Source organism: Kribbella sp. NPDC056951 (assembly GCF_042674205.1).
Taxonomy (GTDB): Bacteria; Actinomycetota; Actinomycetes; order Propionibacteriales; family Kribbellaceae; genus Kribbella; species Kribbella yunnanensis.
Window position 1 is genome coordinate 981,286 of record NZ_JBHUQZ010000001.1, and the last position, 54,164, is coordinate 1,035,449.

The 54,164-nt window shown below is 66.5% G+C and carries 56 protein-coding genes, 1 tRNA gene and 1 pseudogene (1 of these 58 running past the window's edge); 28 read left to right on the forward strand and 30 right to left on the reverse strand.

The features are described from left to right. The 6 genes from ACFTSF_RS04600 to ACFTSF_RS04625 form a co-directional block, all read right to left on the reverse strand. The coding region (locus tag ACFTSF_RS04600; RefSeq protein WP_380152489.1) for a hypothetical protein at window positions 1-507 on the reverse strand (507 nt) is incomplete at its 3' end. Window positions 508-711: 204 nt separating this feature from the next. Further along, window positions 712-1,155, reverse strand: coding sequence for an Imm1 family immunity protein (locus ACFTSF_RS04605; RefSeq protein WP_380152490.1), 444 nt, complete (start codon window positions 1,153-1,155; stop codon window positions 712-714). Between the two features lie 6 nt (window positions 1,156-1,161). Beyond that, a complete protein-coding gene (locus ACFTSF_RS04610) occupies window positions 1,162-2,043 on the reverse strand; it encodes a DddA-like double-stranded DNA deaminase toxin (RefSeq protein WP_380152492.1) in 882 nt (293 codons plus the stop codon). 16 nt (window positions 2,044-2,059) lie between these two features. Beyond that, window positions 2,060-2,302, reverse strand: a complete 243-nt coding sequence (locus ACFTSF_RS04615) for a hypothetical protein (RefSeq protein WP_380152493.1) — start codon at window positions 2,300-2,302, stop codon at window positions 2,060-2,062. Between the two features lie 245 nt (window positions 2,303-2,547). Next, on the reverse strand, window positions 2,548-2,874 hold the full coding sequence (locus ACFTSF_RS04620) for a hypothetical protein (RefSeq protein WP_380152494.1): 327 nt from the start codon (window positions 2,872-2,874) through the stop codon (window positions 2,548-2,550). Window positions 2,875-2,956: 82 nt separating this feature from the next. Then, window positions 2,957-3,154: a hypothetical protein gene (locus ACFTSF_RS04625; RefSeq protein ID WP_380152495.1), complete on the reverse strand. Its 198-nt coding sequence runs from the start codon at window positions 3,152-3,154 to the stop codon at window positions 2,957-2,959. A gap of 300 nt (window positions 3,155-3,454) precedes the next feature. Here ACFTSF_RS04625 and ACFTSF_RS04630 point away from each other — a divergent pair. From ACFTSF_RS04630 to ACFTSF_RS04640, 3 genes and pseudogenes are all read left to right on the forward strand, one after another. Further along, window positions 3,455-3,634, forward strand: a pseudogene (locus ACFTSF_RS04630) (helix-turn-helix transcriptional regulator); the annotation flags it as partial. Window positions 3,635-3,706: 72 nt separating this feature from the next. Further along, a complete protein-coding gene (locus tag ACFTSF_RS04635; RefSeq protein ID WP_380153088.1) occupies window positions 3,707-4,735 on the forward strand; it encodes a transcriptional regulator in 1,029 nt (342 codons plus the stop codon). 29 nt (window positions 4,736-4,764) lie between these two features. Then, entirely contained in the window at window positions 4,765-5,124 is a 360-nt protein-coding gene (locus tag ACFTSF_RS04640) for a hypothetical protein (RefSeq protein WP_380152496.1), read from the forward strand. Between the two features lie 12 nt (window positions 5,125-5,136). Here the strand turns inward: ACFTSF_RS04640 and ACFTSF_RS04645 are convergent, their stop codons facing one another. Continuing rightward, a complete protein-coding gene (locus tag ACFTSF_RS04645) occupies window positions 5,137-6,291 on the reverse strand; it encodes a hypothetical protein (protein ID WP_380152497.1) in 1,155 nt (384 codons plus the stop codon). A 610-nt stretch (window positions 6,292-6,901) separates the two neighbouring features. Here ACFTSF_RS04645 and ACFTSF_RS04650 point away from each other — a divergent pair. The 3 genes from ACFTSF_RS04650 (at window position 6,902) to ACFTSF_RS04660 (ending at window position 7,810) form a co-directional block, all read left to right on the forward strand. Then, a complete protein-coding gene (locus ACFTSF_RS04650; protein ID WP_380152498.1) occupies window positions 6,902-7,129 on the forward strand; it encodes a hypothetical protein in 228 nt (75 codons plus the stop codon). Next, window positions 7,126-7,608, forward strand: a complete 483-nt coding sequence (locus tag ACFTSF_RS04655; protein ID WP_380152499.1) for a hypothetical protein — start codon at window positions 7,126-7,128, stop codon at window positions 7,606-7,608. The genes ACFTSF_RS04650 and ACFTSF_RS04655 overlap by 4 nt, the downstream gene beginning before the upstream one ends. Before the next feature lie 107 nt (window positions 7,609-7,715). Beyond that, window positions 7,716-7,810 (forward strand) — tRNA-OTHER (locus ACFTSF_RS04660). A 138-nt stretch (window positions 7,811-7,948) separates the two neighbouring features. Here ACFTSF_RS04660 and ACFTSF_RS04665 read toward each other — a convergent pair. Then, entirely contained in the window at window positions 7,949-8,494 is a 546-nt protein-coding gene (locus ACFTSF_RS04665; protein WP_380152500.1) for a hypothetical protein, read from the reverse strand. Between the two features lie 158 nt (window positions 8,495-8,652). On the opposite strand from ACFTSF_RS04665, the gene ACFTSF_RS04670 reads away from it, so the two are divergent. From ACFTSF_RS04670 to ACFTSF_RS04690, 5 genes are all read left to right on the forward strand, one after another. After that, window positions 8,653-10,005 carry an amidohydrolase family protein gene (locus ACFTSF_RS04670; protein WP_380152501.1) on the forward strand — a complete coding sequence of 451 codons (1,353 nt, stop codon included), beginning with the start codon at window positions 8,653-8,655 and terminating at the stop codon, window positions 10,003-10,005. A 21-nt stretch (window positions 10,006-10,026) separates the two neighbouring features. Beyond that, the gene (locus tag ACFTSF_RS04675; RefSeq protein WP_380152503.1) at window positions 10,027-11,784 is read left to right on the forward strand and encodes a trypsin-like serine peptidase; all 1,758 of its coding nucleotides are present in this window, start codon (window positions 10,027-10,029) and stop codon (window positions 11,782-11,784) included. Next, on the forward strand, window positions 11,781-14,867 hold the full coding sequence (locus ACFTSF_RS04680; protein WP_380152504.1) for an AAA family ATPase: 3,087 nt from the start codon (window positions 11,781-11,783) through the stop codon (window positions 14,865-14,867). Before ACFTSF_RS04675 ends, ACFTSF_RS04680 begins: the two co-directional genes overlap by 4 nt. A gap of 13 nt (window positions 14,868-14,880) precedes the next feature. After that, complete coding sequence (locus ACFTSF_RS04685) at window positions 14,881-16,863, forward strand: DNA/RNA non-specific endonuclease (RefSeq protein ID WP_380152505.1); 1,983 nt, start codon at window positions 14,881-14,883, stop codon at window positions 16,861-16,863. Between the two features lie 81 nt (window positions 16,864-16,944). Next, the gene (locus ACFTSF_RS04690) at window positions 16,945-17,589 is read left to right on the forward strand and encodes a DUF998 domain-containing protein (RefSeq protein ID WP_380152506.1); all 645 of its coding nucleotides are present in this window, start codon (window positions 16,945-16,947) and stop codon (window positions 17,587-17,589) included. A 2-nt stretch (window positions 17,590-17,591) separates the two neighbouring features. On the opposite strand, the gene ACFTSF_RS04695 is transcribed toward ACFTSF_RS04690, so the two are convergent. From ACFTSF_RS04695 to ACFTSF_RS04705, 3 genes are read right to left on the reverse strand one after another with little or no spacing between them, the layout of a single operon-like run. Next, a complete protein-coding gene (locus tag ACFTSF_RS04695) occupies window positions 17,592-18,089 on the reverse strand; it encodes a hypothetical protein (RefSeq protein WP_380152507.1) in 498 nt (165 codons plus the stop codon). 9 nt (window positions 18,090-18,098) lie between these two features. Continuing rightward, complete coding sequence (locus ACFTSF_RS04700; protein ID WP_344153576.1) at window positions 18,099-18,749, reverse strand: response regulator transcription factor; 651 nt, start codon at window positions 18,747-18,749, stop codon at window positions 18,099-18,101. Further along, window positions 18,749-20,767, reverse strand: coding sequence for a histidine kinase (locus tag ACFTSF_RS04705; RefSeq protein ID WP_380152508.1), 2,019 nt, complete (start codon window positions 20,765-20,767; stop codon window positions 18,749-18,751). Before ACFTSF_RS04705 ends, ACFTSF_RS04700 begins: the two co-directional genes overlap by 1 nt. A gap of 117 nt (window positions 20,768-20,884) precedes the next feature. Between ACFTSF_RS04705 and ACFTSF_RS04710 the strand changes: the two genes are divergently transcribed. After that, complete coding sequence (locus ACFTSF_RS04710) at window positions 20,885-21,835, forward strand: CPBP family intramembrane glutamic endopeptidase (protein ID WP_380152509.1); 951 nt, start codon at window positions 20,885-20,887, stop codon at window positions 21,833-21,835. Here the strand turns inward: ACFTSF_RS04710 and ACFTSF_RS04715 are convergent. From ACFTSF_RS04715 to ACFTSF_RS04725, 3 genes are all read right to left on the reverse strand, one after another. Continuing rightward, entirely contained in the window at window positions 21,796-22,806 is a 1,011-nt protein-coding gene (locus tag ACFTSF_RS04715; RefSeq protein ID WP_380152510.1) for a serine hydrolase domain-containing protein, read from the reverse strand. The two genes, ACFTSF_RS04710 and ACFTSF_RS04715, sit on opposite strands and share 40 nt — an antisense overlap. A 9-nt stretch (window positions 22,807-22,815) precedes the next feature. Then, window positions 22,816-24,273 carry a glycoside hydrolase gene (locus ACFTSF_RS04720; RefSeq protein WP_380152511.1) on the reverse strand — a complete coding sequence of 486 codons (1,458 nt, stop codon included), beginning with the start codon at window positions 24,271-24,273 and terminating at the stop codon, window positions 22,816-22,818. Window positions 24,274-24,353: 80 nt separating this feature from the next. After that, window positions 24,354-25,730, reverse strand: a complete 1,377-nt coding sequence (locus ACFTSF_RS04725) for a DUF2079 domain-containing protein (protein WP_380152512.1) — start codon at window positions 25,728-25,730, stop codon at window positions 24,354-24,356. A gap of 92 nt (window positions 25,731-25,822) precedes the next feature. Here ACFTSF_RS04725 and ACFTSF_RS04730 point away from each other — a divergent pair, with 92 nt between their 5' ends. Both ACFTSF_RS04730 and ACFTSF_RS04735 read left to right on the forward strand, forming a co-directional pair. Further along, the gene (locus tag ACFTSF_RS04730; RefSeq protein ID WP_344153593.1) at window positions 25,823-26,500 is read left to right on the forward strand and encodes a response regulator transcription factor; all 678 of its coding nucleotides are present in this window, start codon (window positions 25,823-25,825) and stop codon (window positions 26,498-26,500) included. Then, on the forward strand, window positions 26,493-27,983 hold the full coding sequence (locus tag ACFTSF_RS04735; protein ID WP_380152513.1) for a sensor histidine kinase: 1,491 nt from the start codon (window positions 26,493-26,495) through the stop codon (window positions 27,981-27,983). Before ACFTSF_RS04730 ends, ACFTSF_RS04735 begins: the two co-directional genes overlap by 8 nt. Here ACFTSF_RS04735 and ACFTSF_RS04740 read toward each other — a convergent pair. Then, window positions 27,974-28,378 (reverse strand): PPOX class F420-dependent oxidoreductase, encoded by a 405-nt coding sequence (locus ACFTSF_RS04740; protein ID WP_380152514.1) that lies wholly within the window; start codon window positions 28,376-28,378, stop codon window positions 27,974-27,976. The genes ACFTSF_RS04735 and ACFTSF_RS04740 overlap by 10 nt on opposite strands. A 60-nt stretch (window positions 28,379-28,438) precedes the next feature. Between ACFTSF_RS04740 and ACFTSF_RS04745 the strand changes: the two genes are divergently transcribed. From ACFTSF_RS04745 to ACFTSF_RS04755, 3 genes are all read left to right on the forward strand, one after another. Then, the gene (locus tag ACFTSF_RS04745) at window positions 28,439-29,299 is read left to right on the forward strand and encodes a proline dehydrogenase family protein (RefSeq protein WP_380152515.1); all 861 of its coding nucleotides are present in this window, start codon (window positions 28,439-28,441) and stop codon (window positions 29,297-29,299) included. A gap of 147 nt (window positions 29,300-29,446) precedes the next feature. Next, window positions 29,447-30,034, forward strand: a complete 588-nt coding sequence (locus ACFTSF_RS04750) for a hypothetical protein (protein WP_380152516.1) — start codon at window positions 29,447-29,449, stop codon at window positions 30,032-30,034. Further along, a complete protein-coding gene (locus ACFTSF_RS04755) occupies window positions 30,035-30,580 on the forward strand; it encodes a hypothetical protein (protein ID WP_380152517.1) in 546 nt (181 codons plus the stop codon). It begins immediately after the preceding gene. Here ACFTSF_RS04755 and ACFTSF_RS04760 read toward each other — a convergent pair. The 3 genes from ACFTSF_RS04760 to ACFTSF_RS04770 form a co-directional block, all read right to left on the reverse strand. Continuing rightward, window positions 30,577-31,146 carry a hypothetical protein gene (locus tag ACFTSF_RS04760; protein WP_380152518.1) on the reverse strand — a complete coding sequence of 190 codons (570 nt, stop codon included), beginning with the start codon at window positions 31,144-31,146 and terminating at the stop codon, window positions 30,577-30,579. The genes ACFTSF_RS04755 and ACFTSF_RS04760 overlap by 4 nt on opposite strands. Window positions 31,147-31,153: 7 nt before the next feature. After that, window positions 31,154-33,100 carry a hypothetical protein gene (locus ACFTSF_RS04765; RefSeq protein ID WP_380152519.1) on the reverse strand — a complete coding sequence of 649 codons (1,947 nt, stop codon included), beginning with the start codon at window positions 33,098-33,100 and terminating at the stop codon, window positions 31,154-31,156. A gap of 117 nt (window positions 33,101-33,217) precedes the next feature. Continuing rightward, window positions 33,218-34,087, reverse strand: coding sequence for a LysR family transcriptional regulator (locus tag ACFTSF_RS04770; RefSeq protein WP_380152520.1), 870 nt, complete (start codon window positions 34,085-34,087; stop codon window positions 33,218-33,220). Window positions 34,088-34,159: 72 nt separating this feature from the next. On the opposite strand from ACFTSF_RS04770, the gene ACFTSF_RS04775 reads away from it, so the two are divergent. Further along, window positions 34,160-34,819 (forward strand): type 1 glutamine amidotransferase domain-containing protein, encoded by a 660-nt coding sequence (locus tag ACFTSF_RS04775; protein ID WP_380152521.1) that lies wholly within the window; start codon window positions 34,160-34,162, stop codon window positions 34,817-34,819. Here ACFTSF_RS04775 and ACFTSF_RS04780 read toward each other — a convergent pair. Further along, entirely contained in the window at window positions 34,808-35,407 is a 600-nt protein-coding gene (locus ACFTSF_RS04780; RefSeq protein ID WP_380152522.1) for a TIGR03086 family metal-binding protein, read from the reverse strand. The genes ACFTSF_RS04775 and ACFTSF_RS04780 overlap by 12 nt on opposite strands. Before the next feature lie 52 nt (window positions 35,408-35,459). On the opposite strand from ACFTSF_RS04780, the gene ACFTSF_RS04785 reads away from it, so the two are divergent. The 4 genes from ACFTSF_RS04785 to ACFTSF_RS04800 all read left to right on the forward strand — a co-directional run bounded on the left by ACFTSF_RS04785 (window position 35,460) and on the right by ACFTSF_RS04800 (window position 37,612). Then, on the forward strand, window positions 35,460-35,870 hold the full coding sequence (locus ACFTSF_RS04785; protein ID WP_344159185.1) for a MarR family winged helix-turn-helix transcriptional regulator: 411 nt from the start codon (window positions 35,460-35,462) through the stop codon (window positions 35,868-35,870). 121 nt (window positions 35,871-35,991) lie between these two features. Further along, entirely contained in the window at window positions 35,992-36,408 is a 417-nt protein-coding gene (locus tag ACFTSF_RS04790) for a DoxX family protein (protein WP_344159188.1), read from the forward strand. A 35-nt stretch (window positions 36,409-36,443) separates the two neighbouring features. Continuing rightward, a complete protein-coding gene (locus ACFTSF_RS04795) occupies window positions 36,444-36,953 on the forward strand; it encodes a sigma-70 family RNA polymerase sigma factor (protein WP_344159191.1) in 510 nt (169 codons plus the stop codon). Beyond that, a complete protein-coding gene (locus ACFTSF_RS04800; protein WP_344159194.1) occupies window positions 36,950-37,612 on the forward strand; it encodes a zf-HC2 domain-containing protein in 663 nt (220 codons plus the stop codon). Before ACFTSF_RS04795 ends, ACFTSF_RS04800 begins: the two co-directional genes overlap by 4 nt. A 349-nt stretch (window positions 37,613-37,961) precedes the next feature. On the opposite strand, the gene ACFTSF_RS04805 is transcribed toward ACFTSF_RS04800, so the two are convergent. The 5 genes from ACFTSF_RS04805 to ACFTSF_RS04825 all read right to left on the reverse strand — a co-directional run bounded on the left by ACFTSF_RS04805 (window position 37,962) and on the right by ACFTSF_RS04825 (window position 40,519). After that, complete coding sequence (locus ACFTSF_RS04805) at window positions 37,962-38,201, reverse strand: hypothetical protein (RefSeq protein ID WP_344159197.1); 240 nt, start codon at window positions 38,199-38,201, stop codon at window positions 37,962-37,964. Between the two features lie 62 nt (window positions 38,202-38,263). After that, a complete protein-coding gene (locus ACFTSF_RS04810) occupies window positions 38,264-39,049 on the reverse strand; it encodes an arylamine N-acetyltransferase (protein ID WP_380152523.1) in 786 nt (261 codons plus the stop codon). A gap of 18 nt (window positions 39,050-39,067) precedes the next feature. Beyond that, window positions 39,068-39,469 carry a VOC family protein gene (locus tag ACFTSF_RS04815; protein WP_380152524.1) on the reverse strand — a complete coding sequence of 134 codons (402 nt, stop codon included), beginning with the start codon at window positions 39,467-39,469 and terminating at the stop codon, window positions 39,068-39,070. Window positions 39,470-39,480: 11 nt separating this feature from the next. Further along, entirely contained in the window at window positions 39,481-39,807 is a 327-nt protein-coding gene (locus tag ACFTSF_RS04820; RefSeq protein ID WP_380152525.1) for a hypothetical protein, read from the reverse strand. A gap of 1 nt (window position 39,808) precedes the next feature. Next, window positions 39,809-40,519, reverse strand: coding sequence for an SDR family NAD(P)-dependent oxidoreductase (locus ACFTSF_RS04825; protein ID WP_380152526.1), 711 nt, complete (start codon window positions 40,517-40,519; stop codon window positions 39,809-39,811). A gap of 106 nt (window positions 40,520-40,625) precedes the next feature. Between ACFTSF_RS04825 and ACFTSF_RS04830 the strand changes: the two genes are divergently transcribed. Beyond that, window positions 40,626-41,555, forward strand: a complete 930-nt coding sequence (locus ACFTSF_RS04830) for a LysR family transcriptional regulator (protein ID WP_380152527.1) — start codon at window positions 40,626-40,628, stop codon at window positions 41,553-41,555. Here the strand turns inward: ACFTSF_RS04830 and ACFTSF_RS04835 are convergent. Further along, window positions 41,543-42,313: a GntR family transcriptional regulator gene (locus ACFTSF_RS04835; RefSeq protein ID WP_380152528.1), complete on the reverse strand. Its 771-nt coding sequence runs from the start codon at window positions 42,311-42,313 to the stop codon at window positions 41,543-41,545. The genes ACFTSF_RS04830 and ACFTSF_RS04835 overlap by 13 nt on opposite strands. Before the next feature lie 265 nt (window positions 42,314-42,578). On the opposite strand from ACFTSF_RS04835, the gene ACFTSF_RS04840 reads away from it, so the two are divergent. After that, window positions 42,579-43,589 carry a YeiH family protein gene (locus tag ACFTSF_RS04840; RefSeq protein WP_380152529.1) on the forward strand — a complete coding sequence of 337 codons (1,011 nt, stop codon included), beginning with the start codon at window positions 42,579-42,581 and terminating at the stop codon, window positions 43,587-43,589. Here ACFTSF_RS04840 and ACFTSF_RS04845 read toward each other — a convergent pair. The 3 genes from ACFTSF_RS04845 to ACFTSF_RS04855 form a co-directional block, all read right to left on the reverse strand. Continuing rightward, a complete protein-coding gene (locus ACFTSF_RS04845; RefSeq protein ID WP_380152531.1) occupies window positions 43,571-45,382 on the reverse strand; it encodes a glycoside hydrolase family 2 protein in 1,812 nt (603 codons plus the stop codon). The two genes, ACFTSF_RS04840 and ACFTSF_RS04845, sit on opposite strands and share 19 nt — an antisense overlap. Before the next feature lie 1,522 nt (window positions 45,383-46,904). Next, window positions 46,905-47,621 carry a class I SAM-dependent methyltransferase gene (locus ACFTSF_RS04850; protein WP_380152532.1) on the reverse strand — a complete coding sequence of 239 codons (717 nt, stop codon included), beginning with the start codon at window positions 47,619-47,621 and terminating at the stop codon, window positions 46,905-46,907. 22 nt (window positions 47,622-47,643) lie between these two features. Continuing rightward, window positions 47,644-48,681, reverse strand: coding sequence for a glycosyl hydrolase (locus ACFTSF_RS04855; RefSeq protein WP_380152533.1), 1,038 nt, complete (start codon window positions 48,679-48,681; stop codon window positions 47,644-47,646). Between the two features lie 240 nt (window positions 48,682-48,921). Here ACFTSF_RS04855 and ACFTSF_RS04860 point away from each other — a divergent pair, with 240 nt between their 5' ends. The 4 genes from ACFTSF_RS04860 to ACFTSF_RS04875 are packed head-to-tail and all read left to right on the forward strand — an operon-like array spanning window position 48,922 to window position 52,232. Beyond that, entirely contained in the window at window positions 48,922-49,161 is a 240-nt protein-coding gene (locus ACFTSF_RS04860) for a hypothetical protein (protein ID WP_344159228.1), read from the forward strand. A gap of 43 nt (window positions 49,162-49,204) precedes the next feature. Beyond that, window positions 49,205-49,549, forward strand: coding sequence for an ArsR/SmtB family transcription factor (locus ACFTSF_RS04865; protein ID WP_380152535.1), 345 nt, complete (start codon window positions 49,205-49,207; stop codon window positions 49,547-49,549). After that, the gene (locus tag ACFTSF_RS04870) at window positions 49,542-50,210 is read left to right on the forward strand and encodes a cation diffusion facilitator family transporter (protein WP_380152536.1); all 669 of its coding nucleotides are present in this window, start codon (window positions 49,542-49,544) and stop codon (window positions 50,208-50,210) included. The genes ACFTSF_RS04865 and ACFTSF_RS04870 overlap by 8 nt, the downstream gene beginning before the upstream one ends. 9 nt (window positions 50,211-50,219) lie before the next feature. Continuing rightward, entirely contained in the window at window positions 50,220-52,232 is a 2,013-nt protein-coding gene (locus ACFTSF_RS04875) for a leucine-rich repeat domain-containing protein (protein ID WP_380152538.1), read from the forward strand. A 24-nt stretch (window positions 52,233-52,256) separates the two neighbouring features. Here the strand turns inward: ACFTSF_RS04875 and ACFTSF_RS04880 are convergent, their stop codons facing one another. Both ACFTSF_RS04880 and ACFTSF_RS04885 read right to left on the reverse strand, forming a co-directional pair. Beyond that, window positions 52,257-53,123, reverse strand: coding sequence for an amidohydrolase family protein (locus ACFTSF_RS04880; protein ID WP_380152539.1), 867 nt, complete (start codon window positions 53,121-53,123; stop codon window positions 52,257-52,259). A 4-nt stretch (window positions 53,124-53,127) separates the two neighbouring features. Continuing rightward, window positions 53,128-54,164, reverse strand: partial view of a RimK family alpha-L-glutamate ligase gene (locus tag ACFTSF_RS04885; protein ID WP_380152540.1) — the 3' portion only. Its footprint extends 205 nt past the window's final position; only the last 1,037 of its 1,242 coding nucleotides appear in the window; the start codon falls outside the window, past its right edge — the gene reads right to left on this strand; the stop codon is at window positions 53,128-53,130.

The following is a 54,164-nucleotide window of genomic DNA, read 5'->3' on the forward strand; positions in this document are numbered from 1 at the left end:
CGTGCCGGCACCTGTTGCGGTGAACCCATCGTTCAGGAACAGATCGCCCTCGACCCGCAGCCCGTCGCCATAGAAGGCAGGACCGGTGGTGTTGCAGATGGCGGCGCCTGCGACGATCAAGTGGCCGGCTACATGCGTGTCCCGCAGAAGCAGCCCCTTGATGCGGCAGCCACTGAGCTCAACTGGCTTGAGCCGAGCATCGGAAAGATCAGCTCCTGATGCGAGGTAGCACAGCTCCAGGCTAAGGGGCACGGTGGCAGTGACGTGACGCGTATCCAGGTGACCGACAACTCGCGCGCCTCTGAGCCTGATGCCACGCGGGTCGGCCTCGACTGCAAGTTTCCCGCGCAGGATGTCGCGAATGACAGTGGCCCGGACACTGCGCTCGGCTCCCCACGCGCTCATCTCCTCCTCGGAGACGTTGTCCTGGCCGTCCGTGAGATCGAGCACGCCACCGTCCATGACGCACTGCAACAGGCGCGCTTCCAACCGAGTCAGGTCGTCCATGCTCCCCCAATGACGTTGGCGAGAAGCGTAGCCATCTCCGTCCACATCCGGCAGCTTGGACGCCTGAGACCGCTCGTCTGTTCCCGTCAGACGACCGGAGTTCATGGCGGCCCTTTGCCGCCCTAGGACTGGGTATGCGCGTCGCTACCGCAGTCGGGACACTTGCCCTCCCGCTCCACGGGCGCACCCCTCGGCTCGGCGCACTCAGCTGACGCTTTCGGGCCAGTCGCGCCACTCGAAGGACTGTGGCCGGGCGCCATCGCCTGTCAGGAACTCCTGGACTGCCTGGCGCACCTGATCGATGCTGACCTCGGAGTCCTGTGGCCAGCCCTGGTCGTGACCGGCGTAGTAGTAGAAGACCTCGTCCCGCTGGCTGACCTGTCCGGGGACATACCAGCTGCCTTCGTGAGCGCCGTCGTCGCCGGCGTAGCGGATGCCACCGACTTTGGCCTCGGCGTGGAGGGCGACCCGCAGCTCGTGATCAGGTACGCCAGATTCCATCAGCGGGCGGGCCTTGCTGTACAGCGTGATGACGGAGGTCTCGAAAGACTCAGCCAAGACGGAGTCGATCAGGGCGTCGATGTCGTCGGCGGACTCGAGAAGCGTCGCTACATCGCTCTTGTAAAAGGCTTCCACGGTGTTCGGCATCGTCACTCATCCGTTCTGCATTGCGCTGGTATACGTCTTCTTGAATCCGTCGGGACCGAAGATGGTCAAAGTACCGCCTGGTGGCAGGAACAGTTTCAGCAACTGGTCACAGCCGAATCGACCCGGGCATGGGCTGTTGTTGACCACGATCGTCTCGTGCATCAGACCACGTTCGCGCATGAACAAGGCGAACTTGGCCTCCACATGTGAGGCGACCATCGGATCGGCGTCCTGGCGGCCGATCCGATGCTCGCGCATGAAGTCTTTGACTTGCTGGTAGTACGGGTCGTCGCCCTGGCCGTCGCTGCTGCGCTGGCCACTGGCGAGCTGGTGTTCATTGCCGTCGGCATCTTTCCAGAGTCCCCGAGTCTTCGGTCGGCTGATGACTGACTCCTCACGGATGGGCAGCGTGCCGAACAAGTGCCAGCCTTCATCGTTGCTGATCCGCGGAATCTGCGGCGGCTCTTGCGGCCTCGTATCGTCGCTGTCCTCCGCGACTCTGACCGGCTTGCTGCCTTCGGGTTCCTCCTGGTCCTCGTCTCGCCGACGCTCCGCTGGTGATGTGCTGGTGCCTGGGCCCAGCTTTCGCCGATCTGTGGAGCTGCCGCTCGGCTCAACAGTCCGCACACCGCTGTCCATCTGCTCGACCCACGCCCTCGCTCGGGCCTCAGCAAGGGACAGGTGGTGGGCGGCCTCTTCGCAGCGCCGCGCGGCTTCGTCGAGCTGCATAACGGCCGTCCGGGCGCTTGGGTTGTGGCTCGTGTTGCCGATCCATGCTGCCGCCTCCCGGCTCTTTCTGGCTCGGTCGTGCAGATAGTTCGTTGCCCGCGTGCACTCGTTCAGGCAGGCGAGCAACTGCTCGGCGACCCGCTGCAGTTCGGAGGGCATATGCGCCGTGGCCGCGCTATATCTGGTCGGCGTAGCTGCGGCAGCCAGCCTCGGCGATCTGCAACGACTGCACGGCCTGGTCGACTGACTTCGCGGCAGCGTCGAGCATCGTCGCGATGTCCTGGTCGGCCCGCGTCGCCGTACCGCGGATTAGAGCGTGTACCTGCTGGCTGGACTGCTCGAAGCGCTGCTTGAACCCGCCCAAGCTCGCAGCGCCCTGCCGTGACTGGTCAGCCAGACCGTGCAGTTGCATCTTCATCTGTTCGACTTTGGACATATGTGGGCCTCACTTCCAGGAGGTGCTGAGGAGAGGGTGGAACGGCTGGCGCAGGACGGACTCGCCTCCGCGCCCCGCGCCAGCCGGTCAATGGAGTCCTTGTCGAGTCCTGCACAGGGGAGGGGAGGACTCGAACAAGAACCGCAGGTGGCGGGATCGATCGGGTGTGCAGCGAACCCCTGCACGTGAGGGACTGAGGACGACGACTCCCCACCGATCCCGCCGATTCATGGAGTGACCTCGTGCAGCATGATGCGAGCCCCCGTGACGCGCTCGAACTGCACGTGTATCTCCTCCGGATGCCCGACCAGTGCCAGGTGCTGAAGACTTGGCAGGACTACTGCCGTGATCTGGTAGCGGTTGACCGAGGCCACCAGCGCCTCGAACGTTGCCGGAGCGGTGTCGAGGTCTTCGATATAGACCGACCCCATGGCAAAGCCTTCGAGTTGAGCGAATGCTTCGAGTCCACGCTTCAGGTCGTCGACATGTCGGTCGGACAGGTACAGGTCACGCCGGGCATAGCCAAGCAGCAGCGGCCGGGTGTAGTCGGTCACCGCTCCTCGTCCATCCACCGGCGGAACTTCGCGACCAAACGCTCCCAAAGCCGGGATCGCCAGCCGCGTCGGTGCTGGCCGTTCACGAGCTAGCAGCATCTTCATCCACCGCCACAGCGACTGGCTCGATCGTGACGCGGAGACTCGCGAAGCGCCGAGTCATCGCGGCTTGGTATTGGATGGCAGTCGTCGGCTCGGCGGTGTAGTCCGCGATGACGTGCTCACCAAACCAGACGCGGACACGGCGGTCGGTCGGGCACGGGTCGACGATGGCAGTCACTCGCCACGCACCTCCTCCGAGATGTCTCGGATCATGAAGCCGTACAGCACAACTGCGATGAGCGTGAGGACCCAGGTACCGGTCATGGTGCTTTCAACTCCTGCGTCGAGATGAGGGGCAGCAATCTGAGGCGGCTGGACGGGATGTCGAGCGACACCAGTGGTCCGGCCTAGACCCAATTGCATCCCTTACGCTGGGTACACGACAGCGCACGTTTGTGGCATCTCTGGCGCATCCTTGACCAGCGCCGCACGGGCGCGGCACTCTGCCAAGCAATCTGGTGGGGAGGTGGAGAAGACGGTGGCAGGCAAGCGAACCCGATTGGCTGAGTGGCGACGCGCCGCTGGGTACAGCCAGGAGCGCTTGGCCGAGCATCTCGGCGTGGACCGTTCGACCGTCGCGCGGTGGGAGTCTGGCGGTACTGTGCCGGTGCCATTCGCTCGGCCCCGTCTCGCTGCGGCTCTGGGCGTCTCAAGTGCGGAGCTCAATGCCGTCTTAGGCGACAGCCGGCCGCCAGACTTGCGGCCGGCCGCCGACTCTCTGGCTCTCGGAATGCTGGCCGAGACCGACTTGCCACGACGAGACCTGCTGCGACTTCTCAGTCTGGCGGGCACCGTTATTGCCGGAGCCGAACTGGTCAGTGACCGGAGCGAGTTCGTCGCCAACGGGCCTCTGGATGCCAGCTCGGTTGCGGAGCTGGCGACCTTCAACCAGCAGCTCTGGCAGATCTTCGCGATGGCAACTGCTAAGCAGGCGGTGTATCCACTGGTGACGCAAGAACTCGCTCAGCTGGTCGAGCGGCTGAAACGGACCCATCGAGCAGCCACGCGCCAAGCTCTCTGCGAGCTGACGTGTGACCTGTTTCAGCTGGCGGGCGAGATCTTCTTCGATAATGACCAGTACAACTCGGCAGCCCACTGCTACACCCTGGCGGCACAGGCGGCCCGCGAAGCAGGTTCCCACGACCTGTGGGCCTGCGCTTTGACTCGGCACGCTTTCATCAGCGTGTATGAACAGCAGTTCGCGGATACGGTCCCGATGCTGGCCTCGGCTGCCGACCTGGCTGCAAAAGGCGACAGCGCCCTCTCCACGCGCTACTGGGTGAGTGCCGTGCAGTCGGAGGCTGCTGCCGGACTGGGAGACCTGACTGCCTGCGAGCGAGCACTAGAACAGGCCGAACAAGTCAGAGGTCTGGGCCGCGACAGTCAGACCGGAGGATGGCTGCGCTTCGACGGTTCCCGGCTACCCGAGCAGCGCGGCACCTGCTACACGCTCCTCGGTAAACCGGACCTAGCTGAGAGGTCTTTGCAAGAAGCACTGAGCACCTCCGTCTCGCTGCGACGGCGCGGTAGTGTGCTCGTGGACCTGGCAAACGTGGGAGTGATGCGCCGAGATGTCGAGCAAACGGTGAGCTACGCAACCGCCGCCATGGACCTAACGGAGCAGTCTGGTTCGGGCGTGATCGCTCGCAAGCTCGCCAGCCTGAACCAGCAACTCGCCGGTCACCGCCACGACGCCCAACTGTTGCGCTTGAGCGAGGACATCTCAGCTCGCCTGTCCGCCGAGCGCTCCCCGCTGTAGAAACCTCCCCGTCCAAAGGAGCAACGCCGTTGTCGAACGAACAGGGCCGCATCTTCCGCGACGCATGGATCGCAGGCGTAAAGAAGCACTACCCCGGCGAACCAAAGCCCGGCTACATCGCCCCCTGGGAAGACACACCCGATTGGGAACGCGAGAGTGCCGCAGCCGTCTACGACCAGGTACGGACATTCGTCGAGGTCTCCGAAGGAAACACGAGCAAGCTGACCCGAGAACAAAAGGGCCGCTTCGTGGCCCTCTGCTGGATCGCCCAGATCCACCGTCACATCCCAGACCCCAAGCCTAGCTACGTAGCCGACTGGAACGACCTACCAGCCTGGCAGCAAGAAACTGATGCAGACATCTTTGAACAGATCGAAGCCGCGAGCTGACACCGGTATTTGTCAGGCTTGAGATTCGTTCCACTCGGATCGACTTCTTGGCGACGTCGAGGGAGTGTACGCGGACGGCCGACTGTCGCCTGATCCAGACCAACCGGTCCGAGGGTGGACCTCGCCCGCACGCTCCAGTGCGAATGACCAGAAGCCAGGGTCAACGCCATCAGGAACAGGGCGCGTGTAGGCATCGACTCCTCGGTCCTCGTCCGTTCCATAGGCCTTTTGTCTCGCGGTCCGCGGGAAGGCGCCTGATTCGACGATCCCGTGATCCCTGGATACTAGGCCGCGTTCCGTAACTGCCCAGCCGTCACGGAGCCATTCGTACATTGCCCCGGTGGCCCAGGCGTTCTCGGCGCCGGTCCGTGCAGCCATTGCCTCGGTTACGGCAGCGTGAAGATTCTGGAATAGCTTGTCGCCAACCAGCTTGGCTTCCTCGCCGAAGCCTCGTCTGCGCATCTCATCTCGAAGCGCATGGAGTGCCTGGACTGGTGATTGGCGAGGATCCCAGGCCACCTCGACAACCGGGATCCCTATGCCGCCGTCCGGACTGTGACTCGCTTCGTAGTGGAGGAGCAGGCGTGGCTCTCCGTTAGCGAATATGTCGTCCAAGCTCAGTTGCATACCACCTGAGGAATGGGGACGCCAGGACAAGGTCACTCGCGGTCCGGTGGTCACAATACTTGCGGGAACGGTGATCTCTCCCCATGCCAGCGCCCGAAGATCGTTTGCTTGCTCAAGAGCCTCCGCTACGGTGTCAAAAGAGACATCTTTCGAGAGCTGGTCGGCGCGTGCGCGCCGTTCTGAATCTTCGTCAGCCACGCTCTGTTCCAGTTGCGCCTGTAATGCGTCGATACGGATACTCAGGTCTCGATTGGTGTCTGTGAGCTCCTGTGTGCGCTCGTCAACGATGGCGGTCGCCTGCTGCCGAGCGACCTCCTGCACGCGCCGAACCAGGCCACGTTCCACTAGGAACACCACGGCAACCAACAAGATCGCGGTACCAATGTTGGTCAATGCCGATGACCCCAGCGACTCCCAGGCGCCGTACTCGCCGTCAACCCAACGAGCGAGGATGAACGGTAGAGCGGTGATGCCGAGTCCGATGAGAGTCACGACAGCGATCGCCCACCACCGGATGTGGATCTCTTGCTTGGCAGGCATGGAGTCTCATCCTTCCCCTAATGGCGTGGCGAGAGCCTAGTGCCTTCCGCTGCTCAAGGCTCGACTGTGCCTGCTCGCGTCCGTCGCAGTCTGACAAGCTTCTCTACGTCTTCAAGACGGGCCTCGGGGCCCGTCGTCGCGCCACCATCGTAGATCGGGACGCCTGCCCTCCACTGGGCCAACGCTCCGTTCTGGGCACATCCCTTGGCCTGGTGCGCACGTGCAGCAGGGCGCCGGCTCAGAGACAGCAGAATTCGCCATACGTGAATCGGCACCCTGTTGATCTGGATGCTGCCAAGAAGAGGTCGGTCACCCGCCGCCCGGGTTTGCAGAAGTTAGCCGTCTGCCGCTTGGCTCCCGCATCGCCCGCTGGCAACAATGCGAGGGACGGCCAGGCACAGCACGCCTCAGGAGCGCTACGGCGTCGCTACGCGATCGAGCAAGCTCGACCTTGAACCCCCACCGCACCGAACCTAGGGTCGGCAGCTATCGGGGCGATGCCGGAGGTCTGCCTTTGCGCTTGACACGTAACCGTCAACCGAGGGTGGTCTGACGTCCGTAACGCCGCACCCTCCCAGACCGATGTAGCAGGCGGCGAGGGGGAGGATCGATGGTTCTACTGTTGATTGGGCTCGGCGTAGCGGCCGCGGCCGCCACGTATGGGACTGCGCTGTTTCCGTTCGGCGTCGGTGTAGCCATCGCTGCTCTGTGGGCGAATGGCGTCCTCGCCAACTTTCGCGGAGATCCGCAGCAAGCTCCGAACTGGGCAGCCGCCATCAGCATGATTGCCGCCCTAGGGGCGGCCATCCTCGTGATCGCTGGTCTTATCGTGCGTTGATCGCTGGCAAGCGACAGGGGAACCAGGTGCGCAGTTCTAGACGCAAGTTTCAAGAACTTCAGGCAGTCAGAGAGCGCAACGCCCGAATGGTCAACGAGATAGTCGCACAGTACGTCGCGGGTGCTCCCGCGACCTATCCGGACGGATCGCCATTTCCGGCAACTGAAGCTATCGGCGCGCTTGGACAAACCGCTCTGTCGTTCTCCGAGGTCAGCCATCCCGACAGGGATGCGATCGTCAATTACCTTCAATGGATGATGGCGCTGTTCAACGAGGTGGCCACCACCGAGCTGACACCTGACACCATCCAGATCTTCCACGACACTCGTGTATGGCTTGGCCGGCACGGATACACGGAGGCCCAGGGAGTAGTAAGGCAAGCGGGTCTTGACCTGATGAAGTACTGGGAACAGAACGGTGCTCAAGATCGCATGATCCGCGCTGCGATGAGCTTGCCTGATGACGGCAAGCTGCCGTAGGCACGGCAGATGGAGAGAGTCCCTAGCCACCTCTCTTACCACCTCTTTCGCCACAAGACGCCGCACGATGATGACAACCGTGATGGCTACGCTGCGTGAGAGCTCGCAGGTCAGGTCGCAGTAGCGGCGAAGGATGCGGACTGTCCGCAGGTGTGGATCCGCGATCCGTCGGGTTGTGGGTTCGAGTCCCACGGGCCTACCAAACCCCAGGTCAGACGACTGACCGGGGTCAGAGGACACCGCCTCCGGCGGCGACAGCATCTTTGGCGCCTTCGGCGTGTGCGCTCACCGTGGTATCCCCCAACCTTGCCCGGCTGCGGACGGGCGGCCGGCTCGTGGGTCAGGTGGGGGGCTGGCGGCCGTCGGGTGGGTATAGGACGAGCCTGATGTCTGTGAGGGTTAGGGGGCCTGTGCGGGCCTCGTTGAGGGCGTGGGGGCCTATGCGGTAGGTGGGTTGGCGTTTGTAGTGGCCTGTGGGCTGGTGGTACATGACTAGGTTGTTGGTGGTGAGGCGGAAGAGGATTCGCCAGATGGACTTGATCAGGTCGTCCATCTCGGGGCTGCTCACGACGCTCAGGGTGCCTGCGTCCAGGACGCCGTTTTTCAGGCGGGGGCGGAACCATTGGATGGAGTCGCCGGCATGGGTGCCCCATGTGGTGCCGTCGGTGCGGAGTTGGGTCTGTAGGACTGGGTGAAGGTCTGTGGGCCAGAAGAAGGCCATCAGTTTGGCGTCGGTGATGGACTTGAGCATCGGGGGCGAACCGTCCGCTGGCCAGGGGCCGGACTCGACGATTCGGATGTTTGGGTGGGCGGCCAGGATCGCTGCCTGGAAGGCGACCTCGTCCTCGGCTGTCAGTAATGCCGGCGACGACTTGCCCTTCGGCATAAGTGCCTCCTTCAATCGGGTCCGAGGAGGACAGTTTGTATCAAGGGGCGGGTCGGGGTGCTCCTCCCTTTGGGGGAGGGATTGCGATGGTTGTGGTGGATGTGCATTGTCACAACTTCAATGGGGATGACTTGCCGGTTCGGGGGTTTGTTCGGCAGGTGGGGTTGCATGACTCGGTGGTGGGTGGGGCGGTGGCGGCGTTGCTTGATGCTGTTGTGCAGAAGGGGGCGCCGGGGTTTGGGGAGGAGAAGGGGCGGCTTGACTCGTTGCTTGGGGGGAGCACGTTTGGGGTTGGCCTGGAGGGGCTGGAGCCGGCGGAGCGGGTGGTTGATCCGGTTGAGCAGTTGGGGGTTGAGGTTGATGCCGAGCTGACTGAGTTGCTGCAGCGGAATCCGGAGTTGGTGCGGCGGGCTGGGCAGGAGTTGGCGGGGGACGAAGAGGGGCTGTTCGACGCAGCCAAGGCGGTACGGCGGGCGGTGACTTGGGCGAAGCTTTTTACCAAGTCTCGACTGGATCTGACGGGGGTGCTGACAACCACTTATCCGGAAGTGGATCTGTTCTGTCCGATGCTGGTTGATCTGGGGACGGCGCTGGGGGACAGGGCTAAGACCACGATTCGGGAGCAGGTTGTTCTGCAGGAGCAGATCAGTCGGTTGAGCATGCTGGGGCGGTTGCCTTGGCCGACTATGGCGCGGGTGCATCCGTTTGTCGGGTTCGATCCGCGGCATGAGGTGCGGGCGCGGCGGGCTGGGGACATCGATACGCCGTTGAGCATCGTGAAGGACGCGGTACGGCGGTTTGGGTTCGTTGGCGTGAAGCTTTATCCGCCGATGGGGTTTCGGCCGCTGCGGAACGTGGCTGTTGGTGATGTGACCGTCGAGGAGGCGGAGGCGCTCAACGACGTACTCGATGAGTTCTACACGTGGTGCAAGGCCGAGGATGTGCCGATCACGGCGCATTGCAACAACTCGCAGTACGCGAGCCCGGCTTATCAATCCGCCGGCCTGGCTGGTCCCGGCGGCTGGATCGACGTCCTCGACAAGTACGCCGGGTTGCACGTGAACCTCGGGCATTTCGGGGGTGCTCGGGCGGTTGAGGATCCGAATGCTTGGATCTGGCAGATCGCGAACGCGGCCGCGCGGTTCGAGGGTCTGTACGCCGACGTCGGCGACCACAAGATTCATGAGCACACGTTGTCCGGGCCGTACCTTGACCGGCTGCACGACATGTTCGGTCGGCCGGCGACCGAGGTGATGAGCAAGCGGCTGATGTACGGGACCGACTGGTACATGCTGGCGATCTACCCGGAGTGGCAGCGGTTCCTCAGCACGTATCGCGATCTCTATCGGGACAGGCTCGGGTCGGGGCCGGCCGATGACTTCATGGGCGGGAACGCTCTGCGTTTCCTGGGGTTCGGCGATCCCGGGAACAAGAACAACCGCAGACTCTGGGACCGGTACGAGCGCTACGCGCCCGGTCGTACGCCGGCCTGGCTGGCTCGCCCCGCCTAGCCACCGCAAGGAGGCCTTCCCATGTGGGACGAAGCCGAGCTCATCGAGATCATCGAGACCTTTCCGGCAGTCGCTGACGAGGCGCTGGCGGCGATCCAGCAGGACGTCGCCAATCCGCTGAACCTTGCGTCCATCGCGGCGGCGGCAGCGTTCCTCGGCACTGATGCCGCCAAGCAGTGCATCATCCAGCTCGAGGGCCTCGGTCTGCTCGACGCCTTCGGCGAGGCGCTGCGGGCCCGTGGAGTGGAGATCGACAGTACGGCGGCCGGCGGCGGGCGGATCAATATCGAGGGCATGCGCCACTTCCTGGAACGAGCCAAGACGTTCCGCTGCCGGATCGAGGTGGACAAGAAGTTCGCGGGTTCCGGCTGTCTGGTCGGTCCAGGGTTGGTGCTCACGACATGGCACGTGGTCCGGCGCGAAGGTCCGGGCATCGTGGAGAGCCCGCCGCCACGCGTGACCGTGATGCTGGCCGACGGAACCACGCATGTTGCCGCCATTCCGCCGTCGTTCGAGTCCCCTTGTGGCGCAGACGAGTGGAACAGCATCGCGCCGCGACAGGATGCCGACGTACTGAATCGTCATGACGTCGCCCTGCTCACGCTGCGCAAACCGGCCGCGCGGCACCTCGGGTTCGTCCAGATGCCGCCGACCGCGCCGCCCGCGACATCGCGGATGAAGCTGTACCTGCTCGACTTTCCGGCCGGGGTGGACGAAGGGCTGGGCGACGGGACCACCTGGAAGATCCGCGGCGTCAGCGTCCGCCTGCGGCACAACGTCAAGACCGCCAGCGGCTCCTCCGGTGGCGCCTGCTTCAACGAACGGTTCGAGTTCTTCGGGCTGCACCAAGGCAAGGCGGGCAAAGGTAAGTACGGACGGTTCGTTCCGGCGTACCTCTTCCTCGACGCCGTGGCCGGGCTGATCCAGAAGGATATCTCGCCGACCGAGCTGTGGCACCTGGACGGGCGGAGTGATCGCCTCGTCATCGGCCGGGATCTCTTCGTCCGCAGCGTTGCCGAGGCGAGTAAGAGCAGTACGCGGGTTCGTGGGATCAGGGTGAAGCGGACCGACAGCGACGAGACCGGTCTCGGGTTCTCGTACCGAATCCTCGACGAGTTGCTGCTTCGACAAGGCGGTGCGCAACTCGCTGTCCGGATACCCGTCGGCGATGCGGTGCCCGACCTGATGGTGGACATCACGCAGCGCGTCGAGGCATCCGGACTCGCGGTCACCGAGCCGCCGTCGCCAGGTGGGGTCGATCCGGTCCAAGCGGCTCCGGAGGCAGCGGCACGGGACCGGGCGAATCGGCTCGCGCTCGCCGTGAACGAGGCGGCCGCGAAGCTCGGACGAACGGTGTGGTTCTTCTTCGACGGCCCGTCCGGCCGGATGTCGGACCCAACCCGGCTGCATCTGGAAGGGTTCATCGCGGCCTGCCTGACGTTGCCGCAGGTTCGGGTCGTCGTCGCCGGTCTCGAGACCGTGCGGCTGGCCGGGCTCGAGTTCGCCGCACCTGATGTCGCCGGCGGCGACGGGCCGGCTGGGCTGGTCGTCGACTACCTCGTCGGGTTCACGAAGGCGGATCTGAAGGACTGCCTGACCCGGGCTGCGACCGAGCTCACTCAAGAGGTCGATCCGGTCGTGATCGACAGCCAGGCCGACATCGCGCTGCAAGGTTTCGTCCCGTTCAACGAGCGTTATGCGGCCAAGGATCTCGGCACGGTGGTCGAGAGGTTGCAGCCCTACCTCGCGCTCCTGCGTGCGCAGGGAGAAACACCATGACCCAGTATGGCGAGGTGCGGCCGAACCAAGCGGTCGCGGAGCAACCCCCGATTGTTGCCCAAGGCATTGACCAGGCGCGGGTGTATGCCGCCTTGTCAGGTCCGTTCGATCCGGTTCAGGCGTTGCGCTGTATCGACGAGGTGGAGACGGCCGGGCCGAGCGAGTTGACCGCGATCGCAGCCGGCCTCTCGCAGGCCTGCGACACGATCCTGTCCGCCATGACCGGGCAGTGGCTGATGCGTGGTGCCGAGCGCCGACGGATCCTGAAGGGACTCGCGGCCGACGATCGGGTGCAGAGCGCAGTCGCCTGGCGCTGGGAGAAGGAGCCGGACCAACCGGCGGAGGACCTGCTGAACGCGATCGAGGCGGCCGGGATCTTCGCGGCCGATGCCATCGCGACGGCAGTGCGTGACAATCCGGACCGCGAGGTGCTCGAGCGCCTTGCTCTTGGGCTCGGGCGCGCCGGATCGCTCGCGCCGGCGTACGAGCAGGTGCCTCGGGTCAACGCGGCGCTGACCCATCTGGATCTCGTCGCGGCGACCAACCAGGACCGCGGGTTCTTCGGACGTCAGGCGGAGATCGCGCGGATCGTGCGCTGGCTCGGCGACGCGGTTGCCGGGCAGCCGGCATCGGCCCTGTACGTCGATGGTCTGCCGGGAATCGGGAAGTCGGCGCTGCTCGAAGAGGTCGCCGCGACGCTCCTTGGCCGGGACGACGAGTGGGTCGTGGTCCGATTCGACTTCGACCGGGCAGGACTCGACGTACTGGACTCGGTCGGGCTGACGCTGGAGTTCGCCCGGCAGGTGTCGGCGCAACTCCCCGGTTCCGAGGAACGGATCCAGCAGGCCCGGCAACGTGTAGCCAATGCGCCCTTGCTCAAGGGCGAGGGGCAGGAGCGGGTGCCCGAAGAGTTGGGTCCCGTGCTCGCCAACGCACTCAGCAGTCCACCGCGTCGGATCTTCCTGACGCTGGACACACTCGAGGTACTGCGGGCCCGTGGCGAGACCCATCCCGTCCGGCTGTTCGATTGGCTGAACCAGCTCGCAACCGTCCTGAACGTGCCGATCGCGATCGTCGGTGCCGGACGCGGCGGAGCCCTGGACGGTACGAGTCCGCACGTTGAGGAACAGATCCCGTTGACCGGGCTGGACCCTGACAGCGCCGATCACCTGCTGGCGCGGCTCGATGTCGACCCGGAGTCGTGGGCGGACCTCCGGACCATCGCCGACGGGAATCCGCTGGCGCTCCGGTTGGCGGCGAAGTTCGCGAACGAGCACGGCACCCAGGACCTGCCGAAGGCGCGCGGCCGTGGTGAGCTCGCGGTCCCGTACCTGTACCGCTTCATCCTGTCCCGGCTCGACGACGAGGCGCTGAAGAAGCTAGCGGTTCCGGGGCTTGTCGTGCGGCTGATCAACGCCGACGTGATCCGCGAGGTCGTCGGGCCGCGGGTGGGGCTCAAAGGGCTGAGCGCCGCGCGGGCAGCGGAGTTGTTCGAGACTCTCGCCAGTCAGCACTGGCTGGTCGAACCAGCGGTCGGAGGTTTCGTGCGGCATCGCAAGGACATGCGATCCGTGCTGCTCCCACTCCTGTACGACGCGGAGCCGGCGAAGTCCGCAGGTATCGACCGGGCTGCGGCGAAATGGTTCGGGGCGCGCGCAGAGACGTGGTCCGCGGTCGAGTCGGCCTATCACCAACTGCAGTTGATGCGCCGTCGTTCCGCAGTACCCCCGATCGACCCCGGGGTGCTCGCTCAGTTGGACCCGGCAACCATTGCGGAACTGCCGAAGGTCGCGCAGGACGTCGTACTGCTGAGCCAAGGCGAACGGTCAACCAGCTATCGCGGCGAGCGGGTCGCACCCGGTCGAGCGCTGGACCCGAACGCGGTGGCCGAGCTGCGGGCGATGAACGAGCGCTCGGACTGGCCTGAGGCCAACTACATCTACGACCGTGCGTACGCCGACGCGTCGTTCGACCCGACCGGCCCGGACGCGATCCCAGCCATCACGTTCCTTTGGCGCTCCGGTCGCTGGCGCGAGGCCCGCGACCTGCTGGCCCGGCACGGCGGCTGGGACCGAGGAGGTGCGGGGCATCCGTTCGAGCCAGAAGAGAGCGCTGCGTTCACCGACCTGATGTGCCGGCTGGAGATGGGTGCTGAGTTCAGCTACGACGCGTGCGTACAAGCTCTGCGCGACGATCCGGACGCCGGACGGAACGCGATGAGATCGGCGCTCGAGTCGACGGCTGGGCTGGCGAATGGGGCGCTCCGGTTTGCCTTCCAGCGGGCCGGGGTCGAGATCGAGCGGAGCATCAAGACGTACGACGTGGTTGTTAGCGCCGCGACCTGCTGGCGACCTGGCATGACCGGCACCGCCTTCACCGGTGGCGCCCCCGATTTGGAGCGGATCGTCGCGCACACCGGTCCGCTGGATGTCGACAATGCCGACGCCTTGGTGCTCGCAGCGCGATCGTTCGCAACGTTGTCGCCGTTCGCTGACCTGGTCAGCACGATGAGCCAGCTGCCGGATCACCAGTACCTCGGTCGGTGGATGACGTCGGTAGGGGAAGGGATCGACAGGCTGGGTTTCCTGGCGCCGGACGGTTCTGGGTGGTGGCACAACTTCGGTACGGCGCAGGCGTTGCAGGTCTTGGCTGATCTGGGGTTGCTGGCGGAGGCGGTTGGGGCTGCGGCGTTTCTGCACGAGGACGCCGATCTGCGGCTCGTGGGAATGGCGGCTGAGCGGTGGCGGCGTACCACCGCCGGCTCGTGGTCCTACGGGTCGAAGACCAAACCCAAGGGGTGGGCGCGGGCGGTCGACGTCTCGATCGCGGATCGGTTGACGGCGTTGCAGGACAGGCCGGATCAGTACGGGGCGGCGAAGGCGCAGCTCGAGGCGTGGTGTCCGGGGTTCACGGCGGACGACGTACTCGGGCTGCTTCAACGGCGGGCGCCGAAGGTGTTTCGCGCTGCGCGGGATGAGCAAGACGTGATGTGTGCAGCGAAGGTGCTGCTCCGGTGGTATGTGCCGAGTGCGTTCGTGCCATCGGTGGCGGTGCTGCTGCAGGGGCGGCGTTACAAGATCTAGAGGGGGAAGGGCAATGACAGACGGAACGCAGGACGAGGCTGTACGACGGGCGCGGGTTGAGGAGAGGCTCCAGAATCCCGCTCTGCGCGAGGTGATTACGGAGGCGATCGCCGCGGGTGAGGTTCCGCACGTGTTGGTGTCGGAGCAGGATGCGGAGTTGCTCGACAAGGGCGATGACCTGGAGAGCGTGCTGCCGATCGACCCACTGGAGGCGATAGTACGGCGGTTCGGGCGGCCGCCGTTGCTGGTCGAGAACGACGAGGTGGTGCTGCAGCCGCTGCCCGAATTCGATGCCGGTACCGACACGCTGATCAAGGGTGTCGAGCCGTTCGTGAGGTCCGTCGGGCGGGTGGAGTTCGTCAACCACGACATGCAGTGGGGCGGTACCGGCTGGGTCATCGACGAGCCGACCGCGACCAGCCGCATCGTCGCCACGAACCGGCACGTCGCCAAGCTGGTCGCCGCCCGGGTGGCCGACGGTAGCGGCGTCTTCATGCGGTCGCCGGCCGGGATCCTGTACAAGGCCCAGCTCGACTTCAAGGAAGAGGTCCACTCCAACCCGGGCGACGCGACACCGGTCCTGGTCACCAAGATCATCTACCTCGCCGACGACGCGTCGCCCGATGTCGCGCTGCTGCGGATCGAGGGTGAGCCCGGTCTGCCGTCCGCGCTGCCGCTGGCCGACGAGGAGGCGGAGCTCGATCAGGTCGTCGCGCTGGTCGGCTACCCGGCCTACGACTCGCGCAACGACAAGAACGACCAGGCTCGTTATTTCCAAGGCATCTTCGACGTGAAGCGGTTCGCGCCCGGGTTCGTCATGCAGCCGCTTGGCGGTGGGCAGGCCCTGAGCCACGACTGCACCAGTCTCGGCGGGAACTCCGGTTCGCCGCTGATCAGCCTCGAGAACAAGCGAGTGGTCGGACTGCACTTCTCCGGACAGTACGGCGTACAGAACAATGCTGTTGGAGTCGGCACGCTGAAGCGGTTGCTGGCGGGTGAGCGTCCGGTGAGCGGGCGGGCCCGTCCCTTGGAGACGGCGACGACTGAGGCGGTGGACGGGACGCACGCGGCGACGTTCTTCGCCGGACGGGAAGGGTACGACCCGCAGTTCCTCGGCAAGAAGCTGGCCGCGCCGTGGCCCGTGCTCGATGCCGACACCGAGGCGACGCTCGCGCAGCCGAGTGACGAAGTACCCGACCAGCCGTTCGAGCTGCGCTACACGCACTTTGGCGTCAAGTACCGCGCGGACCGCAAGCAGCCGTTGATGACCGCGGTCAACATCGACGGTGAGCACTCGGTGCGGATCAAGCGGACCCGGGACAAGTGGTTCGCCGACAAGCGGATCCCGGCGGACATCCAGCTCACGCAGGCTGACTACAGCGATCCGCAGATCGATCGCGGGCACATGGTACGGCGCGAAGACCCGAACTGGGACGTGGCTGCGACGAGCATCAACGATGCGACCCCGCTGGCGAAGGAGGCGAACGCGGACACGTTCCACTACGTCAACGCGGCCCTCCAGCACTCGCAACTCAACCAGGGCAAGCAACTGTGGCTGGGTCTGGAGAACTACATCCTCGAGAGCGCCCGGACCAAGGGTTTCAAGACGTGTGTGTTCACCGGACCGGTCTTCCGTGCCGATGATCCTGAGCTCGTCGAGGGGCTGCCCGTACCGCGGGAGTTCTGGAAGCTGGTGGTGATGCCGGCGAGCGGCGGCAAGAAGCTGCACGCGACGGCGTACCTGCTCAGTCAAGGCGACATGATCCGCGAGCTGCTCGAGAAGCGGTCCCGGGTGGAGGCGGTCGAAGGGTTCGTGCTTGGTCCGTACCGCACGTTCCAGATCGCGATCGCCGACCTCGCCGACGCGACCGGGTACGACCTGTCCGCCTACATCCCCGCGGATCCGCTCGGGCAGGCGCGGATCGGCGACGAAGCCGTCAGTAGTCGCGAGCCGGTGTTCGTCCCGCTGGAATCCTTCGACCAGATCGTCGTCTGACGGGCAGGGGGTGTCGAATTGAGGCTGGTGTGATCGACGCGTGGGTGATGGAGCACTTCACCTACTTCGGAGGATCGCATCATGAGTGTCAACGGCGGGACTGTTTCGGTGGCTCGGGTGTCTGCTCGGGCGCTGCTGGGCTGTGGGGTTGTGGCTGGGCCGCTGTACGTGGCGGTGGTTTTGGGGCAGGCATTCACTCGGGCGGGGTTCGACATCACGCGTCATCCGGCGAGTTTGTTGGCCAACGGGGGGCCTGGGTGGGTGCAGACCCTGAACTTCGTGGTCGCGGGGGTGTTAACGGTTGCGGCGGCCATTGGGCTGCGGCGGACGGGGCTCGTGTGGGGAGCTCGGCTGGTGGGGCTTTACGGGGCCGGGCTGTTGCTGGCTGCGGCGTTTCCAGCTGATCCGGCGGCGGGGTTTCCGGTGGGAACGCCGGCGGACTATGCGGAGATCAGCGCGCGGGGGATGGGGCATTTCGTGGCTGGAACGATCGGGTTCGGCGGCCTGATCGCCGCTTGTCTGGTGGTGGCGCGGCACTACCGGAGCATCGGTCGACGCGGGCTCGCGCGGTTCTCGACGGCTACCGGCATCCTGTTCTTCGCAGCCTTCGCAGGGTTGAGCGGTGGCGCGGGCAGTCGGCCGACGATCATTGCCTTCGACCTCGCGGTCGTGCTGGCGTGGACCTGGCTGGCGGTCGTGTCCGCAGACAAACGCCGTACGGCGTGAAGTCAGCCGGTACGGCGGAGACGTCGAGCGACCGCGTCGGCGAATGCCTCATGGATGTCGGGGTCGCTCCAGGGCACCGGTCGGGTTTCGCCGGACTTCAGGCGGATCTCCCAGCGTGTTGTCCAACGCTCCGGGCCGCCGGAGGTGAGCCCGACCAGTTGACAGGCGGCGACTTCGGAGAGAGGTTCCAGCCACCCGGTGATCCCCGGCGCCGTGGTCGTCGTCCCCCGGCGAGGCACGCTCCAGGACCACTCCTTGGTGAACCGGTAGCCCCGGACGCTGATCAACATGTCCCCCGCGATGGCCATGCAATCCCAGATGATCGTTCGCTCGTTGCCATCGGTTGATGTGAGCGGCTCGGTGATCGCGGCGACTCCCTGGACGAGGGCGTCGCCTCCGATCAGCGTGGCAAGGGCCTGGACCACCTCGAGTGGGGCGTGGCTGTCGTTCACCTTGAAATGGGCCGCCAGGGTCGACAGGTCGTTGATGCTCGCTTCCATGCGGCTCCTTCAGGTGCGGGGGCGGACGAGGCCTAGGTCGTAGGCGATGATCGTGGCTTGGACTCGGTCGCGGGCGTTCAGTTTGGTGAGTAGGGCGTTGACGTGGGTTTTCGTCGTACCGATGGTGACGCCTAGGCGGTCGGCGATTTCGGCGTTGGTGAGGCCGGCTGCGATGAGGGTGAGGACTTCTCGTTCTCGTGGGGTGAGTTTCGAGAGGTCCTTGGTGGTTGTGGGGGCGCCGGCGGCGAAGGCTTGGATGAGGCGGCGGGTGACGGCGGGGGCGAGCATGCCGTCGCCGGCGGCTACGACGCGGATCGCGGTGAGGAGGTCGTCGGCTTGGGCGTCCTTCAGGAGGAAGCCGGAGGCGCCGGAGCGGAGGGCCTCGTAGACGTACTCGTCCAGGTCGAACGTGGTGAGGACCAGGACGCGCGGCCGGTCGCCTTTCTCGGTGAGTAGGCGGGTGGCGGAGAGGCCGTCCAGGCCGGGCATGCGGATGTCCATCAGTACGACGTCTGGGTCCACCTCGGCGGCGAGTGCGACCGCCTCGGCGCCGTCACCGGCTTGGCCGACGACTGTCAGGTCAGGCTCGGCGTCCACGATGGCGGCGAAGCCGGCGCGGACCACTGTCTGGTCGTCGACGACCAGGACCCGGACAGTCATCAGGACAGCTCCTTCTCAGCCGGTGTTCGAGGGGCCGGGGTGCCGTCCTCGTCCAGGGTTGCGAGTAGTTCGCGCATTGCGGTCAACGCAGAACGTGCTTCGGCGGTGACGTCGGACAGGCGGCCCGCTTCGGCCAGAGTGATCATCGTGTGCGTGCGGGTCAGGACGCTGTAATGCAGCCCGGCGGCGATCCGCTGGCGTTCGGTGTGGACTTCCATCTCGGTCGCCCAGACGAGTCTGGCGAGGGTCTCGCCGGTGTGGTCCCGGCGCTGGTTTCGCCGCTGCCGGATCAGCACGCCGGTCGCCCAGCAGGCCAGCAGCAGTATGACCAGGATGAACGCGATCAGGCCGCCGACGGCGAACGCGAACGCCGGGTCCTCGTCCTCGGCTGGTGTGTGCATCATGAGGGCTGCAACCGCCAGGCCGAAACTGCCTCCGGACGCGAGCATCGACAGGGCGGTCACGGCCGGATTCCCGCCGTACAGGGCGAGTGAGTAGACGGCGGCCGCGGGCGCCAGGACGGAGAACGCCAGCGCCGACTCGAATGCGTCAGGTAACCAATCGAGAGCAAGCGCGAGGGGCCAGAGGAAGCCGGAGAGGGCGACACCGGCGACCACGGTCCAGGGGCGGTCTCGACGGCCGAGCAGGATCAGGCCGGGTATCAGGGCCAGCAAGATCGCCAGGCTGATCGTCGCCGCGTCGAGCCCCGGTTCCTCGGAGATCAAGCCGATCGTCCCGCCGACCGCTGGGAGCAGGACGACAAGCAGTATTCCGGAGTCGGCGAACCACCGTTCCTGCCACCGCACGCCCGACCGCGGCGAGGTGGCCGCAGCCCCAACCGGGAGAGCGGCGGCCGGACCAACCGGGAGGGCGGCGGCAGCGCCAGCCGGGAGAGGGGCGGCAGCGGCAAGTGGGAGAGTTGCGCGGACCTGCCAACCGCCGTCCGGGCCGGGGCCTGCGGTGAGGGTTCCGCCGACAGCCTGAGCGCGGTCTCGCATGCCGGCGACTCCGCGCTGACCGCCTTGGCCGGAGGTCGCCGTACCGGTTGCCTGTCCGTTCTCCACCAGTACGTCGACGCTGTCGCCCGCCTGCACGACCAGCACCCGTACGGCGGCCCCTGGCGCATGCCGCAGCGTGTTGGTCAGCGACTCCCGGACGATGCCGAAGACCGCTTCAGCGACCGGTCCGGGCAGATCGGGGGTGACGTCGACGACGACCTGCTGCCCCAATCGTGTGAAGGCATCGGCCAGGCCGGCGATCCGGATGCTGAGCGGTTCGGACTGTTCACGGCCGCCCGTTTCCAGCATGGCGACCAGTTGGTGCAGCGACCGCAGGGTCTCGCGGCCGGTGGTTGCGGCATAGGACAGGGCTTCGGCGGCCAGTTCGGGCCGACTGTCGGCGAGGCGCTCGGCCGCCGTACCGCTGACGACGATGGAGGTCAGGTGGTGAGCGCTGACGTCGTGCAATTCGCGGGCGAGTCTGCGGCGTTCTGCGGCTGCGGCGACCAGCCGGCGGGCGTCTGCGGCGCGTAGTTGCTGGAGATCGGAGCCGCGAGCCGCGAGCCGGCGGCGACGATTCTGCCCGCCGCCGAGGATGATGCCGTACCCGATCAAATTGGCCGCAGTCTCGCCGACTGCTTCCAGGCCTGGGCCGTAGACGATCACTGCGGTCAGGGTCTGGACCGCAACCAGTACGCCGGCCGCTCGCCAGCTGACCGCCGTCGTGCAGCGCACTCCTACGGAGTACAAGGCAACAACTTCAACTGGCAGCACGGCCAAGCCGAGGGGTGGGGTCGCGATGTGACCGATCACGACCATGGCGGTCGTCACCCCGAGCGTCGTGAGGGGTGCGCGGCGGCGGAAACCCAGGGCGATCGTGGCAACGACCGAACCTGCGATAGCTGCGACGAGCTCTTCGTCGCTCATCAGGAGTTCCGGCGATTTCGCCAGGAACGGCAGTGCCGCGATCCATCCGGCACCCAGGATGATCGGCAGCAGCCAGTTGCGGACGTGTTCCATCAGGGCCAAAGCATAGGGGTTCTCTACCCGGCGACCGGGCGTCTCTACCCAGCGATAGAGGTGGTGATCGTGCTTCCGGCCGACGCGAATCCGACCGTCCGTAACCAGACTTGAGCTATGACCATCACACATCCGGCGGCGCCCGCTCCGGCTCCGCAGATCGTCGAACCTGCCACGTACGACCAGCTCGCGCGGGTGACCGGCCGGCACGACTGGTGGCGGCCGATCGTCGGTACGTTCGTCCTGCTGGGCTTGAGCATTGTCGCCGAGATGTGGGTGTTCGGGCAGTTCGAGAGCATGGCTGCGTCCCTGGACCTCCCGAAGGATGCCGACGGGTTCCGGATCCTCAGCGACCTGAGCGACACCGCGCTCACTCTGGCAGGGATCGCGCTCGGCATTCCCGCACTGGCGTTGACGGTGTGGTGGATTCAGCGGCGGACCTTGGGATCCGTCACCTCGGTGACCGGCCGGCTGCGGTTGTCATGGTTGGGTCGCTGCTTCGCCCTCGCCGTACTGGCCCTCGGTCTCAGCATGGTCGCCATGGGCGTCGTCGGCGCGCTGATCGAGCCGGAATCGACGTCCGAGGAGACCTGGGTGGGTTGGGGAACGTTCGCCGTCACCCTGGTGACGCTGCTGTGTCTTGTCCCCCTGCAGGCCGCGGCCGAGGAGTTCATCTTCCGCGGTTGGTTGCTCCAGGCAACCGGCTCGTTCCTTCGCAATCCCATCTTGATCGTGATCCCGCAAGCCCTGCTCTTCGGGGCGGCCCACGGTTGGGGCACGGTCTGGGGCTTCATCGACCTCGTCGTCTTCGGTGTCGTCGTCGGCCTGGTCACCATCCGCACCGGCGGTCTCGAGGCCGCAATCGCCTTGCACGTCACGAACAACCTGACCTCGTTCATCATGTCCTCGACGTACGTCGGCGGTCTGGGCACCGACGAGACCGCCGCCGACATGCCCTGGCAGTACGCCGTCGTCGACATGGCCGTGATCGTTCTCTTCGCCGTACTGATCCTCCAACTGGCCAAGCGCTACAAGCCGGCCGTGAACGCGTCCGCGAGAATCTCGTAGGTCGGGGGCGGCGGGGTGTCGTCGGTGGTGGTTGTGAGCGAGAGAGTGAGCTGGTGGATGGCGTCCGCGGCGTGGTAACTCCAGGTCCGGTAGCCGAAGATGCCGCCGGCGTGGCCCCAAAAGGTCAGGTTCGGGAGGGTGATGCGGCTGAGGCCCAGGCCGCTGCCGTGGAAGTCCTCATCGGTCGGAACCGTCGTCTGCATGGCCTCCAGCTCGGCCGGACGGAGGAGCTTGCCGGTGAGGAGAGCCGCGTAGAAGCGGTTCAGATCGCTTGCTGTGGAGACGAATTCGCCGGCGGACCAAGCTTGTGACGCGTTGAAGTCGCTGATGTCGACCAGTTGGTCGTCGAGGGTCAGGTAACCGCGAGCGTGCGGTTCCGGAAGGGTTGTGACATCTCCCGGGACCAGAGTTCCCTGCAGGTCCAGCGGTTGCAGGATCCGGCTCTCGATCGCGGTGGCGAACGAGTTGCCGGTGGCGGCCTCGATGATCAGGCCCAGCACGAGGTAGTTCGTGTTGGAGTACGAGTGGGTCGCACCGGGTTCGAACAACAGCGGCTGTACGGCGGCGCTGTCGACCGTGGCCCGAGGATCCCAGTGCACGAAGCGATCCCGGATGATGCCGGCCGTGTCGGGGAGATCGTCGGTGTAGTTGTGGAGACCGCTCGTGTGGTTGAGCAACTGGCGAAGCTTGATCGAGTCGCCGGCAGGAATCACCCCAGGCAACCAACGGTCGACGCTGTCATCCAGCGCCAGGATTCCTTCGCCGACCAGTTGCAGTACGACGGTCGCCGTGAACGTCTTGGTGACACTGCCGATCCGAAACGATCCGGCCGGGTCGACCGGAACCGCCGTACCGACTTCTGTGACCCCGCTGGTGCCGATCCACGATCCATCCGGTCCTCGGTAGTGCAGGAGAGCACCGGCCGAACCGGAAGCAACCAAGGAGTCGAGGAACTTCTGCAGATGCTGCATCCACCAAACCTAGAGGGTGACGTCCGGTACTTCGAAGGTTTGGATGGTGTTGGTTTCGAACCAGGACCAGAAGCGGGTGCCGTGCATGACGGTGTCCTGGGCGGATTGGTAGTGGGCGGTTCCGGGAGTAGTGGACCAGCGGGGTACAACCGCGCCGTCGGTGGAGGGTTTGGTGAAGCGGGCGAGGTCGAAGTCGAGGTAGGCCGCGGCGCCGGGGTTGATGGCGACGATGACGAGCTTTCGGGCAGTGGCGTCGTACGCGGCGATGGTGTTGCCGTTGCCGCCGTCGAGGATGCGCATGCCGGGGCGGATGTGGCGGGTGTAGTGGGCGAGGACGTAGTACTTGGGGTTGATCGGGCCCGTGGTGTTGTTGCCGTTGTCCTGGATGAGGCCCCAGCCGCCGCCGTCGACGACCTGCCAGTAGACCCACGCGCTGGGGTGTAGCCAGCGGAAGTCGAGACTAAGGTTGCTGGCCAACGACAGGCCGCTGGCGTCGCCTTCGCCGTACTCGGAGTTCCAGACCTTGCGACCGGCGGACTTGGCGGCGGCGGACAGGAGGTCGCGGCGGCCGCCGCCGCCCTGGTAGCCGTGGACGTTGATGCGGGCGACGTTGCCGCGGGTGGTGGAGTCGAAGCTGTTCCAGGTGGACAGCGCGTTGTCGTAGCCCCAGCAGTCGGAGGCGGCGATCGGCATCCAGCCGAGGTCGCGGGCGTTCAGTTCGGCGCGGAGGGCGTTGATGACCGGGCGCTGGGTGGCCGGTTCGAAGTGGCAGCCCTCCTGGGTGCCGTCGGCCTTCCACCAGGTGCCGTCGGGTTCGTTGAAGGGTTCGACCGAGGTGAAGTCGACGCCCCAGTGATCGTGCGCGTACCGCGCGATCGTGGCGAGGTAGACGGCGTGCTGCTGGTGGTTCCACGTCTGCAGGTTGTCGCCGCCGCTCGCGGAACCGGACGGGTTGTGGTTCTGGCACATCCACCACATCGGCGAGTTCGAGAAGAGCTCGATCCGGTTCACGCCACGGTCGCGCGCCTTCCACATCATGTTCCGCTGCGCGCTGTCGACGTACCAGTTCCAGCTGGACGACGACGGATCCGAGCTGTACCAGTCGAGCCAGTACCCGTCCATCTGCCGCGGGTCGCCGATCTTCGGCGAGCGAACCATCGACTCACCGTTGATCGGCTTCGTCGAACACGCCCCCGCGTTGTAGCGCGCGATCGTCAACCCGAGCCCGGGCAGCGCCGTCCCTTGGTAGTCGACCGTGTTCCGCGTGAAGAAGATGTCGGCGAGATCGTCGCGATTGCCGTGCGCCTTCCCCCACCAGCACAACGACGTCCCCCAGCCCTCCCACGCACCCCAGTCGCTACGCGGATCGATCGACGCGGCCGCAGCGGTCGCGGTTGAGGTCTGTCCCAGTACGGCGGCGCTCAGCGGAGCGGCGACGATCGAGCCCAGCACAGTACGACGGCGCATTGCAGCCTCCAGGGGGCGGTCCGGCAGGTAGCTACCGCGACCCTAGTCCGACCGACCGCAGTTGCCCACCTCCACAACGATCAGCGCTCGCGCAGCGGCGGCAGGGTCGGCGCCGGATGATGCATGAGCAGCAGATCGTCGTCCCGGATGACCAGATCGGCGTACCGGTAGGTGAGCTGCGGATCGTCGTACGGCGCGAGGGTCCACTCCGTCGGGCGGTTCGACTTGAGCAGGTAGACGTCGGCTTTGGAGGTGAGGTGCGGAGCGATCGTGTTGGTGGTAGTGACCGTGCTGTTGGCCGGGATGCGGTCGATCAACCGGTTGGCAGCGGCGGCGAACTCGCCGGGGCGGCCGGGGCCCTCCGAGGCTGCGGCCTGGAGGAAGAAGGCGAGGCAGGAGACCGAGAGCCCGGTGGCGATCAGCGGCAACAGCAGCCGGCGCCGACGGCCCACCAGGTGTGGACGGAGAAGGGCGAGACCGTGGATCAACGCACAGAAGACGATAGGCATCAGTACGGCGTCGTAGTGGAAGGTCGGGATCCAGTAGAGGATGTACGTGCTGCCCAACCGCCAGCCGAGGGTCGGTAGCAGCAGGAGGACCAGCGGTGATCTGAGGGCCAGGAAAAGCGTTGGTAGCAAGATCAGCATCACCAGCCAGAGCTTGTCGTTGGTGAACAGATCGCCGGACAGAGCCGCCTCCGGAGCCTTGAGGCCACCTTTGCCGAGATAGCGATAGTTGCCGTAGGCACTGAAGGCCGGGATGATCACGAACACGCTGAGCAGCGATGCGGCGGCGCCGCCGACCGCGGTGAGGATGCCCAGTCGCCGGGTGTCGGGGCGGAGCGCGATCAGCACACCCAGTACGGCGAGCGTCATACCCAGGTCTTCTTTGACGAGGACCAGCGGAGCCGCGATCGCGACCGCGCGACCGGGATGGCCGTGCAGGTACTCGGCCAGGCCGAACGCGAGCAGCGGCACGGCGAACGCGATCTCGTGGAAGTCGAACGTGATCGCGTTCAGCAGCCCCCAGGACAAGCCATAGCAGGTCCCGATGACCAGGCCGATCCGGCGGCCGAACGTCGTACTGGCCAGCCGGGCGATCGGGAAGACCGAGACCGCGAAGAACAACGCCTGCGCGACCAGCAGCGTCTCGGCCGTTGGGAAGATGCGGTGGAACGGCGCCAGCAGGATCAGGATCGGATGGAAGTGATCGCCGAGCAGGATCAGGTTCGGGTCGCGGATCGTCGATACCGGGAGATGACCCTGGGCATAGCTGTGCACCGCCTGGTCGAAGATGCCGAGATCGAAGGCGCCGGTCCGGTACGACCAGTGCTGCATCAGGACGAACCAGGTGTTCACGGCGGCGAAAGCGCTAGCCAGTACGGCGGCCGGCCAGGCCCGGGCGCGGTGCTCCGCAATCGGTACGGCGGCGCGGGTGAACCGGTCTGTCAGCGTCATGACCGGGAGTATGGAAACGGGCCGCCCAAGAGAACCTGAAGCATGCTGAAGCGTTCTTCAGGATGATCCGTACGGCGTGCGAACCTGGTCCGGTGCGGCTACTGGTGGTGGAGGACGAGCAGCGCCTCGCGGCGGCGGTGAAGTGGGGCCTGGAGTCCCACGGCTTCACCGTGGACGTCGTTCACACCGGTCCGGAGGCGTTGTGGGCGGCCGAGGAGAACGAGTACGCCGCGATCATCCTCGACGTGATGCTCCCCGGGCTGAACGGATACCGAGTCTGTGAAAGCCTCCGCCGTACCGGTGTCACCACTCCGATCATGATGCTCACCGCCAAGGACGGCGAGTACGACCAGGCCGAGGGACTGGATACCGGCGCCGACGACTACCTGACCAAACCCTTCTCGTACGTCGTTCTGGTGGCGCGGATCCGCGCACTGCTGCGGCGCAGCGGGTCGGTGCGAGCCGCACTGGAGGTCGGTGACCTGGTGATCGACCCGGCGGCGCGGACGTGCCGGCGGGGAGACGCGGCGATCGAGCTGACCGCGCGGGAGTTCGCGATTCTGGAGTGCCTGGTACGGCGACCCGATGTGGTCGTCACGAAACGCGAGATCCTCGACCAGGTGTGGGACGCGCACTACGACGGCGATGTGAACGTCGTCGAGGTCCACGTGAGCGCCCTCCGCCGCAAGATCGACCACCCCTTCGGCCGGAAGACCCTGGAAACGGTGCGAGGCATGGGCTACCGCCTCACCGGGAGCACCCATGCCTAAACTCTCGACCGCCGCCCGGGTCACAGTCGTGGCCGGTCTGGTCAGCAGCATGCTGGCGGCAGGGTTCGCGTTCTGGATCCGCCACGAGGTCTACACCTCGCGGTACAAGGTTTCGCTGGTGCAGGCCCAGACGGCCCTTGATGCGATCCGCGGGGACATCGGGATCACGGCGGGTGGGCCGGGGCGCGCGCCGACTCTCGCTCGCCACGACTCGGATGAGTACTTCGAGATCGTCGACAGCTACGGCCGGACCTTGGCGGTGTCCGACCGTATCGTGCACCTGCAGCCCGGTGGCCGCCCGATTCAGCCAGTGCCCCGCCCGGACGAGACCTCACAATGGGACGCCGGCAACTATGTGACCGTTGCGGCGCCTGATCCCGCGAAGCTGCAGGAGATCTGTGCTTCGGAGTCGACCCGCAACAGCAGGATCTGCGTGGGCCTGAACCGACTGCCCGGGCGACGACTTGAGGTGGTTCGGGTGGTGGTGCCGATCTACTCGATACGCGTGCTGGATCGGAGTTCCGTGGCCGGTCGCCTGCACGGCTCGGTGGCTGTGGCGGTCCTGGTCAACCCCCTCGAAGCGGAGGACGCAGTGGCCAGTGTCGACCAGGTGCTCAGGCCCGCGCTCCCGCTGGCGGTGCTGTTGATCATGCTTGGTGCGTATGTCGGGACGCGGACGGCACTCCGGCCCGTGGAGCGGATGCGGGCTCAGGCGGCGGCGATCGGTCAGCGGAATCTGCACGAGCGGGTGCCGGTGCCGCGGACCGGGGATGTGGTGGCTCGGCTGGCGACGACGTTGAACGAGACGTTGGGGCGGTTGGAGACGGCCGCCCAGCAACAACGCGGGTTTGTGGCTGATGCGGCTCACGAGTTGCGGAGTCCGATTGCCAGTCTGCGGGCGATTCTCGAGGTGGCGAACGAGCATCCGGAGCGGGCGGATTGGCCGCGGGTGAGCGGTACTGCGATCGAGGAGATCCGCCGGTTGCAGCAGTTGGCCGACGACCTGTTGCTGGTGGCGCGGCTTGATGCTGAGCCGAGCAGCACCAAGCAGTCCGTCGACCTCGCCGAGCTGGTACGGCGGCAGTTGGCGAGGCGGGTGGATGAGGGGCCTGGGCTCACGTTCGATGCGCCCGAGTCAGCCATGGTCGCCGGTGATCCCGCGCAGCTGGAGCGGTTGGTTCGCAACCTCGTTGACAACGCGATCCGGCACACCCGGACGACAGTTGCCGTGGGCATCGAGCAGCGCGACGGCGACGTCGTACTGCGGATTGATGACGACGGCGCCGGGATTCCGGAGGCGGAACGGGAGCGGGTGTTCGAGCGGTTCACCCGGCTGGATGAAGCGCGGAGTCGGGATGCCGGTGGTGCGGGGCTCGGGTTGGCGATCGCGCGGGAGATCGCGCTCCGGCATGGCGGCGCGCTGACGGTTTCCGAAGCGCCTGGCGGTGGAGCGCGGTTCGAACTCGTGGTGCCTCAGGTGTGATCGTTGAGGCGGTCGGGGGTGAGGCGGATGACGACACGGTGGACCTCGGGTGGGAGGGCGACGTACTCGGCGGCTGCGTCGGGGCCGTCGTACTTGATGGCCAGGGACTGGGCGAGGGCGCGGTCCTCGTCGGGGGTGATGACGGCCTTGGCGACGATTTCGACGTAGCGCATCGGGTCGGTGCGGTCGATGACCAGGAGGCTGGTGCGGGGGTCGGCGACCAGGTTGCGGGTTTTGTAGTAGGCGGCGTCGGACGAGATCAGTACGTCGTTGCCGTCGCGGCCGATCCAGACGACGGTGTTTCGCGGGGCGCCGGTGGAGTTGAGGGTGGTGAGGACGCCGACGTTGGTGTCGTCGAGGAGGGCGCGGGCGGCTTCGGAGAGTTCGGCAGGCATGGTGCGAGGTTATGCCCGAAAGGGAGCGAAGGCGGTTGTCGAGGCTGGCAGACTCGGGGCATGCGTTGGGACCGGGCGGTGCTTTTCAAGTTGGCGACGAACGAAACACTCGAGCAGGTGGTCAAGGGGCTGCCAGGTGGGGAGGAGAACGCCTGGCGGGCGGCTTCGCGGTACGTCGCGGGTCGGACGCGTGACGAGGCGTTGCAGGTGGCCGAGGCGCAGTTGGCGCTGGGGCATGGGGTGAGCCTTGACCTGTTCGGTGAGTTGTCGGTGGATGCTGCCGACGCGGAGCGGGTCGTGGACGAATACCTGGAGCTCGCGGAACTGACGACGGGGTGGTTGTCGCTGGATCTCTCGCATCTGGCGGTCGACGTGGATCCGGCCGGTGCTGCCGATCGGGTCGCGCGGATCGCGGGAGCGCTGCAGAGCGGTCGCCGACTGCAGATCGGTGCGGAGGACACCGGGCGGACGGATCGGATCCGCGACTGTGTCCTGACGGTGGCGGGTCGTGGGCTCGGCGATCGGCTGGGGGCGACGGTGCAGGCGAACCTGGAACGGTCCCCGGAGGACATCGACGCGTTCGCGGAGGCCGGCGTACAGATCCGGCTGGTCAAGGGCGCGTACGTCGAACCCAGCGGAGCCCACCCGTACGGCGAACCGACGGATGTCGCCTACCTGCGGTTGGCCCATCAGCTCGCTGAGCGTGGGGCCGACTGGTCGTTGGCGACGCATGACGGGCGGCTCCGGGAGGCGGTGTTGCTTGCCCTGGGCAAGGTTCCGGTCGAGCAGTTGCTGGGGATCCGGCCGGAGGTGCTCGCGGAGCTGCGCGACCGTGGGATCGAGACGCGCGTCTACGTGCCGTACGGCCCGTCCTGGTTCCGGTACTGGCTTCGTCGGGTTGCCGAGTCGCGGGGCGCATAAGGGGCCCTTAAGGCCAGCGCGCACCTGGTATGGAACTCGGTTCCGAAAAATCCCATGCCAGCCCCTAGCTGTTGGGTAAGCGTTTCCCCTACGGTGAGCTCGCGTACGCGGACAGTTACCGCCCCGACTTTCCGATGAGGTAATGCGATGAAAATCCTGCGCACTCTGTGCACCGCCGCTGTACTCGGCCTGGTCGCCCCGGCCGCCGCCCACGCCCAGGTCGAGCCTGGCGGCTGGACCTCCTACTCGCCGTCGTTCTCCGAACAGGAGCGCGGCTGCGGCCAGATCAATGGCTTGAGCTTCCAGCTCACCTGCTCCACCGCCAGCGGCGACCAGCGAGCCGAGCGCCGGTACGCGACGTACTCGAGTGGGACCCGGCAGTTCGAAGGGTCGTTCCGGATCACGTCGATGACCGGCAGCCGGATCAGCCTGAAGCAGACCTTCAACGAGAGCGGTTCCGGCCCGTTCTTCATGCTGGCCGTGGAAAACGGCGGCCGCCTGTACCGAGTCGGCGGCGACACCCTCGCCGGCGGCGCGACCGTCGGAACCACGGTCCGGGTCAACACCGTGCACCAGGTCGGCAGCGCGCACCGGACGTACATCAACGGTTCGCTGAAACACAGCATGTCGAGTCCTGGTGGGAGCTTCTACGACAAGTTCGGTTCGTACCGGACGGACAGCGGTCGCGGTCCGATCCAGGTCCAGTGGAGCGGCGTGCAGTTCTGGCGCAAGTGAATGAAGCTCCCCGCCCTCTGCGCTCTCCTGCTGCTGGTCGGCTGCGCCCCCACCGACCAGCAGCAGGCGTTCCAGCTGACCGCGGATCTGGTCGCCGATGACGTGACCCTGCGCTGGTCGGGCGCGCCCACCAACGCGGCGTACCTGATGGTCGAGTACGCGACCGAGGAGAACGGCGAGTACACGATCCTCAGCTTCCTGCCCCCGGATCACCACGAGTTCCAACACCCCGACCTGATGCCGGCAACAACCTTCTACTACCGCGTCACGCCCCTCACCGCTCCTGAGGGCCAGCCCGCTACCGCCCATCCCCAGCCCAAGGAAATCCACCTCAGCTGGCAAGACACCAGCACCAACGAAGACGGCTACCTTCTCGAACGCCGCCGTACCGCCCAACCCGCCGAAGTAGCCGCCTACCTAGACCCCAACGCCACCTCGTTCAACCTCCCCCTCCTCCCCACCGACCAGCCCGCCACCTACATCCCCCGCCCCTTCCACCGAGGCACCCCCAGCCCGGTAACCCACGAAACAATCCCGCCGGATTAGTCGCACGGCGTCCACTCGATGTCTGCGTCGTACTGTGCCGACAGAGCGTCCAGCCGATCGCGCACACCAGTCCATGGCCTCAGCTGGAACTCTTCGGTCAGGATGCGAAGGAGCAGTCCGCGATCGGGGTCGTCGTACGCGCGGGTGTTCTCCAGTGCGTCGATCATCCCCGCGCGACCGTCGTCGTATCCGAGCTCGTCGAGGACGTAGCCCGTCATACAACCCAGCGCGAGAAACTCCGCCAGCGACTCGCCCACCACATAATGCGGCTTGTCAGCCAAGGGAACGCTCAGGACCACGCGCGTGCCGGTATCACCGAACAGCGCGCAGAAGTGCGTCCCGTCGCCGCCTGTCGATGCGAACCGGAACCCGTTCTGCACGCCGTTCGGATAATCGCTGACGAAACCTGGCTCGTACGGCGAGTCCAGGAACAAGCTCGCAAACCCGAACGCTGCGGCTGTCCCGCCCTCGAACGGCACTCCGGGCGGCATGCTGGCCGCGGTTCGCTCCGCCAGTGCCCACAGGCGTTCCCAGTCCGTGCGGAAGCTCGTCGGTACGTCGGCCATCCGCACATCATGGCAAATGAGGCTGGTGCTCCCGTCTGCGAATGCGGTGGGTGCCGGTCGGGTCGACGTGGAAGACGAATCCATGGGGTGTGGTCCATTCGAGGGTGGTGGGGTTGATGCGGCGGACGTTCCAGCCGCGCGCGTGTGTTTTCACTCGGTGGGCGTAGCGGCCGAGTGGGGCGAGGTTTTCTGTGTTTGTCTGGCCTGGCGGGCCCAGTGGGTCGTAGGGCTCGAGGTGGTCCAGGTCGATGCTGTGGTTGGTTTCGCGGGTGCCGTAGGGGAACAGTTCGACCGGGTGGGTGAGTTTGACGCGTTCTCGGATGCGTTCGGAGGCTTCGTAGCAGTTGACTGAGACTGCGTGGTTGAGGTCGATGACGGGCTTGACGATGTAGGGGCTGTATCCGATCAGCTCGCTCAGCTGGGTTGCCAGTAGGGGGCCGATTTCTTCGGCCCGCACGACACCGTCGCCGGCCGCGAGTGTGTGGTCGGTGAGGTGGACGTAGATCTCGGTCTTCCCGGGGCGCGTGGGAGTGCCTGGGCGCGCGGGGGTGTCTGGGGGCTGGATGGAGGCTAGTCGGGCGTAGGCGTCGTGTTTGATCTGCGCGAGCCGGCTGGCGAGCGCGCGTTGTGCTGCTGCGTCCATGGGCTCGCCGTCATCGGGGTCGTGGTCTGTGCCTGCGGGGAAGGGTTCCGCGAGGTGGTCGGTCCGGCGGTCCGTGTGGTCGAGCGGATCGGGATGGTCGCTGTTGCTCGGGTGTGGTGCGTCTCGATCTGCCTCGTCGTCCGGGCCAGGCTCATCCGGTACAGGCACGTCATCACCCACCCATCCATCGCCCCCGGGAGCGTCCGGCGTCGCGGCGCTTTGAGTGCGGGCGTTGGACGTGGACGTGGGCGTCGCTGCAGCGCGGGAGGCCCCGGTGTGCGCGGTCGCCGTGTTTGCGGTGGGTGCAGCCGTGTTCGGTACCGGTGATTCCGCAGCGGAGGTGTCGGCGGCGGGGTCGCCGGGAGCGGGTGTGGCGTCGTGTGATGCCGGGGGCTGCGGGGTTGAGGTGTCCGGGGCAGACGTGGCTGGTGGTGGGGTGGGGGCTGCGGCAACCGGCGCGGCAACGGGCGCGGTAGCTGGTGCGCTGGCGGGTGCGGGCGGGGCGGGTGGGTGCGGTGCCGGGGAGGGGGTCGGGTGGTGGTGGGCTTGGGTGAGGAGTTCTTGGGCGAAGATCGGGTCGGCGATGATGCCGACTGCTTCGGCTCGGCGGATCTGGGTTGAGCGGGTGTCGCCGAGGGTTTGCTGGGCGTCGCTGAGAGCGTGGATGGTGGCGTCGAATCGGGTGGCCGCACCCGAGGAGGTGCGGATGTAGATGGTTTTGGTGCCGTGTCCGTCGGAGCGGCCGATGAACACGCCGCGTTCGCGGACCTTCGCGGCGGCCTCGGCGCGGGCTCCTTCGGGGTCGATGTGCATCTTGGCTGCCTTGACGATCTTGTCGAGGCGGTACGGGGTGATCGTGTCGATCAGGGCGGCGACCCGCTGGTCGACGTAGCGGGCGGCTTCCTCGGACAGGTCCACGCAGTCGCGGACGAGGCGGCAGGCCTTCCACGGGGTTGCGTCGCCGGACAGGACTCGCGCCCAGGTGAACGGGAACCGGTGCCGCAGTGCGAGGGCATCGCCGATGATCTTGGCGCCGATGCGATGCGAGACGCCGTGTACGGCCGCGTATTCGGCGATCGCGAACTCGGCGATCTCCGGGCAGCCCTCACCACCCAGCACCACCGCGCATTCGCGGCCGTCGGAGGAGCGGCGGCCGGGGCGTGGGGTGCAGGCGTCGGGGTGGAAACGGTCGGCGTAGACCTGGGCATGTTCGAGTACCCGGGCATCGGCCCGGTTCGCCATGGCGCGATGCTCGGCGGACGACTCCAGCAGGTCGGCCGTCGAAAGCAACGTCAGATCATCATCGAACATGCGTTCTAGTTTAGGCAGCCACAGCGATGCATGCAAATCGCCGCAGCGTCAGAATCCCTTGTCCACAAGGGAAAACATCACACCTGCATCAGCCGCGAATCCGTGTAAACCGGGGCCTCAGGATGCGCGCAGTACGGCGAGCAAGTGCTCTTGTACGGCGGTTGTCGCCGCAGCACTGTCGATGCGTGTCGTGAGGTAGAGGGTGTTGAGGGGTGGGACTTCGGGGGTGGTCAGGGGGACCAGCGTGCCGTTGGTTAGGTGGGGGTGGCAGAGGTAGGTGGGGAGGACGGTTAGGCCTGCGCCGGCGAGGGTGGTGGTGAGGGCGCCGCGGAGGTCGGGGACTACGAGGTCCGGGGTTCGGGTTAGGCGGGTGTTGAAGACGGTTCGCCAGTAGCGGCGGAGGATGGGGGCCTCTTCGGCGTACGCGATGAGGGGGATGGCGCGGAGTTGGTCGGGGGTGGTGACTGGTGAGGCTGGTGCCCAGTGGGGGGCGGCTACGAGGGTGAAGGTTTCGTCGTAGCAGGGGGTTGCACGGAGGCCGGCTCGGCGGGGGCGGGTGGAGCTGATGACTAGGTCGAGGCTGCGGTCTTGTAGGCGGTCCAGGAGGTCGTCGGGGAGACCGAAGGTCGTGCGGACCTGGAGGCCGCTGGCTATGCGTGGGGCCAGGGCTGGGAGGACTTCGTGGCAGAGGAAGTCCGATGGGCCGCCTAGATGCAGGGTGGTTGGAGCCGGGTCGTCTAGTTCGTTGCTCAGGAGGGATTGGAGTACGTCGACCGGTTCCGCGATGCGGCGGGCTAGTTCGTTGCCGGCGCTGGTGGGGCGGACGCCGCGGGGGAGGCGGTCGAAGAGTGGGCGGCCGAGGTTGCGTTCGAGGGTCTTCAGTTGGGCAGTGACTGTTGGTTGGGACAGACCGAGACTCTGGGCGCCGCCGGTGATCGATCCGGCTCGGTGGACGGCGAGGAAGGTCCGGAGCAGATCTAGTGACATATCAGGAATCTTATGCCTTGCCCCAGGCTGATCTATTGGATTCCGATAGCTCCAACGACGCATGATGGAGGCATGACACGCGTACTGATTGCTTTGACCAGCCACTCCGAGCTCGGCGACACCGGGCGGAAGACGGGCTTCTATGTTTCCGAGGCCGCTGAGCCGTGGGCGGTGTTCACCGAGGCCGGCTACGAGGTGGGCCTGGTTTCGGTTGCCGGTGGGCGGCCGCCGGTTGACGGGCTTGACGAGAACGACCCGGTGCAGCAGAAGTTCCTCGCTGCGGTGGACCTCGAGCACACTCCGGTCGCGGCCGAGCTGGACGCGACGGCGTACGACGCGATCTTCTTCGCCGGTGGGCACGGGACGATGTGGGACTTCCCCAGCGCCGATGATCTGCTGAAGCTGGCTGCTGACATCTACGAGCGCGGCGGTGTGGTTGCGGCCGTCTGCCATGGCCCGTCGGCGCTGGTGAATCTCAAACTGTCCGACGGCACGTACCTGATCGACGGCAAGAACGTCGCCGGCTTCACCAACGCCGAGGAGGCGGCGGTCGGGCTGACCGACGTCGTACCGTTCCTGCTCGCCGACGAGCTCACCGCGCGCGGCGCGATCCACCACGCGGCCGACAACTTCGCCGTACAGACTGTTTCCGACGGCCGGCTCGTCACCGGCCAGAACCCGCAGTCCGCCCAGCTGACCGCCGAGACCACCGTGAAGGCCCTAGCTGGATAGCGGCCACAGCGGGTTGCGGCCGAGTCGCGCGACGATCTGGTCGAGGCGACCCGGCCCGGACCAGTCGACCTCCGGGCCGAAGGGTGCGCCCGGGTCGAGCCGGCCTGGGCCCTGCGGAACCATCTGCGTGACGGCCCACGCCGTGACCAGGACGTCCTGGGTGAAGTCGACGGTGGTGCCGAGCGACTTGGCCAGATCCCAGCTGTGGACGACGTAGTCGATGAAGTGGAAGCTGACGGCCTGGTGACCGGGTGCCTTCACGTCCGGACCGAATTCCGGCAGCGCGAAGATCCGCTCGGTCACGCCGTCCTCCGCGAATGCCTCCAGGACGTGCTCGGCGGACTCGATGTAGGCCTGCGCAGGATCGTCGCCGAGGTCGCGCAGTTTCCAGAGGTCGGGGTCCGATTCACCGCGGGAGGCGGCGGCGAATCCATAGTGCTGCGTGGTCATGTGCGCGAGCAGGCCGTAGACCGTCCAGGCTCGGCAGGGTGTCGGTCGGTTGAGGTCGGCGTCGGTGACGCCGGCGGCGACCTCGATGCCGGCGTTGACGGCCTGGCGGTCGAGGAGGACGAAATCGATAGTAGGCATGTGTAGATCATAGGCAGCTGCATATGATTGCGCCAGTGTTATCTTTTCGGGCATGGAAGAGCGCCCCGATCTGGCCGCGCTGCTGTACCCGCTGGTGCGGGTGCTGATCGCCGCCGAGACGCCGATCCTCGCCGCTCACGACCTCTCGATGTGGGGTTACTCGGTGCTGACCGCGCTCGACGAGACGCCGGTCCGCACCCAGGCGGCGCTGGCCGAGGCGATCGGCGCGGACAAGTCGCGGATCATCGGGACGCTCGATGAGCTGCAGGCCGCCGACCTGATCGAGCGCTCGCCGGATCCCGACGACCGCCGCGTCCGGTTGCTGTCCATCACGGCCAAGGGGCGCCGCGTCCGCCGTACTGTCCGCAAGAGCATCCGGGCCTACGAGGACGAGCTGCTCGGCACGTTGCCGGCGGCCGATCGGACCGCTTTTTTGCGGTCACTCCGGGCGTTACAGCAGTAGACCGTTTCAGAGCAACCGATTCGGCGTGTGACGTAAAGGTCACTTTCGGTTGAACCAGATGAGCCGGGGATCCGTTCGCATGGGCAAGTCCCCAAACCGCCCCTTGAGGAGTGAGGCTCTCATGCAGGTACTGGAGCGTTATCAGTCGCAGGTGATCGGTGTCTTCAGGATCGTGGTCGGATTCCTGTTCGCCACCCATGGTGCTGCGTCGTTGTTCGGTGTCCTCGGATCCAAGCAGGCCGAGGCGTTCGTGTGGCCGTCGTGGTGGGCCGCCGTGATCCAGATGGTCGGCGGTGCGCTGGTGGCGATCGGGTTCGGCACCCGGTACGCCGCACTGCTGTGTTCCGGGTCCATGGCGTTCGCCTACTTCACGGTCCACCAGGTGGATGCTTTGCTGCCCGTGCAGAATGGTGGCGAGAAAGCGGCGCTGTTCTGCTTCGCCTTTCTGCTGATCGCATTCCTCGGGAACGGCGCCTGGGCGCTGGAGCGGGGGACCGCGGCCACGCAGCGGCAGACGGCAGCCGTCGCGACCGAGTGAGCGTTTAGCCCATGCCCGACAGAGCAGGAGCCCCGATGGCCGACGACCGGGCCGCGATGCTGCGCGAGCTGCACGATGTGCACGCTCCCGCGCTGTGGCGGTTCGTGGTGCGGCTGACCGGCGACGACCGACTGGCCGAGGACGTCGTCCAGGAAACCCTGCTCCGGGCATGGCGAAGGCCGCAGATCCTGACCGAGGACGAAGCGGGGGCCCGGGCCTGGCTGTTCACGGTGGCGCGCAATCTCGTCATCGACGACCGGCGCAGTGCCCGGGTCAACCGCGAGGTGGCCAGCGGCGACCTGCCGGAAAAACCCAGTACGGATCACGCGAACGCCGTACTGGATGCCTGGCTGGTGGCCGAGTCGCTGGCCCAGTTGTCGGAGGAGCATCGGCAGGTGATCGTCCGCGCGTACTACGGGCGCCGGACGGTCACCGATATCGCCGAGGAGCTGGATATCCCGTCGGGCACCGTGAAATCGCGGCTGCACTACGGGTTGCGGGCGATGAAGCTCGCGCTGCAGGAGAAGGGGGTGACAAGCCAGTGAGTGACAAGTACCGGGAGTGGGACGCGGCGTACCTGCTGGGTGCGCTGGCCGCGTCCGAGCGCCGGGAGTACGAGGAGCATCTGACCACCTGTGCCGAGTGCTCGGCCGCGGTGGCGTCGCTGACCGCCGTACCGGCCGCGTTGGCTGCGTTGCCGAGTGAGCAGGCGATGGTGTCGGTCTCGATCAGTACGCCGAACCTGCTGCCGGGGCTGGCTCGCAGGGTCGACGAGGATCGCAAACGCCGACGGTTCCGCGTGGGTGGGTTGGTCGCGGCCGTGGCGGCGGTGTCGATCGGGATCGGTGCGGTGCTCGCGGTACCGCTCGTTCAGGACGAGCCGCAGGGCGACTACGTCGTGCTAGCGCAGACCGTGGAGAGCAAGCTGTCCGCAGACGCCCGGCTGGTGCCGGAGCGCTGGGGGACGACTATCGAGATCAGCTGCCGGTACGACGAACTTGCGACCCCGAGTGAGCGCGCCCGGGGATACGAGCTGTACCTGACCGATGCGTCGGGGAAGGCGCAGTTGCTGGCGACCTGGACCTCCTCGCCCGGTACGACGGTGAAGCCGGCCGCGACCACGAAGTTGAAGCGGAACGAGATCCGCGGGCTGGACATCCGCAGTTCGGAGAGCGGCCGCATCCTGCTCGCTGTCCACTTTTGAGCGAATGCGTGCATAACGCATCACTCTGCGGGCACCTGGGGGGCACGAGCCGCCGGTCGCGCGCGAGGCCGACGACCCAGGCCCCGGTGTTCAGGGATGAGTGCACCGGGGCCGCCCTCTGCCCTGATCCGGAGAACGTCCGGAAGAAACTTCCCTGATTCGTGTAACACTCGCGCCGTCACCAGCGATACACCGTGTGTAACGCCACTGAGGATCCCGTCCCAGGTCAACCGCCCGAAGGGCCTGGGACGGGGTTCTCGTCCGCCGCTAGGCGCCCCGGCCCGGCGTTACAGCAGAAAGCCCCCGGTTGACTCGCATCCCGGGGGCTTTCTCATGTACTGCGGCCCTCCTACGAGGCCTGCTCATTCGGCGCGGGCGGCGCGGCCAGCGCGATCCGGTCCGCCGGCAGGCGTTCCGTCCGCTCCAGGCCCTCGTCGTCCTCGTACTGCACCAGACCGGTCCATCCCGATTCCTCATGCTCGCGGCCGATCAACCAGCCGCGACGCCACTGGCCGTCCGCAAGGACGACCACGTGACCAGGCAGAGGGAGACGGGACACCAGGTCGGCACCGGGTTCGAACTCACTCATGGCCGTAGAATAAGCGCTTTTCGCCGCTACCGCCTCTCGAAGCGTGTCTTCTCACAACCTTCTCAGACAAGTTTCAAGCGATCGATCTCTTCATCGCTGAGCAGAACATCCAGTCCTGCAAGGACTTCCGGCAGGTCATCAGCCGGTACGGCGCGCGTCGTCGACCGACCATCGGCGTACTCGGTGGTGAGCTCGGAACCGACCAGCCGCCGTACGACGCCGTCCGCGACCCGCATCACCACCGGGCGGCCGGTGAACGGTGAGTTGGGATGCGTGGAAACGTAGTGGTGATAGACCTCGTAGTCGATCGGGCGAACCGGCTCGTCGTTCGACGCGTGCTGTGGAATCCAGCCCTCGCTTGTCTGCTTCGCCAATGTCCACACGTCGCCGTCGCGTGTCAGTCGATGATCCCAACCGCCTTGGTCGATGACGATGCCGTCCTTGAGTGGTGTCGGATACAGCTGGCCGGCGCCGAATCCCACATCGGCCAGGAATTCCTGGCCGTCCACGCCGACTTTGAGGAGGGCGTGAGTGCGCGGTCCCGCCTTGTGCGGTTGAACTCTCGCGACTCGTCGACTGACCTCGAAGCCGAGTCGCTCAAGCGCTGCCCCGAACAGCAGCGCGTGCTCATAGCAGTAGCCGCCGCGCTGCCGTCGTACCAGCTTGTTCTGAATGGCTTCCAGCGTGATGCCGGGGTGGGTACCGAGGATGACGTCGATGTTCTCGAACGGGATCTTGAGCACGTGTGCGCGATGGAGACTGTTCAGACTCTCGGCGGACGGGGTGACGTGCGGATGGCCGATCCGGTCGAGATAGGCGGGCAGGTCGAGAGCCTCGATGTTCCACATGGCGACTACCTCAACACTTCAAGATGACTTGAGGTCAAGCTCGGTGAACAGGGTGAGCTGGATGCCGCCGGGGGTCTCCAGGCGAGCGTTCAGTGAGTCCCACGGCGTCCTCGTCGGCTCGGCGATCACTGTTGCTCCTGCCTGCGCAAGCGTTTGGGTCATCGCCGCCGCATCGTCGACCTCGAACGCGACCCGGTACTTCCCGGCGACCCGGCGGCCGACCTCGACGCGGTCGATGAAGTCGGCCTGCGCCGGATCGGCGATCTCGAGTGTCGCGCGCTCGACCTCGAGGATCATCACCCGCCCGTCCTCCGACTCATACGATTCCCGCTCGGGCAGGCCGAGCACGTCGCGGTAGAACGTCACCGCCTCGTCGTAGTCGTCCGCCGTGACCACCAACCGCAGCTCTTTGACTCCCATACAGTCAGTATCTACAGACGGGAGACCTGATAGTGCGCGATCAGACCCTTATTGAGTAGGACGCTGAGGTTGACGGTGATAGTTGGCCGGTCGGTGAAGCTGAAGTCCACGCTCAGATAGAGCAGTTGCAGTCCGTCGGCGAGGTTGCGGGTTTCCAGTACGGCGTACTTCGCGGTCAGCCCGAGCGGTTGCGAGTCGTAGTACTCGGCCACGGCGTCGCGGCCGACGCCGTACGGGTGCAGGCCTTGGAAGATCGCGTCCTCGGTGAAGAGTTCGGCGATGGCCTTGGGGTCGTGGGCGGCGATGCCTGCTGCCCACTGATCAAGTGTTGTATTCATGTCAGTGACCCGCCTGCTGGCCGCCGTCGACGTGCAGGATCTCGCCGGTGACGAACTTCGCGCTCTCCAGGTAGGTGACCGCGTCGACGATCTCCTCGATCTCGCCGAGCCGGCCGACCGGGTGCAGGGCCGCGAGGAACTCGTGCGTCTCCTCGGGATGCATCGGGGTCCGGATGACGCCGGGGGAGACGGCGTTGAAGCGGATGTTGCGCGCGGCGTATTCGATGGCGAGCGAGCGGGTGACCGAGTTGAGGCCGCCCTTCGTGAGTGCAGCGAGCGCGGCCGGGACTTCGCTGAGTGCATGCTCGGCGAACGTGGTGGTGATGTTGACGACGTGTCCGCCGGTCTCGTTCTCGAGCATGGCGGTGACGGCCCGGCGGGTGGTCTCGAAGAAGCCGCGCAGGTTGATGCCGCTGACTTGGTCGAACTCCTCGTCCGTGTACTCGGTGAACGGCTTGGCGACGAAGATGCCGGCGTTGTTGACCAGCGCGTCGATCCGGCCGAAGGCGTCCAGGCCCTGTTCGATCACTCGGGTGCCGACGCCGGTCTCGGCGATGTTGCCGGGGACGGCCAGGATGAACGGGTCGTCGGAGCGGGTGATCGACCGGGAGTTCGCGACGACGGCGTACCCGAGCTTGCGGTACGCCGTGACCAGGCCGGCTCCGATGCCCTGGGAGGCTCCGGTGATCACGGCGACTTTCTGGGTGGTCATGGTTCCTGCTTTCTGGTTGAGTACTTCGATAGTTGTCGAACCTTGTGAGCTTTTCCACGACCGGTTTGCTCCCAGCTGGGAGGCTGCGCCTACTACTGTTCGGAGGGTGGAGCTGCGGCAGTTGCGGTACTTCGTGGCGGTCGCCGAGGAACTGAACTTCGGGCGGGCCGCGGCGCGATTGCACATCGCCGGTCCGTCGCTGTCGCAGCAGATCAAGTCGCTCGAGCGGGATCTCGGGGTCCGGCTGTTCGAGCGTGATCGGCGCACGGTCACGCTGACCGCGTTCGGCGAGACGTTGCTGCCGCGGACGCGGGCGCTACTCGAGCAGGCCGACGACTTACGCCGTACGGCGCGTGGGTTCGCGATGAGTGAGCCGGTGCGGCTGGGGTACGTGAGTTGGCGGCCGGCCGATCTTGAGGAGCGGGTGTCAGGGGTCGCGCGGTTGCGGGTCGACGCGTGGGTGATGCCGTCGCACAAGCAGGCGGCGCGGGTGGCGGACGGGAGCCTCGACCTGGCGATCACTTGGGTGCGGGCGACCGACCTCGCCGAGCAACAACTAACCGGTTGGTTGCTTGGCGTCGACCGCCTGTACGCCGTCTCGATCGGCGACGAGTCGCCCGTCGCGGCTCGGGACACGGTGGTGCTCGTTGACGCCGACGCGGAGACCTGGGCCTCGTGGAACATCTACGCGCTCGAATACGCCCGCTCGGTCGGCGCATCAGTCGAGCGGATCGACGACCACGGGATCACCGGGTCGGCGTTCTACGACCATGTACGGCGGCTGGGGCGGCCGGTGCTGAGTTCGCCGAAACGGGACGCGACTCCGTTGCCCAGTGGATTCACTCGGCGGCTGGTGGTTGATCCGGTTCCACTGTGGACCTGGGCGTTGGTGTCGCGCTCTTCCGAGTCCGATCCCGCCGTACTGGCGGCAGTGGAGGCGTTGACGCGGGATGTGGTGGTGGAGCTCGGGCCCTCGCCGTACTGGCTGCCTGGCGACGACCCGTTTCGGCCGGGGGCTTTGACCTACCAGCCGTGAGCCTGCGCGGTGGCCGGGGTCAGGCGGTAGCCGGTGTTCTCGGAGAACTCGGCTGAGAGGGCGAAGCGGTCGCCGCGGACGATGGTGTGACGCCACTCGACCGGGCGGTTCTGAGCGGTGCCTTGTCTGATGATCGAGAAGACCGCGGCCTCGGCCGGGCAGTGCAGCAACGCCCGCTCGGCCGGGGCCGGCATCACTGCGCGGATGTCCTCGCGGCCGTGGTCCAGGCGGAGACCGGTGCGCTCGGCGAGCTCGTTGTACAGGCTGGTATGGGTGAAGTCGGCGTCCAGCAGCGGCTCCGCGAGCGCTGCGGGCAGCCAGACTCGGTCCAGCGCGAGCGGCTCGTCACCGGCGTACCGGAGGCGTTCCAGGTAGAGCAGGGGGATGGACGCCTCGAGCTCGAGGCGGGCGGCGATGACGCCGTCGGCGCGGATGTCGAGGGCGCGGACCACACTGTGCTGCGCGAGGCCCGAGGCCTCCACCGAGGAGAACAGGCTGTAGAGCGCACCCATCGGCTGCCGGATCTCCGGGACTGTCGCGACCCGGGGTTGGCGGCCGCGCTCCGCCACGATCAGGCCGTCGGCCCGCAGTTGGCCGAGCGCCTGACGGACGGTATGCCGGCTGACCGCGTACTGCTCGACCAGCGCCAGCTCGCCGGGGAACGCGGCATCGAACGCGCCGGACTGCAGCCGCCGGATCAGGTCGGCCTGCAGTTGTTTCCACAACGGCTCCCCGCCGGAGCGGTCAAGCGCGGTCATCCTTCAAGCCTCCGGTTTGCCAAATGTCCGGTCATCTCTTAGCTTAAATGTACGTACATCTTCGCGAGGAGGGGCCGAGCCGATGGTGCAGGTCGAGATTAGGTCACCCGACGACTCGTCCCCCCATCCCACGACCGCCCCCGCCCCACATCCCACGGCCGCCCCGGTCCCGGATCTCGCGGCCGTGCCCGACTCCGCATCCTCTGTCGTGACCCCATTCCACCGTCGCTTCGGCTCCGCTGTGTGGCGGTTGCGAGGGTTGGTGGTGGTTGGTGGGCTGGTGGCGATCGCCGTGCCTCTCGGTCGCTTGGTGCCGGTGGTCGGCGGCCCGGTGTTCGGCATCGTGCTCGGCGTCCTGGCGGGCTTGTTCATCCCCGCGCTGCGATCCGACACCCTGCGACCGGGCATCGACTTCGCCTCGAAGAACCTACTGCAACTGTCGATCGTCGTACTGGGGACCGGGCTGTCTCTGCAACAGGTTGCGCGCGTCGGGATGTCCTCGCTGCCGGTTATGCTCGGCACGCTGGCGCTCGCGCTGGGCGGGGCCTGGTTGTTCGGTCGGCTGCTCGGTGTGCGGGACGACACCCAGATCCTGATCGGCGTCGGTACGGCGATCTGCGGTGGCTCGGCGATCGCGGCGGCGACCGCGGCGATCGGGGCTCGGCGGTCGTCGGTGGCCTATGCGCTCGCGACGATCTTCACCTTCAATGTCGTCGCGGTGCTGACGTTCCCGCCGCTCGGGCATCTGCTCGGGATGAGCCCGGAGGCCTTCGGGCTCTGGGCCGGGACGGCGATCAACGACACGTCGTCGGTGGTCGCGGCCGGGTATGCCTACAGCCAGAGTGCCGGTGATCAGGCGATCGTCGTGAAGCTCACCCGCTCATTGACCTTGATCCCGATCGTGCTGACGCTGGTCGCGCTGAAGGTTCGCCGGGAGAACCGCGCGGCGCGAGCGCTCGACGTACAGGGTGCTTCGTATGAAGGCTCCACCGCCTCGACACGGGGTCCGCTGCCGTGGCGGAAGCTCGTTCCGCTCTTCCTGATCGGGTTCATCGCGGCCGCCGGCCTGCGGACGGCGGGCGCCGTACCGGATGCGTGGCTGCCGACGCTGAGCCTGATCGGGACCTGCCTGATCACCGCCGCGCTGACCGCGATCGGCCTGTCCCTGCGACCACGCGAGCTACGTGACGCAGGACCCAGGCCGCTCCTGCTCGGAGCGATTCTCTGGGTCCTGGTCGCGGTCGGTTCGCTGGTGCTTCAGTCCTTCTTCTCGTAGGCGGCCGGGCGGGTCTGCGCCGCCTGGATCCGCGGTACGTCGAGCTTGTTGGTGCGGTCGAAGTTGTAGATCCCGTTCTCTTCCTGGAAGACATCGGTGAGCTGCGTGTAGCAGTAGCCGAACATCAACGGGTCGTCGAGCAGCACGTCGACCAGCCCGGTGAAGCGGACATAGAAGTCCTCCTCATCGGCAACCCGCTGGCCGTAACCCCACGAGTCCTCGGAGTTGCCGGTCTTGCCGGCGGCCGCCTTCTCCGCGTTCCACCAGATGCCGCCGAACTCACTACAGAAGTACGGCTGACCGGCGTACGGCTGGGAGATCGGCCTGCCCTCGGGCCCGCCGAGGTTCCCGTACGGCGTGCCGTCCTTCAGGCCGGCCATTTCCTGGGCGAACTCGGCCGGGTCCTGCGTGTAGTTGTGCGAGTCCCAGACGTCGGTCTCGGGGACGCGATGCGAGTACCCCGACGAGTCGAGCACCGGACGAGTCGAGTCAGCCGCCTTGGTGGCAAGGAACATCGCGCGGGTTACGTCGTCCAGTTGGGTGATCCGGTCGTGCAGCAGTTGGTGCGTCTCGTTCAGTGGGCACCAACCGATGATGCTGGGGTGGCTGTAGTCACGCTCAACCGCCTCCAGCCACTGCCCGACGTACGAGGCCGTCGGCTGCTGGTTGTCGTCGCCGGTGTGTCCGACCCCGGAACCCCAGTCGCCGAACTCGCCCCAAACCAGGTAGCCGAGCCGGTCCGCGTGGTACAGGAACCGCTCCTCGAACACCTTCTGATGCAACCGCGCGCCGTTGAACCCGGCGGCGATACTCAGCTCGATGTCCTTGATCAGCGCTTCCTCGGACGGCGCCGTCATCAGGCTCTCCGGCCAGTAGCCCTGGTCCAGCACGAGTCGCTGGAACACGTGCTTGCCGTTGATCAGGATCGCCTGGCCGTTGACCGACACCGACCGCAGTCCGGCGTAGCTGTCGGCTTGGTCGACAACGTTGCCGTCGGCATCGATCAGTTCGAGGAGGACGTCGTACAGGTGTGGGTCGGTGGTGTCCCACAACCTGACGCGCTCGGTCGGCACCTGCAGCGTCAACCGCGGCGCGAGATCGAGATCGGCACGCACCTCGGCCGTCGTCACCTCACCGTCGGCGTCCTTGAGGGTCGCGCGGATCTTGTGGTCCGGCTTGTTGGCTGACACCGGTACGGCGAGATGGAAACTGGAGCCGGCGACATCCGGAGTGATCCGCGGTCGCTTGAGGTGCACGGTCGGCACCGCCTCGAGCCAAACGGTCTGCCAGATCCCGGTCGTACGCGTGTAGAGGCAGCCGTAGTTCGCGTACTGCTGGCTCTGCTTACCGCGCGCCTGCGGGCCCTTGTGCGTATCCCGCGCGCGGACCACAATCGTCGCCTCTTCGCCCGGCTGCGCCACCTTGCTCAGGTTGGCGCTGAACGGCGTGAACCCACCCCGATGCCGGACGACCTCGGTCCCGTTAACCCAGACTGTCGCGTCATGGTCGACCGCCTGGAAGTGCAGGACGGCCTCCTTGCCGGCCCACTCCTGCGGGATGGTGACGGTGGTCCGGTACCAAACCACCTCCAGGAAGTCGACATCCTCGATGCCTGACAGTTCGCTCTCGGCGGCGAACGGCACGGTGATCCGTTGTTCCAGCTCCCGCTCCCGCACCCCCCGCTCCAGCCCACTGTCCGACCGATCGATCTCGAACTGCCACTCGCCGTTCAAGTTCACCCACTCCGCCCGCACGAACTGCGGACGCGGGTACTCGGCACGAGGCTGTGTCATCAGTAGCTCCCGAAAGGAAGAGAAGGCGGCGATCCAGAAGACAGTACAACGTTGGAATTGAGCAAGCAACGGGGTGTTCACCCGCACCTCCCCGCCCCCGCACCCCCGGCCCCCGCACCCCCGGCCCCCGCACCCCCCGCCCCCGCACCCCCCGCCCCCGCACCCCCCGCCCCCGCACCCGCCTCGCTACCGCTCGCCCCGCCGGGCGCCCCACCCACCCCACTCCGCGCTGCCGCGCTTCCTCCACGCGCTGCCGCGCTCGTGCGCCTCCGCCCTGCCGCGCTTCGCTCCGCCCTGCCGCGCTCGTCCGCTTCCGCTTCCGCCTCCGCGCTTCCCTCACGCGCTACCGCGTTCCTCCGCCCTCGCGATGCCCGCGCGCCCCGGGGCTATCGCCTCCCGGCGAAGGTTCGCCAGGGAGCAACTGTGGTGATGTGGAGAGTTCGGGCGGAGGGGCGCCGCCGATGTGGTGGGCGCCCGGGTGGATGTGCTGACGCCGAGGGTTTGCCGTGTGATGTGGAGGCTCGCCCGGGATGACTGCGGTGATGGGGAGGGTTCGGGCGGGAGGGGTTCCGCCGATGTGGTGGGCGCTCGGGTGGATGTGCTGACGTGGAGGGTTTGCCGTGTGATGTGGAGGTCCGCCGAGGTGGCTGCGGTGATGTGAGGTTCAGGCGAGACGCCTGTGGTGACGTGGCGGCTCGCCTGGGTGGCCGCGGTGAGTTGGAGGGTTCGGGTGGGAGTGGCTTTGCCGATGGGTGTGGGAGCGCCCGGAGTGGATGCGCTGAGGTGGAGGGTTACCCGGGTGACGTGGAGGTTCGCCCGGGATGACTGCGGTGATGTGGAGGGCTCCGGGCGGGAGGGGATACCCGGACCGCCGCCACTCACCAAACCTCGTTGGCGGGCACATCGGCGGCCGCCGCACGCTCAACACCGCGGTCGCGCCGCGGTTGGTGAGTGTGGGCGGTCCGCAATCGCCGCTCGACGGGTGCGTTGGCGTGAAGGGTTCGCCCGGGGAGAGGCTGGTTGACGCGGTGGGTTCGCCGGAACCGGGTGCGCTGTTGTGGAGGAGGGGCGCCGACTGACTGCAGGTCGCTCGCCCTCGCGGCGCCTCGTCACTCGCGACTCAGCGGTGCCCGCCCAGCGGTGTCGAATCGGCGCACGGACAGGACATATATGTCTACGTGTGGTCCGGTTCACGCCTGCGGATCCCAGCTCGGCTTGGCGATCCACCGATACCTCCTGTCCGTGGCGCACCACGGTCGGCCGGTGGATGCTGCAGTGGCTCTCCGGGGGCGGTGGTCGAACTCCTCGGCATCGGTTCATGGGTATATCAGGGCCTGGGGCAACGATCGTGCGTAAGCCGGTCCGGGGATCGTCGAGCACAGCACGATCCTGCGGTTCGGGTGGGGGTGATGTGTCGGGAAGGACACGTAGTGGTTGGAGAGAAACCGGTTCCGGGGGGTGGGGTAGGCGGGGGTGGGGGTGTGCGTAGACACCTACTACGTGTTCTTGCCGACGGAAAAGCTCAGTTGGTGAAGAGGGCGGCGTTTAGGAAGGGGGCGCCGAAGGTGTGGGGGACGTTGGGTCGGACTGGGCGGAGGTCTATGGGGGTTAGGGAGTTGAAGGTGGAGCGGAGGTCTTCTAGGGAGAAGGACATGCCGCCGGCGGTGTCGCCGGTGGTGAGGATTTGTAGGTCGGTGGGGGTTTCTACTTGGCCGGCGGCGAAGGTGATGATGGCGTAGTGGGCGCCGGGGGATAGGGCGGGGAGGACACGTTCTAGGTAGGTCAGGCGGCGGTGGGGTGCTATGTGGTGGAAGCAGCCGGAGTCGTAGATGACGTCGTACTGGGCGCTGGGGAGTGGGTCTCGGAGGATGTCCAGGGCGGTGACGGTTGCGGTGGGTGGGAGGTCTGGGCGGATGCGGTCCAGGAGGTCGGCGGCTAGGTCTACGCCGTGGACGGTGGCGCCTTGGGTCGCGAACCAGCGGGTGTTGCGCCCGGCGCCGCAGCCGATGTCTAGGACGCGGGCGCCTGACAGGTCGCCCAGTAGGCCGCGGGTGTGCCAGTCGACCAAGGGTTCGTCGGGCAGGTCGGTGGCTAGGGGGTGGCCTTCGCGGGTGAGGATTTCGGTCCAGAAGGCGGCTGCGCCGGGGGCTGATCGATCACCGCGTTCGCTGCGCTCAATCAGGTGGTCGAGGGTCTCGAGGAGCTGGTCGACAGTGTGGAGGCGTGAGGTGTCTGACACCGCCCAGTTCTACCAAACCGGGTTACCAGGTGACGCCTTCGAGGGTGAGGATTTGGGGTTGGTTGAGGGCGGCGGTGATGTCGGGTTGTTGTACCAGGGATCGGGATTGGGTGTCGGTCCAGCTGTACCAGGAGTGGGCGAAGATGGCTGTGGTGTAGGTGTCGAGGGAACGGTCGATGAGGGTTTGGGCGCCTCGGGGGTAGGCGTCGCCGGCTGGGCCGAATTCGGCTAGGCCGGCGGGGTGGCTGAGGTTGCGGGTTTCGGTCCAGTCGTCGGCGTCTGGGCGGTGGCCGGGTTGGTAAGGGCGGAGTTCGTCGTCGTAGAGGTCGAAGCCGGCTAGGTCGACGTAGGCGGCTCCTGGGTAGTAGTGGCGGATCGCGGCGTTCCAGCTGGTGGCTGGGGAGTAGAGCCAGAGCAGGTTGGTGAAGCGGGTCGACAGGTACTGGTGGAGGTCGCGCCAGAGGTCGATGAGGGCCGTGCGCGGAACGGTGACGTCGTGGCCCCACCAGAACCATGGCCCGTTCATCTCGTGGAATGGCCGCAGCAGTACGACGGTGTCGCTGAACCTGTTCAGTACGGCGACCAAGTCGGCCACCTGCGCCCAATAAGCGCGTTTCGGCGAAGAGTCCGGTGCCGTGCTGAGGAGTTGGCGGAGATCCGGTTTCGGTGCTTCGGAATTGCGGACGTAGTACTTGCCCTCGCTGGGGTAGTCGCCCCAGGGATGTGTCCAGTGGGTGCTGATGGTGACCAGGCCGCCGCGGCCTTTGTGGTCCAGGAGTTTGTCGATGGTCCGGGTGTCGTAGTCGCCGGGTTCGAGCAGGCTGACGCCGACCATTGCGGGTCGCTTGCCGGTCTTGCGTTCCAGGCCGTCGACGAATTCGCCGTACGTCGCGGCGCTCCACGCCGAAATCTCCTGGCCGATCAGGAGTCGATCGGTCGACCGGGTCTGCAGGGAACGCAACCAGTTCAGCAGGCGGTCCCGCGGCAGGTCGGCGGGGTGGAACAGGCCAAGGCTGGGCGCGAGGGCGGCGGCTCTGAGGACGGTACGGCGGGTCAGCATGTCTGAAGTGAAAGGGGTCGACGAGTGGACGTTCAATCCTTTCGACCAGCCGAGAAACCTTCCGCCGTGGCCACGGGGCCTCGAACTCCAGGGAACAGAACGTTGAACACGGTGGCAATTCGATCGCAGTGATACGGCGAAAGAACTTGTGGACGCGTTCATCCGGAGGTTTCCCGCGGCCACCGGAGGATCGCCAAGAATCGAGGCTCTTCTGTTGGGCGAAACAGATTTGGAGTGACAATGAAGAAGCTATTCATGGCCGTCGCGGCCGCTGCGGTTGTCGTCGGTGGAGCTGTTGTCACGGCGCCGGTCGCGTCGGCCTCGCCGTTGCGTTACTACACCACCTTCTACACCGGTGACACCTATTCCCAGTGCGTGCAGCGCGGAAATCAGGGCATCCGGAACGGCGAGTGGTACGACTACAAGTGCAACCTGGAAAGCTACGGGTCGGATCTCTACATCCAGATCAGCCCGAACTGACCCAGCCTGGACGCTGAGTGCCATGTGGCGATAACATCGCCACATGGCGATGGTTGATGAGGCGTCCGCGCTGGCGGTGGCTGGGTGTCTGTTCCACGGGTTCAGCGATGCGTCGCGGTTGGCGATCGTGCGGCACTTGGCGGTCGGTGAGCATCGGGTCGTCGACCTGACCGCGCACCTCGGGCTGGCGCAGTCGACGGTGTCGAAACACCTTGCCTGCTTGAGGGATTGCGGGTTGGTCGAGTCGCGGGCGGAGGGCCGGGCATCGGTCTTCCGCCTCGCGCACCCCGAGGCGACGCTGGAGTTGCTGGCCGCGGCCGAAAAGCTCCTCGGCCTGACCGGCGACGCGGTCGCGCTCTGCCCGAACTATGGACTGAACCATGGCTGAGCCACTGCAGCTCGGCGCCACCCGGACGGTCGATCGGCAACGCCTCGGCCGCCGGGCGCAGCTTCTCGCCGGCGCCTCCGTGACGTACAACGTGATCGAGGCGATCGTCGCGATCTCGGCCGGTCTGGTCGCGGGGTCGGTCGCACTCGTGGGCTTCGGGCTTGACTCGGTGGTCGAGGTGTCGAGTGGCCTGATCATCCTCTGGCAGTTCCGCCACCCGCTGCCCGAGACGCGGGAACGTCGAGCCTTGCGCATGCTGGCGGTTTCCTTCTTCGCGCTCGCGGCGTACGTGACGTTCGAGTCGGTCCGCAGCCTGATCACGCAGGCGGCACCGGACGTCTCCCCGGTCGGAATCGGGCTCGCGATCGCGTCCCTGATCGTGATGCCGTTCCTGTCCTGGGCCCAGCGTCGTACCGGAAGAGCCCTTAATTCCAACGCGGTTGTGGCCGACTCGACGCAGACCTTGCTCTGCACCTACCTGTCCGCGGTACTGCTGATCGGCCTCGTCCTGAACGCCACGCTCGGCTGGACCTGGGCCGACCCGATCGCCGGTCTGATCATCGCGGCCGTTGCTACCCGGGAAGGCATCCAGTCGTGGCGCGGTGACAACTGTTGCTCACCCACGGCGACCACGTGCGACGACGGCTGCTGCGCACCGTAAGGTGGCGCAGTGATCGATGCTGTGGGGCAGATCGAGCGGGTGCTGGGTGGGCGGCCGAGTCAGTTGGCGTTCCGTGCACTCTGCGCCGCGTTGGGCCGAGCGGGCAGTCCGGATGAGCTCGTTGTTCGTTGTGCGCAAGGGCTCGCGGATTGGCCCGACGAGACCCGCGAAGCGCCGTGGTCCTGGCTGGCCGCTCTCGACGACGGGTACGCCGTACCGGGGTGGTCGCTGGTTCGTTCGCTCAAGCTGAAGTCGGAACGCATCGGTACGGCGGATGTGCCGATGGAGCCGCATGCGCAGATCACGAGGCTCGATCTGGGGTGGTTGGCCGGCGATCAACTCGCGGCCGTTTCCGAGGCGCTGCCGTCCTGGCCGAATCTGCGGTCTTTGGCCACGCAGATGCTGACCGAAAGGGATGCGGACGCAGTGGCCGGGCTCGCCGCGAACCCCGGACTCACGCAGCTCGAATCGCTTGACCTGATCGACGTCGGAGAGGACCTGGTCCACTTCGAACCGCCGCCCTTCCGCCCACCGGCCGGTCGGGCCCTGCAGCTCCGGCATGCGGGGTTGCGTGCTTCTGACCTCGTGCACTTGCTGCGGTCGGGGATTGTGCCGGAACTGCGCTCGGTCGCGGTGCGCGTCGAGAGCATCGAGGAGGCGCGGGAGCTCGCTGCGTGCTCTGAGCTCGCGCGGCTCGAGCGGTTGGCGATCGCGTTCCGCTGCGGCCGCAACGGGATGCATTCGTGGGACTTGAGCATCGGGAACGTGATTCCCGAGGATGACGCGGCCTGTGCAGCGTTCTTCGGGAACGCCGAGCTGACGGACCTGCGCGACCTCACCATCGTGGGTGCGTCGTTGGTGCGCGGTTATCACGGACTCGGCGCCGATGGGCTCGACGCGGTGGTTGCGAGTGGTGTGGTGAGTCGGTTGACCGCGCTCAGCGTCAAGTTCCTTCCGTTGTGTGATGCGCCGGTGATCCGGGTGGTCGAGGCGCTCGATCGCGAGCAGATCGAGAGCCTGAGCTTGCACGGGGTTGTCATCACTGATCTGACGGCCGAGGCCTTCGCGGGTACCTACTCGGCCCTTCGGAACCTCGATCTCAGTCATAACTTCCTGAGCGAATCCGGTGCTCAGCACCTGGCGCACGATGTCGATCTCCCGGCGTTGGAGCGTCTCGACCTGTCGGGGGATCAGGGCGGTTCGCCGTACTACGGTCGTTCGGAGATCCAGCCGATCGGGGATGCCGGCGCTGTCGCCTGGGCGTCGTCGCACAACGCGATCAACCTGACCGAACTCCGCCTGGCCGCGACCGGCCTCACCCCGGCGAGTGTCCCCGAGCTCCTGAACACCGGCCGGCTCGAGACACTCGACCTGTCCTACAACCAGCTCAGTGGTTGGCCGATCGTCGAGCGACTGCCCGGGCGTCGCCTCGACCTTGAGGCCTGCAACTTGAACGACGACGACCTCAGCGCGCTCACCGCCGCGACTGCCGAGCTCGACAGTCTCAACCTGGCGTACAACAGCTTCGGTTCGGCGAAGGCGTTGGCCGCGTGGTCCGTCGTACCGGGGTTGTGGGAGCTCAACCTGCACGACAGTCACCTCGATGACGACAGTCTCGCTGAGCTCGGTCGCGCCGCCGTCAGCCTGCTTGAGCTGGACCTTGAGCAGGACTGCTGGAAGCTCGACCGACGCCCGTATGACGAATCGCTGCCGCCGGTGATCGCGGATCCGGCGTACTTTCCCAACCTGGACGCGATCTTCCTCGGTGTGGTCGATGAGTATCACGGTGCTCGCTACTCGGCCGGTTATCCGCAGTTGGTTCGCGAGCAACTCGCGCCGACGACACGGCAGGTGCTCCGGAGCTTCCTCGCTCATTTGGAGATGGACGAGGAGGAGACCGGGCCGGACACGGCCGAGGGGCGCGCCTACCGCGCCGAGCACGACTTCCGCCACGACCTCGCCACCAACCGCGCCGAACGCGAGGCGGAAGCCCGAGCCTTCGCGAGAGAACTCCGCGGCTAGGCCCGAGCCCGGGAGCCGAGCAGGCTAGACGCCGAGCAGGCGGGCGCCGTTGTCGTGGCAGACGGCGCGGAGCCAGTTGTCGCCCAGGTCCAGGTCGGCGAGGACCTGGAGTTGGGTGGCGTAGGAGTAAGGGATGTTGGGGAAGTCGGAGCCCAACACAATGCGATCCGCCAGGTCGCCGAGGCGCGGGACCAAGTCACGGGGGAACGGCATCATCGCCTCGGTGAACGGTGTGAGCGCCATCGTCGTGTCCAGATGGACGTTCGGGTACGACGTCAGGTCCAGGTGCTCGGCGTATTCAGGCATGCCCAAGTGAGCGACGACCACCGTCAGCCGCGGGTGTCGGCGGAGGACCTCGCCAATCGGACCCGGCCCCGTATGGCGACCAGGGATCGGGCCCGAACCGCAGTGCGCGACAACCGGCGTACCGGCTTCGGCGAGCTGACCCCAGACGTCGTCGAGGACCGGATCGCGCGGATCGTAGTCACCCACCTGCAGGTGCACCTTGAAGATCCGGGTGCCCAGGTCGAGTGCCTCCCGCACGTATCGCGAGGCAGACGGCTCGGGATAGAACGTCCCGCTCGGCACGCAGCCAGGCGTCTGAAAGGCAAAGGAACGAGCCCACGTGTTGAGCCACTCAGCCATGTCCGGCTTGTGTGGATAGACCAACGAAGGAAACGCCCGAACGCCCAACAGTTCAAGGGTTTTCAGCCGTTCCTCGACCGACGTCCGATACGTGATCGGCCAGGCGGTTCCATAGTGCGTCGACGCCTGGTCGAAGTACGCCCAGACCGCGTTCATCACCTGGTCGGGCAGGAAATGGACGTGGATGTCGACCAAACCGTCCAATCCCAGCCCGGCCCACCACGCCGGTACCTCAGAATCCTGCATGCAGTCAGTGTGTCTCAGCCTGGTCCGCCAGCCACAGATTGATCAGCCCCTGGAAGTGCGCCTGGAACTGCTCCTGCTCGTCAGCCGGGTACGTCGCCACAACCGTCTCACGCAGAATGTCGGAGAACTCCGAACCGCTGAACCAGTCCCGGACTCGAGCGTCGAAGTCGGGCAGATTCTCCGCACACCACTCGTGGTATCGAACGGTGTCGAAGTGCTCATCGGCCAGCGCGAGATAGGCCTCGATCTTGGCGTCGTAGTCCAGATCAGGATTGTCGGCGATGGCGAAGTACTTGTCGGTCTGCAGGTCGACCGAGCTGCGGCGGCCGGTGGCCAGGCTGAACACCGACCACTTCACCAGTGCGCTGATCGCCCACGGGAAGTAGTAGTGCAGCGAGGTCACCGCGACGTCGGGGCAGGCGTTGGCGTAGTCGATCGGGTGGACCGAATCGCCGCGGACGAGCATCTCGCAGGAGTTGAACTCCCAGCCGAAGAAGGCGTTCACGATCCGGCTGATCGCCACCGCCTGGTGTCCGGCGGACTGCGAGAGGAATCCGTGCGAGACGGCGTACCGGTTGTGCATCGGTTCGTCGGGGCGGAAGTCCATCACCATCGTCTCGGCGCCGATCGAGAGCGCGCGGGCGAACTTGTCGTAGTCGATGGTCGCCTGCAGGTGCATCAGCATCTCGCCGGACTGGTCGTAGGCGTGATGCAGGTCGACCTTGTTGTTGATCCGGGAGACGCCGCGCCAGCCGCCGCCGTCGAACGGCTTCATGTACAGCGGGTAGCCGAGGTCCTCGGCGATCGCGTCCAGGTCGAAGGTCTTGTTGTACTTCGCCGAGGTGTAGGCCCAGCGGACGTTGTCGACCGGGTTCTTGTACGGCACCAGCACGGTCTTCGGGATCTTCAGCCCGAGCCGGAGCATCGCGCAGTACGCCGAGTGCTTCTCCATCGACTGGAAGGTGAACGGCGAGTTGAGCAGGTAGGTGCCGTTCATCAGCGCGGCCTTCTTCAGCCATTCGCGCGGGTGGTAGTACCAGT

What these genes read in the sequence shown, in the direction of transcription:
- ACFTSF_RS04825 (WP_380152526.1), bottom strand. Translation starts at nt 40,519, where the DNA reads ATGACCACCCAGAAAGTCGCCGTGATCACCGGAGCCTCCCAGGGCATC.
- ACFTSF_RS04870 (WP_380152536.1), top strand. Translation starts at nt 49,542, where the DNA reads ATGGCTGAGCCACTGCAGCTCGGCGCCACCCGGACGGTCGATCGGCAA.
- ACFTSF_RS04710 (WP_380152509.1), top strand. Translation starts at nt 20,885, where the DNA reads ATGACCATCACACATCCGGCGGCGCCCGCTCCGGCTCCGCAGATCGTC.
- ACFTSF_RS04835 (WP_380152528.1), bottom strand. Translation starts at nt 42,313, where the DNA reads ATGACCGCGCTTGACCGCTCCGGCGGGGAGCCGTTGTGGAAACAACTG.
- ACFTSF_RS04775 (WP_380152521.1), top strand. Translation starts at nt 34,160, where the DNA reads ATGACACGCGTACTGATTGCTTTGACCAGCCACTCCGAGCTCGGCGAC.
- ACFTSF_RS04685 (WP_380152505.1), top strand. Translation starts at nt 14,881, where the DNA reads ATGACAGACGGAACGCAGGACGAGGCTGTACGACGGGCGCGGGTTGAG.
- ACFTSF_RS04765 (WP_380152519.1), bottom strand. Translation starts at nt 33,100, where the DNA reads ATGTTCGATGATGATCTGACGTTGCTTTCGACGGCCGACCTGCTGGAG.
- ACFTSF_RS04795 (WP_344159191.1), top strand. Translation starts at nt 36,444, where the DNA reads ATGGCCGACGACCGGGCCGCGATGCTGCGCGAGCTGCACGATGTGCAC.
- ACFTSF_RS04715 (WP_380152510.1), bottom strand. Translation starts at nt 22,806, where the DNA reads ATGCAGCATCTGCAGAAGTTCCTCGACTCCTTGGTTGCTTCCGGTTCG.
- ACFTSF_RS04605 (WP_380152490.1), bottom strand. Translation starts at nt 1,155, where the DNA reads ATGCCGAACACCGTGGAAGCCTTTTACAAGAGCGATGTAGCGACGCTT.
- ACFTSF_RS04720 (WP_380152511.1), bottom strand. Translation starts at nt 24,273, where the DNA reads ATGCGCCGTCGTACTGTGCTGGGCTCGATCGTCGCCGCTCCGCTGAGC.
- ACFTSF_RS04845 (WP_380152531.1), bottom strand. Translation starts at nt 45,382, where the DNA reads ATGACACAGCCTCGTGCCGAGTACCCGCGTCCGCAGTTCGTGCGGGCG.
- ACFTSF_RS04705 (WP_380152508.1), bottom strand. Translation starts at nt 20,767, where the DNA reads ATGGAACACGTCCGCAACTGGCTGCTGCCGATCATCCTGGGTGCCGGA.
- ACFTSF_RS04780 (WP_380152522.1), bottom strand. Translation starts at nt 35,407, where the DNA reads ATGCCTACTATCGATTTCGTCCTCCTCGACCGCCAGGCCGTCAACGCC.
- ACFTSF_RS04810 (WP_380152523.1), bottom strand. Translation starts at nt 39,049, where the DNA reads ATGTGGAACATCGAGGCTCTCGACCTGCCCGCCTATCTCGACCGGATC.
- ACFTSF_RS04610 (WP_380152492.1), bottom strand. Translation starts at nt 2,043, where the DNA reads ATGCCCTCCGAACTGCAGCGGGTCGCCGAGCAGTTGCTCGCCTGCCTG.
- ACFTSF_RS04615 (WP_380152493.1), bottom strand. Translation starts at nt 2,302, where the DNA reads ATGAAGATGCAACTGCACGGTCTGGCTGACCAGTCACGGCAGGGCGCT.
- ACFTSF_RS04815 (WP_380152524.1), bottom strand. Translation starts at nt 39,469, where the DNA reads ATGGGAGTCAAAGAGCTGCGGTTGGTGGTCACGGCGGACGACTACGAC.
- ACFTSF_RS04770 (WP_380152520.1), bottom strand. Translation starts at nt 34,087, where the DNA reads ATGTCACTAGATCTGCTCCGGACCTTCCTCGCCGTCCACCGAGCCGGA.
- ACFTSF_RS04665 (WP_380152500.1), bottom strand. Translation starts at nt 8,494, where the DNA reads ATGCCGAAGGGCAAGTCGTCGCCGGCATTACTGACAGCCGAGGACGAG.
- ACFTSF_RS04645 (WP_380152497.1), bottom strand. Translation starts at nt 6,291, where the DNA reads ATGCCTGCCAAGCAAGAGATCCACATCCGGTGGTGGGCGATCGCTGTC.
- ACFTSF_RS04740 (WP_380152514.1), bottom strand. Translation starts at nt 28,378, where the DNA reads ATGCCTGCCGAACTCTCCGAAGCCGCCCGCGCCCTCCTCGACGACACC.
- ACFTSF_RS04635 (WP_380153088.1), top strand. Translation starts at nt 3,707, where the DNA reads ATGCTGGCCGAGACCGACTTGCCACGACGAGACCTGCTGCGACTTCTC.
- ACFTSF_RS04805 (WP_344159197.1), bottom strand. Translation starts at nt 38,201, where the DNA reads ATGAGTGAGTTCGAACCCGGTGCCGACCTGGTGTCCCGTCTCCCTCTG.
- ACFTSF_RS04695 (WP_380152507.1), bottom strand. Translation starts at nt 18,089, where the DNA reads ATGGAAGCGAGCATCAACGACCTGTCGACCCTGGCGGCCCATTTCAAG.
- ACFTSF_RS04755 (WP_380152517.1), top strand. Translation starts at nt 30,035, where the DNA reads ATGAAGCTCCCCGCCCTCTGCGCTCTCCTGCTGCTGGTCGGCTGCGCC.
- ACFTSF_RS04785 (WP_344159185.1), top strand. Translation starts at nt 35,460, where the DNA reads ATGGAAGAGCGCCCCGATCTGGCCGCGCTGCTGTACCCGCTGGTGCGG.
- ACFTSF_RS04725 (WP_380152512.1), bottom strand. Translation starts at nt 25,730, where the DNA reads ATGACGCTGACAGACCGGTTCACCCGCGCCGCCGTACCGATTGCGGAG.
- ACFTSF_RS04855 (WP_380152533.1), bottom strand. Translation starts at nt 48,681, where the DNA reads ATGCTGACCCGCCGTACCGTCCTCAGAGCCGCCGCCCTCGCGCCCAGC.
- ACFTSF_RS04650 (WP_380152498.1), top strand. Translation starts at nt 6,902, where the DNA reads ATGGTTCTACTGTTGATTGGGCTCGGCGTAGCGGCCGCGGCCGCCACG.
- ACFTSF_RS04700 (WP_344153576.1), bottom strand. Translation starts at nt 18,749, where the DNA reads ATGACTGTCCGGGTCCTGGTCGTCGACGACCAGACAGTGGTCCGCGCC.
- ACFTSF_RS04820 (WP_380152525.1), bottom strand. Translation starts at nt 39,807, where the DNA reads ATGAATACAACACTTGATCAGTGGGCAGCAGGCATCGCCGCCCACGAC.
- ACFTSF_RS04735 (WP_380152513.1), top strand. Translation starts at nt 26,493, where the DNA reads ATGCCTAAACTCTCGACCGCCGCCCGGGTCACAGTCGTGGCCGGTCTG.
- ACFTSF_RS04760 (WP_380152518.1), bottom strand. Translation starts at nt 31,146, where the DNA reads ATGGCCGACGTACCGACGAGCTTCCGCACGGACTGGGAACGCCTGTGG.
- ACFTSF_RS04680 (WP_380152504.1), top strand. Translation starts at nt 11,781, where the DNA reads ATGACCCAGTATGGCGAGGTGCGGCCGAACCAAGCGGTCGCGGAGCAA.
- ACFTSF_RS04690 (WP_380152506.1), top strand. Translation starts at nt 16,945, where the DNA reads ATGAGTGTCAACGGCGGGACTGTTTCGGTGGCTCGGGTGTCTGCTCGG.
- ACFTSF_RS04865 (WP_380152535.1), top strand. Translation starts at nt 49,205, where the DNA reads ATGGCGATGGTTGATGAGGCGTCCGCGCTGGCGGTGGCTGGGTGTCTG.
- ACFTSF_RS04860 (WP_344159228.1), top strand. Translation starts at nt 48,922, where the DNA reads ATGAAGAAGCTATTCATGGCCGTCGCGGCCGCTGCGGTTGTCGTCGGT.
- ACFTSF_RS04745 (WP_380152515.1), top strand. Translation starts at nt 28,439, where the DNA reads ATGCGTTGGGACCGGGCGGTGCTTTTCAAGTTGGCGACGAACGAAACA.
- ACFTSF_RS04790 (WP_344159188.1), top strand. Translation starts at nt 35,992, where the DNA reads ATGCAGGTACTGGAGCGTTATCAGTCGCAGGTGATCGGTGTCTTCAGG.
- ACFTSF_RS04880 (WP_380152539.1), bottom strand. Translation starts at nt 53,123, where the DNA reads ATGCAGGATTCTGAGGTACCGGCGTGGTGGGCCGGGCTGGGATTGGAC.
- ACFTSF_RS04750 (WP_380152516.1), top strand. Translation starts at nt 29,447, where the DNA reads ATGAAAATCCTGCGCACTCTGTGCACCGCCGCTGTACTCGGCCTGGTC.
- ACFTSF_RS04675 (WP_380152503.1), top strand. Translation starts at nt 10,027, where the DNA reads ATGTGGGACGAAGCCGAGCTCATCGAGATCATCGAGACCTTTCCGGCA.